Below are 57,671 nucleotides of genomic sequence, written 5' to 3'. Positions count from 1 at the left end.
ACATAGGGCAAATTAGCCATGATGCATCCAAACGCTCACGTAACAATCCAGCGAGCTTACGGATTTCACCTTTGCCGGGTAAAAATGCTAGCACACTGCCTTGTTGATAAGCGGCTAATTCAATCGACGTGATGGTGTCGAGAATGACTCGAGACATGTGCGTAAGCCACATTTGCTGACTTGGACAAGGTTGATAAGCAATCTCAACCGCAAAACTGCGGCCATCACTGTGGATCTGAGCTGCATTGGGCATTAAGGTGTCGAGCGGTAAACCAGACAGGGTTGCAGACATGGCAATAATGCGTAAATCGTCACGCAATGATTGCTGCACTTCTAATGCTAAAGCTAAGCCTAAATCGGTAGTGAGGTGACGTTCATGTATTTCATCGAAAATAATCACATCAATACCACTCAGTTCAGGGTCTTGTTGGATCATGCGGGTCAAAATACCTTCCGTCACAATTTCGAGTCGAGTATCAGCGCTGACTTTTGATTCGCCGCGAACACGATAACCCACTTGTTGGCCAGCCGCCTGGCCCAATTGTTTAGCGATAAATTGAGCTACATTACGGGCGGCAACTCGGCGCGGCTCTAACATGAGAATTTTGCCACTAATTTCAGGCCAGGCTAGCATGGCTAATGGCAAGGCTGTTGATTTACCCGCACCGGTAGGTGCTTCGAGAATAATCTGCGAATGATCGGCAAACTGCACCCGCAACGAGCTAAGTACCGCCTGTATGGGTAATGAAGTGATAATCGATGATTCTGGGCGCGGTAATGCTTGTTTTGAGGTCAACGCTATTAACTTTTACGGCAATTTTATGGGGCTCATTTTACCCACAATCATATCAAGGTGTCATTAATTGCAGATGGCATACATCAATTAATCATTTAAGGCCGTAAGATTATCTCCTAACGTAGCGGATGTTAACCAAGGTGTTCGCAAACCGTGTGGTAATTCGGCCAAGCGCGTCGGTTTATTAATGGCATAACCTTGAGCATAATCAACACCGATATTTTTCAGATATAAGCCAATCTCAATATTCTCAACGAACTCGGCGATAACCTCAAACCCCATGTCTCTACCAAGTTGACAAATTGCTGTCACAATCGCTTTATCGCTGCGGTTTTCACATAAATTGACCACAAATTGGCCATCAATTTTAACGTAGTCCACATCGAGGCATTTTAAATAAGCAAAACTTGAAAAACCAGAACCAAAATCATCTAAAGCAATTTTACAGCCAAACGGACGTAACAAATCAATTAACCCTGTGGCTTGGTCTAACTGGCTTACGGCTGCGGTTTCGGTGATCTCAAAACATAACTTACTCACCAACTCTGGTTCAACCATTAAGCGCATTTCAAGCCAATTCATGAACTTTTGATCGGCCAGTGACATTGCCGACAAATTAACCGAAACCATAGACAATTGACGCCATATGGTTAAATTATTGCCACCCCATTTCAATAAGTTATCGATAACCCATCTATCAACACGAGGCGCTAAGTTATAACGCTCAGCAGCAGGTAAAAACACGCCAGGTGATACATATCGGCCATCGCTTTGTACCATGCGCAATAATATTTCGATGTGTATCCCAGTTTCGGGCTTATTTAGCGGCTCAATAAGTTGATAAAATAACTCAAACTGATTTAACGCAAGTGCTCCAGTAATATCTACAGATGCAAGCATTTGGTTATACATGAGGTTCATTTGTGGGTCATCTGGATTGTAAAAATGCCAGCGGTTACGGCCTTCCTCTTTGGCTAATCGACAAGCAGCATCCGCTTTACTCATGACACCATAGATATCTGGAGCAACATAATCAACTTTAGCAATGCCAATACTGGCACTAATATTATGCTTAACCCCCTTCCAAATAAATTCATGCTCAAATAATTGCTGACAAATTCGTTGCGCCACTTGTTGTGCTGATGACACATCAGAATTGTTCATCAATAAGCCAAATTCATCGCCCCCTAGCCGCGCAACAACATCGCCTTTGCGTAATAATTGTTTTAAGCGTGTGGCCACTTGCTGCAATAACAAATCACCCGCTTGATGACCACTTAGATCATTAACTACCTGAAATTGATCGAGATCGAGAAAGGCAATACAAGCAGGTGTATGATCTTCATCGTCTAATAACTCTTCGAGCATATTTTCAAACTGCAGCCGATTCGGTAAGCCGGTTAATACGTCATGATTGGAGTGAAATGATAATTCATCAGCAAGTCGATAACGCTCGGTGACATCTTCAATCATTAACAATAACTGCTGCTGCTTATTAAGAGCATGGCAAAAGCTAAACTTGTACCAATGAATTTGCCCACCATTTCGCAGCGGTACTTCACACCAGGCTTGACGTAAAATACCTTCGCGGACAATGTGCAAAGTATCGAGTAGCAGTGGGTGATCTTCTTCACGCAATAAGTTAAATAAACTTTGGCCTTCACTAATAAGCAGACTGTCTTTACTCGCATCATTTTGCAATACAATATTATTCTGTAAATCAATGAGCGCACAGGCTATCGGCAACAACTGAAACAGCTCTTGATATTGTTTATCTTTACTATCGAGCAAAACGGCTAAACGACGTAACTCAAGTGACGATGCCAATTGATAAGCGGTATCTTCGAGTAGCTTGTGTATAAACGAAATGGGATCTTTATGCTGATTCACAACAGGATTAGCATCTGAAGCACACAGAGTGCCTAACACGACTCTGACATTGCCTACCTGTAAAACGGGGCTGAGTGCAATATGCTGGCAATTAATATTGAGATCGTTAAAAAGGCTAATGAGTGGTGTTAATATTGAATCTTGTTGGTCGGTTAACCCTTGCGTAGCATTATGAGCATAAGTGATAAGCTGATGATTAGATAATAAGGATTCGCAAAGCGACAGATGATCTTTAAACTGTTGATTGAACAGTGCTTCAGAAGCGGGGGAAGTACCAAAATAACTAGCACATTGCTGCTCTGACGTGTCGATAATTTCAACATCGACCGAAAATACTTTATCGTACTGATTTGTCAGTACAAATGCCGCGCTGCATTCTAGTCTTTTACAGACTAACTCTAGTGCTTGATTAAGCAGCGATAACACCGAAGTATTACTACTCTCAATAGGTCCATTTGTAAAAACACTTTTCAATAGTTGCTGGGTGCTATCTGCCATTCATCAACTCAGTCAAGGTTAGCAATTCAATTTGCTTAGGAATAAAAAAACATGCGCTATATTATCGTTAACATTAACCTAAGTGTAGTTTAGTCACTCACAAATAACGATATTTGTTTACATCATTCAATATTAATAATCTATTCGGCTTAGGGTTTCAACTCATTACTCATTAAGGATAAGCGTATGCAAGCCACATCTTCGCGAAGATTGTTTGTCGGCTTTGGCTTAAAAAAGTCAGAAATAGAAAAAACATCTCTAATAAAACAGCGTCTTAGCCCATTTGTTAATGATACAGCAAAGGTAGTGGATAATAGCAATTTACACATGACACTCGGTTTTTTAGGCCAGATAGATCAGACCAGTTATGCCAGTGTTGTCGATGCGATCGAGTTGATGCCAAAACCGACTTTTATGCAAGTGTTAGATACACTATCGTTATGGCAATCAGCACGATTAATTTGCCTAAAAGGACACGCTAGCGAACCGCTATTGCTTATGGCTCAATCGCTACTCTTGATTGCGAAAAATCACAAGGTATTGATTAGCGAACACCAATACGTCCCTCACATTAGTTTGTTTCGCCAAGTTAACATCACTGCTTTACCTACGTTGAGATGCACCACTAGGTTATCGTTGATGCCAACTGAATTACATCTGTATCAATCTATCAAGAATAAACGCCAAACTGACTACTCTGTACTTAAAAGTTGGCCGCTAACTGAAGACAACAAAAAAGCCGCTATTATCTAATGCCCAGCTCTTAAACTGAGAACATTAAATAACAACGGCTTTAAATCTGCCTTATATTTGCACTTTTATCGGCTAGTCTTTCAATAATTCAGCAATGGTCAATACACCATGAGTTGTCGCACCTGCGGCCCATAGCGCCGACGCTGATGATTCAAACGCTGCAGCTAAATCGACATGCAACCAATTGGCTTGTGGTGATACAAAACGCCATAGAAAACCTGCGGCGTTAGAGGCGCCACCTGCGCCGCCACCTTTTACTGGACGACTGTTAGCGGTATCGGCATACGCTGATGGGCACATGTCTTTATGCCATGGATCTAACGGTAATGGCCATACGTTTTCAGACACAGCGGCAGCACTTTTTTGTGCTAATTGTAATGTCGCGGTTTGTGGTGAGAAAATCGCATTATAATTTGAACCAACCGCCATCACTGCTGCGCCGGTTAAGGTTGCGGCATCGATAATCAAGCCTGCGCCAGTTTCTGATGCGGCTTGTAGACCATCAGCCAATACTAAGCGTCCTTCAGCGTCGGTATTGACGACTTCAACCGTAGTACCATTTTTATAGGTTAAAATATCACCTAGTTTAAAAGCACGTCCGCTGACGAGGTTTTCTGCGCAACATAAGAATAACTTAACGCGTTTATTCAAACCGGAGTTAATCGCTAATCCCAAAGCGGCAGTGACAGTCGCAGCGCCACCCATATCACATTTCATTGTCAGCATACCTTCGGTCGACTTTAGGCTGTAACCGCCTGAGTCAAACGTAATGCCTTTACCGACTAAGGCAACAGATACAGGAGCATCAGCACCTAATGGATTAAAATCAAGCTCTAATAGCGCAGGAGGACGCTCGCTGCCACGACCAACAGCATGAATACCAACCCACTTTTTCTCTAATAATTCTTGGCCTTCAATAATGTTGAAACTAACATGGTCGCCACCAATATTTTTTAACCAAGATGCCGCCTGGTTAGCTAACGCTAATGGCGATAAATCTTCAGGAGTGTCATTAATTAATTTACGGGCAAACTGAGTCGCGACAGCGCGTTGATTCAAGGTCTCTTTATCGGCATCACTGCCACACCAGTCAACTTGGTAACCAGCTTTCGCTGTCGCAAAACCTTGCGCAAATGCCCACTGAGAATGTAGGTTCCATAAGCCGCCATCTAATTGCACATAATTAATCCCTTGGGTGCGGATTTTGCGTGCCGCCATTTGCACTTGGCGAAGTTCATCGCTACCTGATAAATGAATTGTCGCCAAAGAGCCTTGATAGGTCACATCAGCTTTACCCCAATGAGCGGCTGGGGCTTCTGTGGTCAGAGTAACGGTCATAATATTCATAATAATCCCTTGTTGTAAGCCTAAGAACACCAATACTCGCACGTAATCACGAGCTAATGGCAGTAGTGTAGACAAAACATAATCGATAAACCAAGCTAAAGTTTGTTAGCATTGTTGTAAATCAACTCAACACTTGGGTCATGGATGAAATTTATCCCCGAATTAGAATCTGGCATATTAATTAAACGTTATAAGCGTTTTCTTGCCGACATCATGCTTGCCAATGGCCAACAGATCACCATTCATTGTCCTAATACTGGTTCAATGAAAAATTGCTTATTTCCTGGTGAGACGGTGTGGTTTTCTACCTCAGACAATCCAAAACGTAAATACGCCCACACCTGGGAATTGATGCAAACCGATCAGCAGCACCTTATCGGGATTAACACAGGACGTGCCAATGCTCTTGCCGAAGATGCCATAAAGAGGCAAGTGATTTCGGAACTGTTAGATTATGAGCATCTAAAACGTGAAGTGAAGTATGGCAGTGAAAATAGCCGAATCGATATATTGCTCACCAGCCCTAATCGAGCAGATTGCTATATCGAAGTGAAGAGTTGCACCCTTTTAGAACAACACATAGGTTATTTTCCTGATGCCGTTACCACTCGGGGGCAAAAGCATCTTAGAGAATTGATGCATATGGTCACTCTAGGTCATCGAGCGGTATTATTATTTGTGGTACAACACAGTGGCATAACCACTGTTCAACCCGCGCGCCATATTGATCCGCAATACGCAGACTTACTTCAACAAGCCATGGAACATGGCGTTGAAGTGCTAGCCTATAAAACAGCACTTTCACCGCAAGCAAGTTCCATCACCGATTCTTGTAATGTGGTCGTATAGATAAAAATATAAAGCTCAAATACATGTAAAAAATTTGCCACGCTATAGAGTTTCTGGTATAGATAGCGGCCATAAATTTAAGACGTCCTTAAACGCAAATGATTACAGGAGATGCGTTATGCCTCAAGGCACGAAAAAACTTGGCGTACTCGCTATCGCTGGAGTAGATCCTTACCAGGAATCGGCTGGTGAAGAGTATATGAATACCAAGCAACGTGGTCACTTTACATTGATCCTCGAAGCATGGCGTAACCAATTGCGTGAAGAAGTCGACCGTACGTTAACTCACATGCAAGATGAAGCTGCAAACTTTCCTGATCCTGTCGACCGTGCAGCACAAGAAGAAGAATTCAGCTTAGAATTACGCGCTCGTGACAGAGAACGTAAATTGATCAAAAAGATTGAAAAGACCTTACAGCTGATCAAAGAAGATGATTTTGGTTTCTGCTTCTCATGTGGTGTAGAAATTGGTATCCGTCGACTTGAAGCCCGTCCAACAGCCGATCAGTGTATCGACTGTAAAACGCTAGCTGAAATAAAAGAAAAACAAATGGCGGGTTAATCCGCTATCGAAGAAGGGCGAGATTATCTCGCCCTTTTGTTTTATTTTATTCATCAATAAAACACGCCACTCATTTAATTGGTTACCCGCGCTAGAGTGTTGTCACTTTGACAGAAGATAATGGCACAGCGATGTTAATTAAGACTACGCTACAAAATAACATGATCACCCCATCGTATATTGGCCGTTTTGCGCCATCCCCGTCAGGCTCACTGCATTTTGGTTCACTCATTGCGGCATTAGGCAGTTATCTGCGTGCGCATAGTCTTAAAGGCCAATGGCTGGTCCGCATAGAAGATATCGATCCTCCTAGAGAAGTACCCGGTGCCAGCGACAATATCCTCCGCACACTTGATGCCTATGGCTTACATTGGCATGGTAGCGTGCTATATCAGCATCAACGACATCAAGTATATCAAGATCAGATTGATGCGCTTATCGAAAGTGATGCGGGTTATTATTGCCAATGCACACGTAAAATTATTCAAACCAGTGGCGGAGTGTACGATGGCCGATGTGGGCGATTGACACCACGGCTGACCCAGGGTGCAATTCGGATTCGTAACCAAGTTAAAATGGACCACTTTGTTGATCAACTGCAAGGTCATGTGATGGTTGATAAAGCCTTCGCTGATGAAGACTTTATCATTAAACGTAGCGATGGTTTGTTCGCATACCAGCTCGCCGTGGTGCTTGATGATGCTTATCAAGGTATTACTGAAGTGGTTAGGGGCTGTGATTTACTTGAAGCAAGTTGCCGCCAAATAAGCTTATTTACTCAATTGAATTTTGCGTCACCTGATTGGTTACATTTACCTTTAGTCTGCACACAAAAAGGCTTTAAATTATCAAAGCAGAATCATGCCTCTGCCATCGATATCGTCCACCCTCAAGCCAGTATCAACGCAGCGCTGACATTTTTAGGCCAACAAACAGTAGATATTGATGCAGTTGATGTGATGCTTAAGCAGGCAGTAGCACAATTTGATCTCAGTACGATTCCTGCACAAAAAGAAATTATCATATCGACTAGAAACGACTAGGTATCATCATTACCATGACGAGTTATTGCATTAAGCCCTTTTTAGCGCCACTGTACGTATACTCATTCAGTCACATTTAATGTATTATACCCGCCAGATTTTTAATCAAATTATTCTAGCATCCCGAGGTGTATTATTTTTCGCCGTATTAGCCAATTCTGTAAACAGCTATTTGAAAACAACAAAGTAGCTCCAGTCCTTGAAGAGCCAATTCAAGAAGATGGCTTACGTCTGGATATTATCTCCAGAGATGGTCACTCAATTTCACGTCGCCAAATTAGTGAAAATGCACTTAAAGTACTTTATCGTCTGAATAAATCGGGCTACAAAGCCTATTTAGTCGGCGGTGGTGTTCGCGATATTCTGCTTGGCATAGAACCAAAAGACTTTGATGTAGCGACGAATGCTACCCCAGATGATATTAAAAAGTTATTTCGCAACTGTCGTTTAGTTGGCCGTCGCTTTAGACTGGCACATATCGTTTTTGGTCGTGATGTTATTGAGGTTGCCACGTTCCGCGGTCACCACAGTGAAAGCAATGACAAAGTATCGAAATCAAACGCTGAAGGTCGTTTATTACGTGATAACGTTTATGGTGAGATAGATGAAGATGCTGAACGTCGTGACTTCACTATCAATGCACTCTACTACGACATTAGCGACTACTCTATTCGCAGTTATGGCGGTGGAATAAACGATCTTAATGCACGCAAGATAAAACTTATCGGCGATCCAGATACCCGTTACCGTGAAGATCCGGTGCGCATGCTTCGAGCCGTTCGTTTTGCGACTAAACTTGATATGCAAATCGACGCCGTTACCGCCGATCCTATCAAAGCACTCGCACCACTATTAGGTGATATTCCCGCGGCGCGCATGTATGAAGAAGTATTGAAATTATTCTTTGCCGGTAAAGCCGAAGCAAATTACCACATGATGCAAGATTTTGGTTTATTTGCTCCGCTGTTCCCACAAGTGAGTGCCCTAATTGAAGAGTCGCCTAAAGGTCATACAGCTAAAATGCTGCAAACCGTTATGCGTAATACTGACCTACGAGTCAGTGAAGATAAAACCGTTACGCCAGCATTTTTCTTTGCCGCAATATTATGGTACCCAGTTAAACAACGCGCAGATGATATCGCGATTGAAAGTGGCCTAACGCATTACGATGCCTATGTTGCAGCTATGGGTGATGTGCTTGAGAAACAGTGTTTAACCATTAGCTTACCACGTCGTTTTAGTACTCCAGCACGTGACATTTGGCAATTACAACTGCGCTTAGAACGTGGTCAAGGCACCCGCGCCTTTAAACTGCTAGAGCACCCGAAATTTAGAGCCGCTTATGATTTGCTGCTACTGCGCGGTGAAGTTGAAGCGGGTAATACCGCCAAGATAGCGGATTGGTGGCAAGCGTTTGTTGAAGCCGATGAAACTGACCGCAGTGATATCGCCAAAAGCATCAAAAGCAGTAATACTCGCAATCGCAATGCACCACAGCGCAAGCGTCGTCGAAAACCCGCTGCCAAGCCTGCAGAAGAGTAACCACCATGGCGGTGCAAGTGTATGTCGCCTTGGGCGCAAATTTAGCAGAGCCGGTACAACAACTCGATGTTGCTGTAACGGCGCTCAAAACATTAGCACTTAATAACACCTTGACGGTGTCAGCTTATTACCGCTCTAAACCTATGGGCGATGTGATACAACCCGATTATGTCAATGCTGTAGCAGGGTTTCAAACCGAGCTATTGCCGATTGAATTGCTCGATGCTTTACAAGATATCGAGCAACAACAAGGACGTTTGCGTCTCGAACGCTGGGGACCTCGTACCTTAGATTTAGATTTGTTATTGTATGGTGCACAACACATAAACCAACCTCGTCTTTGCGTGCCTCACTACGGCATGAAACAACGTAGTTTTGTGTTAGTACCATTAGCAGACATTGCACCCACTTTGACACTGCCTTGTAACACAAGCCTTGAAAGTCTTATTAGTGTGACAATGCGTGATGAATTGCAAAAGCTTATCGATTAAAGTTGATATTAATGCACAGCACATTAAGCTCAGCTTTTAGTATTTCAATATTGTTTTAAGAGTCTACTATGTCAAAAGTCACCAGCTCTACCCTGATCAAGTTCAAACAAGAAGGTAAAAAGTTCACCGCATTAACAGCTTATGACGCTAGTTTTGCCAGCGCATTTGACAGCGAAGGTGTGGATGTACTTTTAGTGGGCGACTCACTCGGTATGGTACTTCAAGGCCATGACGACACCTTGCCCGTTACGACTGCCGATATTGCTTATCATACAGCTTGTGTTAAACGGGGGGTTTCGCGCGCATTACTGATCGCAGATATGCCATTTATGAGTTACGCCACCCCAGAACAAACCATGACTAACGCGGCAATTCTTATGCAAGCTGGTGCCAGCATGGTTAAATTAGAAGGCGGTCATTGGTTACTTGAAAGCGTAAAAATGTTAACAGAGCGTGGTATTCCAGTCTGTGCCCACTTAGGATTAACCCCACAATCGGTCAACGTATTTGGCGGCTTTAAAGTGCAAGGTCGTGATGCTGATAATGCCCAGCGTATTTTAGATGAAGCCAAAGCAATACAAGCAGCTGGTGCGCAATTATTAGTGGTTGAATGTATTCCGGCATCGCTTGCTAAAGCCATTACTGAAGCACTGACCATTCCGGTTATTGGGATTGGTGCTGGAGCAGACACTGACGGCCAAATCTTGGTAATGCATGATGTATTGGGCATTTCCAGTGGTTATATCCCACGTTTTTCTAAAAACTACCTCAAACAAACTGGCGAGATCCGCTCAGCAATCAAAGCTTATATTGATGAAGTCGCTAACGGTAGCTTCCCTGCCGAAGAGCATACATTTAACTAATGATTTAGTTGCTCCTTTAACGAGCCATTGAATGTACATCAATTAACGACATTGTTTTTATTAAGGTTTCAACAGAAAATGATTACCACTGCTGCTATTTCAACTATTCGCGAACATGTAAATGCTTGGCGTCGTAAAGGCGAAACCGTTGCCTTCGTGCCAACAATGGGTAACTTACACCAAGGCCACATCACCTTAGTGAACGAAGCTAAAAAGCGTGCAGATCATGTTGTGGTATCTATTTTTGTTAATCCAATGCAGTTTAGCGCTAACGAAGACTTGGACGGGTACCCACGTACATTAGAACAAGACAGCGATAAGCTGATGGCTGCCGGAACAGAAATATTATTTACCCCAACGCCCGAGATAATCTATCCCAATGGTTTAGCACAACAAACATTTGTTGAAGTACCCGACATTGGCGATCAACTGTGCGGCGCAAGCCGTCCTGGACATTTTCGTGGCGTGGCAACCATAGTGACCAAACTGTTTAATATTGTCCAACCAGATATCGCCTTATTCGGTCGTAAAGATTTTCAACAATTGATGATAATTAAAACCATGGTGAGTGACTTATCCATGCCGATTGAAGTGATTGGTGTTGACACTATTCGTGAAGCATCAGGACTGGCAATGAGTTCTCGAAATGGCTATTTAACCGCAGAAGAAAAACACTCAGCTGCAGCGTTAAAACAAGCATTAGATACTATTGTTGAAGCCATCAAACACGGCGAATCAACAGAAGTAGCGATTGTAACAGCCAAAAAGCAGCTAACTAATGCCGGCTTTACCCCAGATTACCTCGAAGTGAGAAATGCCAAGACGTTACGTCAAGCAACAGCAACAGACACTGACTTAGTGGTTATTGCAGCCGCCTATTTAGGGAAAGCTCGCTTAATTGATAACGTGTCATTCTCACGTAACTTAAGCTAACTAAACAGCTAATCACCACCAAAGAAAAAATTCCGTTTTCGGTTTAAGCACATCAAATAACAGTAAAGATGGTTTTTTATTCAAATTTCGATTGTCAAAAAACTGGTTTTATCGATAAACTTGGGCCATATTTAACCGATAACATGATGTTATCGGTATGAATGTGGCTATATTATCAGCCAGCATAACAACTATGTATGCAATTCCTGCTGCTTATTGTGGTTTATTTGTTACTAATTTTGCGTGTAGCTTAATCTAAAAACATGCTAATATTCTTAACGTTATAGACAAATAACACAAATAAAACCAACACGAGGGTAACAAAAGCAAGTGGCTTGGTAAGAGGCAAAATACAATGACACTGGTAGTACATTTACAATAAATGCCACTACCATTGGCAGCTAGACAAGGTAGTCGGTTGTTAAATTGAATTAATGTCGAAAACTCTCGCATAGAAAATGTAACCAACTGATATCAAATCATAATTGTGATGACAAAAGGATGTGTGGCCGCATGGCAAAAAGACTGCTATTTATCATACTCGCCATGAGCGCATTTACCGCTCAATCCAATACTATTTACAAATGTATGATGGATGACAAAGTCGTTTTCAGCCAAACCGTCTGCCCACAAGAGTATCGTCAGCACAAAATTGAATACCAATTAGGTATTACCACCGAAGTCGACTCCGACAAGCACGAACTTAAAGAAGACCCATTAAAAGCCCTGCTGAATAAACAAACTATTTCTAAAGAGAAGTTACTGCAACTGCTTGATGGTGAAATGTATCGTCTAAAGCAAGAAAACAGCTACTTTGAAATATTACGTGCTAGCGAAATACAAAAACTTGATCGCAAACGCTTTTGGCAAACTAAGCCTAAAGACGATCCAAGTTATGGCTTAGAATTACAAGAGATTAACGATCGCTTTGATGATCTTACTCAGAATAACGTCGATGTGATTAAGGTACTAAATCAGCATAAAATGAAGATAACCGCTGAAACACAACCAGATGAATACATGAGTAATTAACCTCAACGGCTGAAAAGTATTGAGGTTTGTTGTGAGTAAAATGTTTAGTCAGGCTTAATCTGGTTTAAATACCCCTATCATGCTGCCATTCGTTTTTTGCGGCACTTTAATGTCCGTTTGCTGCTCACGATAATCACATTCAGTACATTCAACCGTTTCAATCCCATTTTCTTTAAACAATAAAATACTGTCTTTGGCACTGCATTTAGGACATTTAGCGCCTGCAACAAAACGTTTCTTAATTTTGGTCATGATTTACTCGACTTAGTGTTTATACAATGAGCTGTTGACTCAATACGGCATTTATCAATTTATACGCCTATTTTGCCATGATTAGCCCACATGAGTCCCGTGATTGTGGGAAATAAATCGGATATGCGATATTATCTGCACCATTATTCTATTCTTAAGTATCAAGTTGTAATTAATGATCAACATAAGCCAAGCTCAGTTAATTCGCGGCAGTAAAACCTTACTCGATGAAACCTCACTGACAATTTATCCCGGACACAAGGTAGGCCTTGTCGGCGCCAATGGTACAGGTAAATCATCATTGCTTGCCTTAATTCTGGGTCATTTACATCTTGATAAAGGTGAATTTAGTTTCCCATCAGGTTGGCAAGTCGCCTCTGTTGCACAGGAAACACCAGCATTAGATGTGTCGGCATTAGAATACGTGCTTGATGGCGACACTGAATACCGTGATTTAGAGGCCCAACTAGAGAAAGCTCAAGCAGACAATAACGGTAACGCCATTGCGCTTATCCACGGCAAAATTGATGCTATTGGCGGCTATGCCATTAAAGCTCGAGCAGGGTCGTTATTAGCCGGCCTAGGCTTCAAAGATGCAGACCAAAGTAATCCGGTTAAAAGCTTCTCTGGTGGTTGGCGTATGCGTCTTAACCTAGCCCAAGCACTACTATGCCGCTCAGACTTATTGTTACTCGATGAGCCAACCAACCACTTAGACTTAGATACCATGTATTGGTTAGAAGGTTGGATTAAATCCTATCAGGGAACACTGATTTTGATCAGTCACGATCGAGACTTTATCGATGGGATTGTCGGTGAAATTGTTCATGTCGAGAATCACAAATTAAATTACTACAAGGGTAACTACTCTTCTTTTGAGCGCGTACGCGCCGAACGTATGGCCCAGCAGCAAGTTGCCTTTGAACGTCAACAAAAAGAACGCTCACATATGCAGTCGTTTGTTGACCGTTTCCGCTATAAAGCCAGTAAAGCTAAACAAGCACAAAGTCGCTTAAAGGCGCTCGAACGGATGGCGGAGTTATTACCATCGCAAGTAGATAATCCATTTCAAATGGCCTTTAGGGAGCCCGAAGCGCTGCCTAATCCATTAGTGGTAATGGAAAATGTCTCTATTGGTTATGAAGATAATACGATTCTTAAACAGGTTGAGTTAAACCTTGTTCCTGGCGCGCGTATTGGTCTATTGGGGAGAAATGGTGCTGGTAAATCGACACTGATCAAACTGTTGTCTGGGCAGTTACAAGCTAAAACGGGCAAGTATCAACCTAACCCAGGATTGAATATTGGTTATTTTGCTCAGCATCAAGTTGAGTTTTTAACCCTTGATGATTCGCCAATGCAACACTTGATCAGACTGGCGCCAGCAGGCGCGCGCGAACAAGAATTACGTAACTTCTTAGGTGGATTTGGCTTTAATGGTGATATGGCCTTATCGCCAGTGCGACCATTTTCGGGCGGCGAAAAAGCGCGTCTGGTTTTAGCATTAGTTGTTTGGCAACGTCCAAACCTATTATTACTCGATGAGCCCACCAACCATTTAGATTTAGAGATGCGCCACGCGCTCACCATGGCATTGCAATCATTTGAAGGCGCCATGGTAATTGTGTCACATGACCGTCACCTATTACGATTGAGTTGTAGTGACTATTATCTAGTTGATCAAGGTGTGGTAACACCTTTTGATGGCGACTTAGATGATTATCATCAATGGTTACTTGATGCCGCTAAATTAGCCCAAGCCAACAACAAATCAGAAACGCCCACCAGCGGCGATGCGGTTGATAAAAAGCAGCAAAAGAGAATGGAAGCTGAGCTGCGCCAAAAAGTATCACCACTGAAAAAACAACAAGTAAAGTTAGAAACCCAGCAACAGAAAATGAGTACCAGATTAGCTGAATTAGAAATTGAATTAGCCGATGGCAGCTTATACGAAGCCGAGAACAAAGCTAAAATGACTAACGTTCTCAACGAGCGAACCACACTGACTCAAGCCATGGATGAAAGTGAAATGCATTGGTTAGATATTCAAGAACAAATTGAGCTTATCGAGCAAGACTTCCAATAAGCGGTTAGTCTTGATTATTTTATTGGCATTTGTGCTGTTGATCCACACCACAAATGCCCCAAGGAATACAGTATGTCGCAGCCTTTAAATCGCCAAAATTTTAGTCACACTATTTGGCATAATTGCGAGCAAAGTTATTCTATTAACCCTATATTTTACATAAATCTACAAGACAGTTATCACGTCAATATTAACATTTTATTATTGGCGCAATACCTCGATGAACAGTGTTATATGTTAACGCAGCAACATTGGGAAACATTGACTAAAGTCATAGAGCAATGGGAAGCAAGTGTACTTCAGCCTTACCGAGGCTTACGCCGGATCGCCAAAGCCCATTTAAACAGCGACGAATATCAGAAAATGCTCGAAGTAGAGTTAATTATGGAACGTAAATCTCAATACATGTTATTGCATAAATTGAATTTACTGGATGGTAAAATCATCGATGCTGATGATTGTGATAACCCTGAACCGACAAACACACAACACTATCTTAGTTTATTTGGCTTAGATAAAAGCGTTATGGCTGAGTTAACCTCGTAGGTTCTTACTCACTGTAACTTAATTCCTTCTCCAGACACCCAAGCTATACTATTAAGCGTCAAATAGATCATAGCGCATATTTGGGCCTAAAAATAATCGCCTCCAATGGCTTACACGCCAACGTCTTACTTTGTATTGGCTTGATTTCGCTCTTTCACTCGCTAACTTGTTGGCATCAATTGGATGATCAGCTCTTTGCCAACTCAGAAAGGTTCCTCTATTTATTCAACCAGGCCACGCAGCAGTCGTTTAGCAAAATGGTTATGTTCTGGATACTTAAACACTGTCTAAACCGGCATAAATATCAAAAAAGAAATAGGCTGTAGTGGCAATACTCGCCACAATAACAAACTGTCTGACATGCTTTTGCGGGAGTTTGCGTGACACATTTGCCGCAACATAGCCACCGACGATAGTGCCACATAACACAATAGACCCTTCGTACCAGGCTATGACATCATTAAAAATGAACAGTACGATAGCGATGAGTGAGATTGTCGATGAGATTAATAGCTTTAACCCATTGATAGCATTGATGTTAGTGTGACCAGCTAATGCTAAGTAGCTCAGTGAAATGATGCCTAGCCCAGCGTTGAAGAAACCGCCATAGATCGATACTCCTAAGAGTATTATGGCTAATAAAACTCCGCCTATGGATGATGCATGCCGGTGATGGGATGCCATTTTTTTTAACCAAAAATTAATTGCCCCACCAAAAATAAACAGTACGGTAGCAAATAGAAGTAACCAGGGAATGGCCTCTCGAAACACTGCTTCAGGTATTTTTAGCAATAACCATGCACCAGTAATCCCGCCCATTAAGCTGATTGTTACGATTAGGAGCAGTTCATCTTTATGAGCAGAAATCTCTTTTCGAAAGGCATAAGTACCACTCATATAACCAGCACATGATGCAAAAGTATTTGTTGCATTGGCTATAATGGGAGGTATACCAACAAACATAAGCGCAGGAAAGGTAATAAAGCTTCCTCCGCCTGCAATTGAATTAAGAACGCCGCCAAAAACACCTGCTAAGAAGAGAAAAACCATTTCAAATAACATACTTAATAACAATCCCTTGAGCATTAAATTGGCTAGACGATAACACATTTTCATTGAGTCAAATAGATACTAAGATAAGCCTTGAGAAGGCTCGACTCTTCATCGAAACGAACAAGCTTTGCAGCAAACACAAGTTAGGGTTCTTAACGTTAAAATGTATAAACTCAACTCAGAGCTTAAGGCCGTTGAAAAATAACATCAACGACCAATAAGCATTCAAGGGAAACGCCCCCCCTTGAAAACGTTAGCACTTTCATTGTGGAATAAAATAAGCTGAAGCTGATTTTTAAGCGAGGTTAAACCCTAGATTAATTTCCATCGTAATCTTGTTGAAGTGAATGTGATTAGCTTGGAAATAACACGGTATTACCGACATCATTAAGCCAACTGAAAGGCAAAATCGCCAAAATTTTTAACTAATAGTGTCGATGACAGTAAATAGTGTCGATGACAGTAAAAAACCATCAATTTAGCAAGGCAAAGGCTCTGAGCCTACTATCCTATCGACGAGTAATTCGGATTTTTTATTGGCATCTTTTAAGCACTCGATATGACATCGATTGATAAACTTTATCAAGTCGTGAATGTTCAAGCTGACTCTTATGCAACCAAAAGCAATCAATGTAAAAGACTCCTATCAGCGGTATAGGAGCCAGTTCAGTTAACTCGTTTGAGTTAGCTTTTGGACTAATGCTGTCGCATTTCGGGCGACAAGGCCATAAATAGACAATTGAGGATTAGCCCCCAAACTGGTTGGAAATACCGAACCATCCATCACAGATAAGTTTTCCAGGTAATGTGAATTACCAAATGTATCAACCATTGACAGCGTTTTATCTTCACCCATAGCACAGCCGCCCATAACATGAGCCGATGCAACGATGGTTTTTAGTAAACCTAAATCGACATCATTGATAGCCTGCTTTGCTTCACTCCATGAGTTTAAAAATGACAAGCCATCGTGCATTGGTAATACTTTTTTAGCACCAGCAGCAAATTGTAATTCAGCCATCGACAAAAATGCTCGACGAGCACCATCCCAGAAACCTTGGCCTAAAGGATAATCTAATGCAAAGCTGTTATCAGTTAACCGAACCTGACCACCAGGACATTGCTGATTGAAACCATCACGTATAAGCGCAATAGTCACCTGCATTTGGTTAAAGTTAGCCATTAACTGGGCATGACTAACGCCATAACCAATAGTTTTTGACGCGATTAATACCGGATGAACAGGGGCAACTTCAAGTTTATAACCTAGCTCTCCAGCAGCGCCATCATGCCAGACAAATTCATCGGAATAGATAGATTGTGGCGCTCCACTATGACCATTAATTTGCTCATCAAATATCCCGCCTGACAACAATGAAGGGTGTAAGAAGGTTTTGCCTAATTGTTTGTGCGGATCGGGGGTATTAGAACGCATTAAAATAGTCGGGGTATGAATCGCACCGGCACTTAAAATATAATGCCTGGCACTGAAAGTGATGTTCACCGACGTGGGCTTTAAGCCTTGCGTTAAAGCCTGCGCGGTTAAGCCGACAACTTTATCACCTTTATGCTCAAGCTTAATCACTCTGGCGCGTGAAATTAGCGTAGCGCCTTTATCAAGCGCTGCGGGTATGGTGGTAACCAACATTGATTGCTTAGCATTAACAGGACAACCCATACCGCAATAACCAGTATTCCAACAGCCTTTAACATTACGTTTGATGACGGTGTAGTCCCAACCTAATTTTTCGCAACCTTCGCGTAATGCACCGTTATTACGGTTAGGATCATATTGCCATTGTTCAATATTGAGGCGTTTTTCCATTAACTCAAACCACGGCAGTAACACTTGCGAAGATAACCCTTTGACCGACTTTTCTTGTTCCCAAAAAGCCAATGTTTGTTCCGGCGTTCTAATCGCTGTAGTCCAATTGACTGTGGTTGAACCACCTACTGCACGACCTTGGAATATACCTATGCCTTTATCTGCCGTTTTCATCGCAGCAGCCTGCTGGTATAGATTAGGATAAGCGTGGCGCTCTTCCATATCAAAGTCTGTCGATGATTTGAGCGCACCGCCTTCAATCATAATCACTTTTAAGCCAGCTTCTGTGAGTATTTCTGCTGCAGTACCGCCACCCGCACCAGTACCCACAATAACCACATCCGCGTCAAAGTGACGATCAATCTCTAAGGTGGTCGCATCGATATGATGCCAACCCGCGCTTAAACCAGTAATAATAGGATCAATAATGGCCAAGGTAATACTCCCTATACAGTAGGATTAATGCGCGTTAGGCACCAAGAAAGTGGGTTTTACATAACGTAAATTTCCCCAATGCTCTGGACAGGCGTAATAGCTTGCCATAATCAATTCACGTAATCCGCCATAAGCGGTGGTTAACATGTCTAAATAGTTATGACGCCAAAACTCTAGCATGTCGATCAATTGCTGGGGTTCTCGCATTAACAGCGGCGTCATACTGCCACTGAGTAGCAACAACCCTAAACGACCTTCGAGTAAATTTAATAGCTCCATCAACTCTTGGTGCTGTTCAACAGGCAGGTGGGTAATTGATTGTGAAATAGCATCCAGAGTGCGATTAATAGCAAGCTCTCTCTGACTAGGAACCTCAGGTAATGCGCCATCTAGGAATACCGGGATCAACACACCAAATAATACGCGGTGATGAATATCCTCCGAAGAAGTTGTGATGTTTGGCAAATATAAATTAACGCCTAATGCTAATGCAGCCGTTCCAGCAAAAGCACCAGTGAGAAAGGTACGCCGCTTCATTTACTTCCCCTTGAGTTTATTGTTGTCTATATTTTTTATGTGGTAGAGTGGCATGAGTAACATTTAAACATACGTTTAAATTTTCACAAACAATTACAGAAATATTCCGTCTATGAAAACCTTGTTCACTCCGCCCTGGTGGGCTGCTAGCCCGCATGTGCAAACGATTCTACCATTCCTATTTAAAGTGGCCAAACCAATAACATTTCGGCAAAGGCAAGAGCTACCTGACGGCGATTTTGTCGACTTAGATTGGTTAGGACAGGCCCAGAATGGCCAGCCTATCTTAGTCATTATTCATGGTCTTGAAGGTAACACAGAATCTCACTATGTACGCAGAATGCTGATTGAAGCCAAAAAAGCCAAGCTGGCAGCTGTTGTCCATCATCATCGCGGTTGTTCAGGTGAGCCTAATCGCTTAGCTCGCAGTTATCATAGCGGCGATGTTAACGACTTAGCCTATACCCTAGGGCAACTCAAACACTATTATCCGGACTCACCGCTTTATGCTGTAGGTTACAGCTTGGGCGGTAATGTATTGGCAAAATATCAAGGTAGTACTCAGCAACATAGCTTACTCGAACGTGCTGTAGTGGTATCAGCACCGTTAACGTTAGGAGCTTGTGCCAAACGCTTGGAGAGTGGCTTTTCAACTCTCTATCAACGTTTTTTGATTAAACGTTTGCAGCAAAAAATGCTCGATAAAATTAATACTACAGATTTAACCGAACAAATGCCGATCACAAAAGAGCAGCTCAAAATGCTCAACACCTTTTATTTATTTGACGATAAAGTGACAGCACCATTACACGGTTTTACTGACGTTAATGACTACTATCAGCAAGCTAGCGGCCTAGGTTATTTACAGTATATAACTAAGCCCACGCTGGTTATCCACGCTCAAGACGACCCTTTTATGACCGCTGAAGTGATCCCGACCCAAGATCAATTATCGCCAATGGTTGAATACGAGTTACATGAGTTTGGTGGTCATGTGGGATTTATTGCCGGCGGCTGGCCTTGGAAGCCACATTTTTATCTTGAGCAACGTATCATCGCGTTTATTTTCTCTGAAGAAAATACGCTAACCGAGCCAGACGGATCATCTTCTTCACTAAGTCATTAATAGGAATACACCATGCTTGTGCCTTATGAAGCGTTACTCTCATTACCTCAAGAAGTACTTCAACGTATGATAAAAGAGTATCTATTATCACAACTTGAAGATGGTAGTTTTAGTGACGCCAACGAGCAACAATTAACCAGAGCAATAGAACAATGTAAGCTTGCGCTCAAAAAAGGCGAGTTAGTGGTTGAATTCAGTGAAGATGATGAGTCTATTGCCATTCGGCAACGGGAACACATTTCACGTCCGTCTTTCGACTAGATACAATACAAAAACACTGATTTTGCGACAAAATGATCACATTGTTACCCTTGAAGAATTGACCCACGGGTAAAGATTACCGTATAACTAGTGACTGGTTTTTTCGCGTCCACACATTACCTAGGCAAATAACATGTCAGCAAAACATCCTATTATTGCTGTAACCGGCTCTTCCGGTGCTGGCACAACCACAACTACAACTGCCTTCATTCATATTTTTAGACAGCTGGGTATTAATGCCGCATTTGTTGAAGGTGATAGTTTCCACAATTTCACTCGCGCTGAAATGGAAGTGTTAATTAGAAAATCACAAGCTGAAAATCGTAATCTGAGTTATTTTGGGCCCGAAGCGAATAATTTCAAAAAACTCGAAGAGTGTTTTACCAGCTACGGCAACACAGGTAATGGTCAAACTCGCAGTTACTTGCATACGTTTGACGAAGCCGTGCCATTTAATCAAATGCCGGGCACATTTACTCAATGGCGTGATTTACCTGCCAATACCGATATGCTCTATTACGAAGGTCTTCACGGTGGTGTAGTAACTGAAGATGCTGATGTGGCTAAACATGTCGATCTGCTGATTGGCATGGTACCGATTGTTAATTTAGAGTGGATCCAGAAGATCATTCGCGATACAAACGATAGAGGCCATAGCCGTGAAAAAGTCATGGGGTCGATTGTGCGCAGTATGGATGATTATATTAAGCACATGACGCCACAATTTTCACGGACTCATATTAATTTTCAACGCGTGCCGACCGTGGATACCTCAAACCCCTTTAGCGCAAAAGACATACCCAGCCTAGATGAAAGCTTTTTAGTCATCCGCTTTCGCGGTATTAATAATGTTGATTTTCCTTATTATCTCAACATGATCCAAGGCTCATTTATGTCACGCGTCAACACACTGGTTGTTCCCGGTGGAAAAATGTCATTGGCAATGGAATTAATTTTGACGCCATTAGTGAAAGACTTAATGGATAAACGCTTAGAGCTGCAAAATCTTAATGATATCAAACTCGATTAAGTTTGATTTAAGTCAGAACCACTAAGATAGTCGCATCGTGATTTCAAGCGAAAGAACGGCAGTTGATGTGCTTGAAGAGCTAATTCCCCCTTTTTGATCTGTTAGTGCATTAAGCACATCAACGAAACCCAATAAAGCCGATAATCAAGCACGAGATAAGCCCTTACCTATCCCGCGACAACAAGATAACCACAGGGTTTGGCTGGTGCGTTACATCAGTGGGATAACTTCTCGATAAGCCTGCTTATTTTTATACTGCTCCAAACGTAAAATAAACTCATCGCTGCGCACAATCTCAGGGTTATCTTTTAGTGCATCAATCGCTTTTTTCTGCGTATCTATCGCTGCAGTAAAATCGCCCAGTTCTGCATAGCCGGCCGCAAGGTTATCTAATACTGTGGGATCGTTTTTATTATTCTCAAGTAACTTTAGCGACATTGATACCGCACGTGAACCATCTCGATATTCTGCTTCTGGACAAGTGGCTAATATCCACGCAACATTCCCCATTGAAACCGCATCACCTGCTGCCAAAAACTGCTCCATGGCTTTGCCACAATTTCGTGCCACGCCATCACCACCAGCAGAATAAATAAACCCTAAACGAAAATGAGCCCACTTATCACCTTGCTCAACCATTTTTAGGTACCATTTTTCTGCAAGCGCTAAATCACGCGGAAATAATTTATGCCCCTCAAAAGCTAAATCAGCTAAGGTTTGCTGCGCCTTAATGTGTTGCTGCTGTGCCGCAAGGTTAATCCAGTACAAACCTTGTTCTGTGTCTTGAGTAACAAATCGCCCCGAGAGATACATTAAACCCAATAAAAATTGCGCATCTGCATTACCCTGCTTAGCTTTAATTTGAATATTGACTAGCTTAGTGGCGGCCTGAGACTGAATAGAAGGCGGGATAACAAATGCGTTCACGGGCAAACTTAGCCCACTCAATAACATAACACTGACAATAACCCCGATTTGACTCAGTTTTTTCACGCATACCTCGACAACTATTTATGATGCTGATTAGATAACACTAGCTAACTCATGGATCCAATACAATAGACACATGTATTTTGCAATAATTCAATAGTCGTGATGATTAAGACAAATTGGCCAAAAAAGTCGACCGCCATCACAAACAAAATAAATTTAATCTAAAATTTAACAAGTTAATATACACTACACACACTTCTAAATACGATCTCTATCAAAGTTTTCGCCGCACCAATAGCGTAGAATGCTTAATTAGACATTACTTACTTTCATTTTTAATCAATCGAGGAATATCGTATGGCTCTGATTGGTAAGCCAAAACCTGACCCAACATTAGAATGGTTTCTTTCACATTGTCACATTCATAAGTATCCAGCAAAGAGCACCTTAATCCATGCTGGTGAAGAATCTGATACTTTATATTACATAGTCAAAGGTTCTGTCGCAGTATTGATCAAAGATGAAGAAGGTAAAGAAATGATCCTGTCTTATCTTAATCAAGGCGACTTTATCGGTGAACTTGGATTGTTTGAAGAGCAATCTGAACGTACAGCATGGGTTCGTGCTAAGCAAGCATGTGAAATTGCAGAAATTTCTTATAAGAAATTTAAGCAACTTATCCAGGTTAATCCTGAAATCCTCATGAAACTTTCGGCGCAAATGGCCTATCGTTTACAAAGTACTAGCCAAAAAGTGGGCGACTTAGCATTCCTTGACGTCGCCGGCCGTATTGCACAAACACTATTACATCTTGCTAAGCAACCTGATGCAATGACACATCCTGATGGCATGCAAATTAAAATTACCCGTCAAGAGATTGGTCAAATTGTAGGTTGTTCACGTGAAACGGTAGGCCGTATTTTAAAAATGCTTGAAGAACAAAGTTTGATTCAAGCACACGGTAAAACTATCGTCGTTTACGGCACACGCTAAACAACTAAGGCTTTATAGGGCTAAAACGTAATGTTTAAGCCTTAATCATATAAGCTTCAGCTTGATTTAAGCCAATATACTTAAAGTGGTGTTCATACTCTGAACGCCACTTTTTTTATTTTGGAGCGACCATGAATAGCTTGTTCTCCATAGCAATAAGCAGCTTAATGGCCATCACGATTAACCAGCAAGATATTCCCACAAAAGAACTCGCTCTGGATCATGATAACGTCCAAAAATTAGTATCTTCTGGTAATATAAGGTCATTAGATGATTACTTAGCTTGGATATCACAGTATTGTGATGGCCACTTAATCGATGCGCAACTATACCAATATCAGGATAAGTGGCGCTATGACCTGCAATTTAGGCTAAAACAAGGGCATGTTGTTAATCTGCAATTAGATGCAGCCAATGGCATGCAAGATCCATTGACTCAATTACCGAGCGAATGTACTAAACATGAAACTGTTACTCGTTGAAGATAACCCATTACTGGTTGCTGAACTTGAAAAACAACTCAAGCAAGCAGGTTATATTACGGACGTCACAGATAAGGCTATTGAAGCCGATTATTTGATGAAAGAAACAGATTATGACTGTGTCATTCTCGATATTGGCTTACCCGATGGCAATGGCTTGTCATTGGTGACTCAATGGCGTGAACGTGGCATCAGTACCCCAGTCATTATGCTAACGGCCCGCAGTCAGTGGCACGAAAAAGTGGAAGGTTTTAATGCTGGAGCTGATGATTACTTAGGTAAACCTTTTCACACTCAAGAGCTACTCGCAAGAATTCAGGCACTTATCCATCGAGCTCATGGACGGGTGAATTCATCATCAAAACAACTCTGCTACGCTGGGGTTAATCTCGACGAAAATGAGCAGAAAGTGACGGTGGGCGGACAAGAGTATGAGCTGACATCAATGGAATTTAGGTTACTGAAAATCTTCTTAATGTCGCCAAGAAAACTACTATCTAAACAGCAGCTTACAGACAAGCTTTACCAGTTTGATGATGAGAAAGAAAGTAACGTCGTTGAAGTATACGTGACTCATTTACGTAAAAAACTGGGTAAAACGGCTATCGAAACCCGTCGCGGTCAAGGTTATATCTTTCATGGCATCATTGAATGATGTCAATTCGCTTTAAACTAAGCTTATGGCTGAGTGGATTGATCATAATTGCCACTCTCATAGGCTTATTTTTGTTTGAATCTATGCTGCGAGATGCGTTTCATGACTCCATCATTAACCGTTTAGAAGAAGATTTAGAACATATTATCATTGCCACTCGGCTCGATGATGGCGAACTGGTTATCGACCAAAGCCAATTATCCAGTTTTTATCGCCCGGCTTATTCAGGCCGCTATTTCCAATTAAATTTACCTGACCGTACTATTCGTTCTCGATCCTTATGGGATGCAGAGCTGCAGATCGAACCCTTACAAGCGCAGCAAAAACGCGTATGGCAAGCTAAAGGGCCAAAAAATAATGATATGCAGCTGCTCTCTATTGGTATTGGTGCGCCTAACAGTCCCAACACGGCCACACTGACAGTAGCCCAAGATCTTAGTATTGGTCGCCGCGTCTTCAGTGAAGTCTTTGGCGCTAAACTGGCAATCAATATTGGCATGTTATTGGCGATGATCGCCGGTATCTTCATTATTTTACGCCAATCGTTTAAACCAGTGAATCAAATCCAGGGCGCACTGGCTAAATTGCGCGAAGGTGAGATAGCTTCGTTAACCATGTCGCAAATACCGGCGGAGATCCGTCCGCTAGCAGAAACCTATAATGAATTATTAGACTACACCGCCAAACAAATTGAACGCAGTCGAAATAACCTAGGCAATTTAAGCCATGGCTTAAAAACACCATTAGCAGTGATGCAGCAACAAGTTGAAGCCCTGGGGCTCACCCACCCTGACGCCGCAATAGCAATGCAGCAGCAATTAGATTTAGTGCATAAAATGATTGAGCGTAAACTGGCTGCGGCGCGAATAACGGGTGACATGCTACCCGCTGCACAACTGGCTGTTCCAAAAGATTTCGATAGCTTAATTCAAACCTTAGATAAGGTGCATCATCAGCGCGTCATTGAATGCCGAGTGATTAACGCACAACATATTAGTCGCATCCCCATTCATCGTGAAGATGGCATGGAGTTGTTTGGCAACCTGCTCGATAACGCCTTTAAATGGGCGAATTCACAGGTGAACATCAGCATAGTTGATTTGCCATCAGGAGAGATATTAATCCAAATAGAAGACGATGGCTGTGGTGTTATGCAAGAGCAAATTGCATTGTTAACCGCTCGTGGAACCCGCCTCGATGAAGCAACTACGGGTCACGGACTGGGCTTGTCGATTGTGAAAGAGATCTGTGAGCAATATGGGTTTATATTAAAATTTAATCGTAGTGAGACATTACAAGGGCTTAATGTCAGCATTTTGATCAATCCATAAGCTTCCATGCTGTCCTTTTACTGAACCAAGCCTTTGCTACGGCCAACAAAAAGACCTAATTGATAACTCAATTAGGTCTTTTTTAGTTGTACACAACATTACATCATTGAATTGGTACTTTCAAAAATCTTGTCTGCAGATGCTGCAACAAAACCAGTATAAAGCTGACCATTATCCATTGGGTAACGACGGGCGAATTCATAGAAACAACTTGGAATTTCTACATCGCCATCAGTGAAGTTAACCACGACTTTATCGGCCATGGTAGAAGACTGTTCTAGCAGTACTTCTGGCGAACCTTTAATCTCACCACCTGAACTATTTAATACAAAACCGGCCTGTTTTAAGGCTTGGTTTACATCTTCAATACACTCAAACTCTGGCAGGTCATTAATTGATACTGTGAAGTGATTAGCGCGGTAACCTAACGCAGCGACCCAAGCGGCATATTCACTTTCAGCAAGTAAGGCTTGGTAAGTGGCTTTGTCTAGATCCCAATGACGACCTGAATAAATGAAATTATCGGCAGTCGTTGCTGTGACATCCACTTGGTCGATTAAACCGTGGATAGTTTTTTGCAGTTCAGGGCTAAACTCCTCGACTAACAGCTCAGAGATAAACACCTTTGGCTGTGTTGGATCAGGATGTTCAAAATGCTTAGCTATCAGTTTTTTCTGTACAAACTGATAATCGCCACAGTCGACATAACCGATAGAGGTGAAATGCTCAGCCAATACGCTTAAATTCACTTTGGCGATATTAAACGTACGCAACGCGATATGGTCATTGATGATAGGAGCACCATGACCTAATAGTTGATGAATTTTCGCCGCTGAAGGCGTCATCTTAATGTAGTCTTGCCATAGGGCAGCAAATAAAGCATTAACGTCAGTATGCATGGTTAAATCCTTCTAAAATAAGGCTGGCGAACACGTCACCAGCACGGATCATGCGATGAATTTATCAGTTAAATTGATAAACCAGGGCTTAAAGTTGCAGGTAAGCTTACTGAATCAGCTTCCATTGAAGCGACAGGGTAAGCGCAATAATCAGCAGCATAAAACGCACTTGCACGATGGTTACCCGATGCGCCAACGCCACCAAATGGTGCCGCACCTGATGCACCTGTGATTTGCTTATTCCAATTAACGATACCAGCACGAATACGCGCGAGGAAGTAATCGTAATCTTCACGGCTGTCAGCGAGTAAACCGGCAGATAAACCATAACGAGTGGCATTCGCTAAATGGATAGCTTGGTCAAAATCACGGTAACGAACTAACTGTAATAATGGACCAAAATATTCTTCATCTGGTAACGCTGCCACTTGAGTAACGTCAATTAAACCTGGAGTCACCAAACCCGTTCCAGCTTCAACTTGCACTAACTCAACTAACGGAACGCCACCTAATGACTTGAGTGTTGCTTGCGCAGCAACCATACCAAGCGCTGCAGTTTCAGAAATCATTGAGCCCATAAAAGGTTGTGGTTGAGCGTTCCAAGCACCGACTTTGATTTGCTTAACAGCCTTGACTAGCTCGGCAATTAACGCATCGCCTTGCTCGCCCTCTTCAATGTATAAACGACGGGCACAAGTACAACGCTGACCAGAGGAAATATATGCAGACTGAATAATGTCATGGACTGCCGCTTTAGTATCAGTAACGCCTTTAACGATAAGCGGGTTATTACCACCCATTTCAAGGGCTAAAATTTTACCCGGAAGGCCAGCATATTGTTCATGTAAAATATGCCCTGTGCGAGAACTACCGGTAAAGAATAATCCATCAATTTGCGGGTGTGATGCTAACGCTTTACCTGTGTCAACTTCGCCTTGCACTAGGTTAATCACACCTTGTGGCAAGCCGGCTTTGTCCCAGCACTTTAGCATTAACTCAGCCACTTTAGGCGTTAGTTCTGAAGGCTTAAACACCACTGTGTTACCGGCTAATAATGCAGGCACTATATGACCGTTAGGTAAATGTCCCGGAAAGTTATATGGACCAAATACAGCCACAACACCATGAGGCTTGTGACGTAATACCGCACGACCTGCTGGCAGGTCATTGGTTTCAGTACCAGTACGTTTGTCGTGAGCTTTTGCTGACAAAGCGATTTTGCCAATCATGGCACCAACTTCAGTGGCAGTTTCCCATTGTGGCTTACCGGTTTCTTGAGCGATGGTTTCAGCTATCTCGGCTTTATTATTTTCTAGTTGTGCGCGATAAGCTTCAACAATGGCTAAGCGGGCGTCATAACCGAGCATAAACCAATCAAATTGCGCCGCACGAGCGGCATCTACAGCAGCGTTCACTTGAGTAGCGGTTGCAGTGTTGCCTTGCCAAATGACGTCACCGTTGGCTGGGTTTTTTGAGTTAATTTCATGACCTTCGCCAGCTAACCACTGACCTTGAATATATTGTGTCATTTCTTGCTCCTACATTGCTAAAACACGAATTTGCTCGCCTTCGCTGACCATAAGACCGGCAGCAATTTCAGTACTAAGCACCACATTATCGTGTTCATCAGAGACCAACAGTTTTGCCGCCGATGCGCGATAATCAGCTAGCAAGGTGTTGGAAATAATAAAATGGTGATCGGCATGTGGCATTTTACCAATGCTCACAGTAAGTAAACGGCTCTTTTTTACCGAGCGAATATCTCCGATTGAACATTCAACCGTTGGACCACCATCAAAAATATCGACATAATTTCGGAATTTAAATCCTTCCGCTTGCAGTAACCGCAGTGCTGGCTTAGTGTTTTTATGCACTTCACCAATCACTTTTTGGGCTTTTTTAGGCAGCATACAAACGTAAACAGGGTTACGTGGCATCATTTCAGCCATAAACGCTTTTTTACCTAAGCCTGATAAATAATCAGCCTCAACAAAGTCGATACCTAAAAAATGATGCTGCAGCCATTCGTAAAATGGTGATTCACCATGATCGTCACTGACCCCTCGCATTTCTGCGATAACAGTTTCACCAAAACGATGTTGATGCTGCGCTAAAAATAAAAAACGCGAACGCGACAACATGCGCCCGTTATTACCTTTGCGATAACCGTCTTTTAAAAACAAGGTGCACAGCTCAGCCGCTCCCGTATAGTCATGGCATAAAGTCAGGGTTTCAACTTCATTACGAACTGAGATTTGTTGAGAGTGATATACCTCAGTACCTAAACGGTAATGATAAAAAGCATCTTCCATGCCGACAGCAGCTTCAATACCACAAGTGCCGACAACTTCACCGGTTTTCATGTCTTCAAGCACCATTAAATAACCTTCGTCAAAAGGTTTATCAACATGCTTGGTAAAAGATGCTTCTGCCCTAGCAATCTTTGAACGCAGTAACTCTTCGTTAACTGGTAAAGATGTAAAACCGTGGCCTGACTCGACTGCAATACCATAAAGTGCATCGTAATCACTTGCACGGATAGGACGTATGATTAACATCTTAATCTCCTCATTGCGCCACAAATAAATTGCGCTGAAATACTTTTCGGCGCAATTTTACTTTGTTGGCGTACCCAAACAAAAAAGTGCAAGCTAGGCTCACACTTTTTGTTCATTAACCTGCAACCACTTTTGCTACCGCGCGATCAAAACGCAATAGACCTTCAGCGATATCAGCTTCAGGGATAACCAATGAAGGAGCAAAACGAACAACGTTTGCACCCGCCATCAAGCTCATTAGACCTTCAGCAACAGATGCCACTAAAAAGTCACGACTACGGCCTTCATATTGCTCATTTAATACCGCACCAAGTAATAATCCCTTGCCACGGATTTCACTAAATACGTTGTATTTAGCATTAATAGCCGCTAAACCATCACGGAATAGCTGTTCACGATGTTTAACGCCATCAAGTACTTCTTTGGTATTAACCACGTCCATTACCGCATTACCTACTGCACAAGCAAGTGGGTTACCGCCATAAGTAGAACCATGAGTACCAATTTTTAAGTGAGCAGCAATTTTTGCAGTAGTTAGCATTGCTGCAATCGGGAAGCCACCGCCTAACGCTTTAGCGCTAGTTAAAATATCAGGCACGATGTCAGTACCCATGTAAGCAAATAACTCACCAGTTCGGCCTACGCCTGTTTGTACTTCATCAAAAATAACCAATGCGTCATGCTTATCGGCTAAGCGACGTACTGCTTTTAAGAATTCAGGGTCACCATTGATAATACCGCCTTCACCTTGAAGAGGTTCAAGCATGATGGCACAGGTTTTGTCTGAAATAACCGCTTCAAGTGCAGCGATATCATTAAAAGGTACATGGGTAATACTTTGAGGCTTAGGGCCGAAACCATCTGAATATGCTGCTTGACCACCAACCGTAACAGTAAAGAATGTCCGGCCGTGGAATGCTTTATCAAAGGCGATAATTTGATCTTTGTCTGCACCATGGTTGTCTAGAGCATAACGGCGCGCTAATTTAAGTGCTGCTTCGTTCGCTTCTGCACCAGAGTTGGCAAAATAAATACGCTCAGCAAATGTGGCATTGACTAACTTTGTGGCTAATTCAAGTGCAGGCTCGTTAGTCATCACGTTAGATAAGTGCCATATTTTTTCGCTCTGCTCTTTTAATGCAGACACTAATGCTGGGTGACAATGACCTAAACAATTTACTGCAATACCACCAGCGAAATCGATGAATTCCTTACCTTCTTGATCCCACACTCGGCTACCGGCTCCACGAACAGGTATAACGGCCGCAGGCGCATAATTAGGCACCATAACTTCATCGAATTGGGCACGGGTTAGGTTCATTTCTACACTCATTGCATTTTATCCTTCAGGTTGTAAACGGTTTTAAGGCCGCTGTTTGCGCTGTTTGCTTTATAGTCTGTAAGTGCATTAGCGGAAGTTTGTATTATTTATGCGACATTATTAGCGAAAATGTGATCAAAATACCAGTTCAGTACAATTAACTTCTGCAGGCCAGATCAGCATTATGCATAAAGAATTAAAAATATGAATAAACAAAGCGTTTATTGGAGGTTATGAAGCATAACTAGTCATAAAAAAAGTTATTAGGCTCCATTCTGTGTAGCTATTCATCAAAAGTGAATAATTACACAGATTTAACATTTGCTCGAAACACAAAAAACAGCGTTAAAGTAAATTGAGTTTACGGAAATTTTTCCCTTTAAGACGAATTAATTCTTGAGCTGAAAATTGATAGTAATCGAACATAATTCTTTTTTCTTGTGGGTCGATTTGCTGCTGCTCTTCTAGCAAAAGCACTTTGGCGTAACAACTCGCTTTAGCCACAATTGCAGCGTCGACGGATAACTCGGTAAAGTGGTAATCGTGATCGAGTTCTTTTAGCACTTGAGTCATCGCTGAGTCATCAAATTGCAGTAAACTGAGTAGTTGCCAATTTAAGCTATGACTATGCTGCAACACTTGTTCTAAAACGGCCTCAGCAGGAAAATCTGTTGCCATAATAGCATCATAAACTTGTTTCTCTCGACTAAGGCTGGCTTCTCGTAGCCATGTCCCCCAAGTTTTATCAAATATATGCCCGCTTTGACTGAGAATGATCGAAGTAGCAAATTGATACATTAAGGCACAACAATAAGCCAAGCTGGGCTCTTTATTATGTAACTCAGCTAAGGTTTGCGCGGCAATGGCACTCACCATGCTATATCGCCAAAGCTTGCGGGTTATCCACAATAAATTGGCATTACCTGTAGGTAGCCAATGGCGTAAACAAAAATAAGGGATCAACAAACGTAAATTTTCAATACCAATGTAATTGAGTACCAGCTTGATATCGGTCACTTGGACATCGGAGTTTTTGGGGCGGCGGTGGCCAGATGCAGGGCTGTTAATTAAATTAATTAAATCACGCGATAACCAACTAATACTTTCAATAATTGGTCGTAGTCGATTGATATTAAGATCTGGATCTAATAATAAATCAAGCAATAAAATTTGGCCTTCACCAATTGCTGATGCTTCTAATATCATTTGTGGATTAGCTAACTGATGCTCTATTGCATTATTAACCGTATGGGTTAGCAGTGCAGACACCTCAAGATATACTTGTTTCTCTTTTGCTTGCTTATCAATGCGCAGCTTTAATGCTTGGCGCTCAATATCAAGCTTATTGGCGTTTTCTTCTAAGTCTTCGCTGATCTCATCTGGCATAGCATTAACTTTATGCTTACCCACAATAAGCTGCTTATAGAGTCGGCGCTCAATTTCGATGACTTTTCCGGGCCTAACCCCACCTGCTATTGATATTGCCACTCACATTGCCTTTTATTGTGTTAGTCGCTTAATAATAAAAATTAAGGCTTCTCAAAGGAAGCCTTAATAAATATTTATTTGTCTTTTTGAACTTAGCGCTGACTATTTCAGCTCTTGTTCAAACAACTTATAAATACGACGATACTGATCTAACCAACTAGAAGGTTGCTTAAATCCATGTGGCTCAACAGGATAGATTGCCGTTTCAAACATCGGTTTTTCTAATTCAATTAGACGTTGCACCATGCGCACACTGTCTTGGAAAAATACGTTATCATCTAAGACACCACTCATGATCAGTAATGGTTTTTGTAAACCTTGAGCATGTTCTATCGGCGAACTACGCTCATAAGCGATAGGGTCAACGTCAGGCGTATTTAAAATATTAGAGGTATAAGGCGCATTATAATGAGCCCAATCGGCTACAGGACGTAATGCGGCCCCTGCTTGGAATAAATCAGGTTCATTAAATAACGCCATAAAAGTAAGGAAGCCGCCATATGACCCCCCATAGGTGCCTACACGTTGAGGATCCACATTAGCATTGCTTGCCATCCAAGCCACACCATCTTTTAGATCTTCCACTTCTGGATGGCCCATATTACGATAAACCGACGTACGCCAATCACGTCCATAACCTTTTGAACCGCGATAATCCATATCCATTACCACGTAACCTTGTTGGGTTAACAAGTTATTGAACATAAATTCACGGAAGTAACCCGAAAATCCATAATGAGCATTCTGTAAATAACCCGCGCCATGATTAAACATCACTGCCGGATATTTATCAGCCTGTTTAGGATCATAACCTTGCGGCAAATAAACCCGCGCATAAATGGGCTCTGCACCATGGGTTGAAGGTAACGCAACAACTTGCGGTACTTGCCATGGATATTGTTTAAATGCAGTGCTGGTATAGTCGGTTAATTGGCTAATCTCGCCACCAATAGGCTGAATATAGAGTTCATCGGGGTGAATAGCAGATGAAGCTGTTAATAACAGTGATTGGCCATCGGGGCTTAAGCTGTAATCCAATGTCCCTAACCACTGAGTCAGTTGTTCTGATTTTCCGCTGGCAATTTCTACACGGTAAACATTATAACTGCCCGGATGGTCCTTATTTGCACGGTAATAAAAGTATTTTGCATCTGGAGATAAGGTCACATTATCAACCACAAATTTACCCTTAGTTAATGCCGATACCTTACCTGCGGCTGTTTTGGTATATAACTGAGAGAATCCAGACTCTTCAGATAAGTAGTACATGGTATCTGTACCGGTTATCCAACCGAATTGATTAAAATTATAGTTAACCCAAGCATCATCATGTAACCGATGCTCAGTGGAGAGTTTGCCTTTTTGAAGATCGACGCTCGCGATCCAGCGATCTTTATTATCAACCGCTTCAAGCATCACTAATAATTTATCGCCAGAATCATTCCACTGAATAGCGCTTTGACTCCACTCCCAATCTTGCATTAACTGCACTAAACGCGGCGCTTTGTGGCTTTCGTAGGTTTTACCTTGGGCTTTTGCATTTTCAGCTTTAACGCTAGCAAGTACATCCTCATCAAAACCGGCTAGGCCTTCAATGGTAATATCTTTTTTACTGTGTTCAGTAAGGTCGAGTAATACTAAACGCTGACCTGGGAAAACATCTTCTGCCACACGAGCACGAGCAGGCACGGGATCAACATAACCTTCTTGCCCTAAATAATTGGGCATAATGTCGTGTTCTGCACGCCAACTATAATTTTTATCCGTTAACGCCAATAGAACGTAACGTCCATCTGGCGATAAACTCATTTCTGACACAACTTCCGCATCACCTAAATACCAAGGTTTTGCTGAAAAAGTCGGATCAGCTTTAGCCAATGATTCGCTATATTCATCACGCGTCAGACTGTTATCGTGTTGCATGGCAACATATTGGATTAATCTTTGCTGCTGTTTGGCCATAAAAGTACTGGGGGCTGGCGTATTTTTAGGCTCATTTTCCATTAGGATTGCAGCCATTTGCTCCACAAGTCCACTAGATTGGTATAAACGAAAAATATTATTACCTTGCCAAAATGCAAGATCGCCGCCGCTCAAAAAGCGAACGCCGCTAATCGGATCATTTTGGCGAGTCATTTGAGTAATATCGCCGTTTGATAAATCTTTTACAAATACGTTACCTTGATAAATGTAAGCTTTTTTAGTTTTAGCTTGATTCAACACACCATTGCGCTGATCAGCAAGGTGTAACTGATCCAATGCTAGTTTATTCGCTTCAGACTGGCCGATGGCTTGTTGATAAAAATCACGAATAGGCGACTGGTGTGCTTGGCGACTAAAATACACCGATTGGCTGTCATCACTCCAATAGGCTCCTTGGGCAAATATTCCCATCCAATCCGGATTAGCCATGATTTGATTAAGCGTTAATAACTGATCGGCTTTTGGAGGTTGGGCTAATGGCACCATCAATGATGTAGCGGTAGGCTTTGCGATAACCATCGTATCGTCATTTTTTGCTGTCGCAGCACAGCCACTGATCATCGCCAAAGAAATTGCGCTCACCGCAAAGTTTCGCATAAAGCTTGTCATGGTTATCCCTTTTATTATTTTTAAGCGCTCTTTATAGCATAAATATACGCGAGAATTTAGCCAGATTGGTTGCAGAAGTTGTAACAGAATAAGTGATAATGAACTGAAATAGGTAGCCTTGATTACACTTTATAACTGTAAAAAGTTATTCAGCAATTCATGCCCTTGCTGGGTCAAAATAGACTCAGGATGAAACTGCACACTGTATATACGTAAATCAGCATAGCTCATCGCCATAATTTCACGCCCATGAACAGGGTCATCAAACCATGCGTCCAGCGTAAAATCCTTGGGAACATCATTAATCAACAATGAATGGTAACGCGTCACTTGCAAGGGTAATGCTAACTGAGAAAATAATCCCTGTTGATTGTGCTCAATTAAGCTGGTTTTACCGTGCATAACACGCTTTGCACGTACAACATCAACACCAAACACTTGGGCGATGGCTTGGTGGCCGAGACAAACACCTAAAATTGGCAATCTCCCAGCAAAATATTCAATGGCGGCAAGCGAGATCCCTGCTTCGTTTGGAGTGCATGGACCAGGAGAAATGATTAAATGAGTGGGCGCTAATGCTTCAATTTGTTCAATGGTGATTTCATCATTACGCTTAACGAGGATCTCTTGTCCAAGCGTTTGGAAATATTGCACTAAGTTGAACGTAAAAGAATCATAATTATCAATCATCAACAACATTTGGGGTTCCATTTGAGCGATAAAAAATGGTGATACTGCAATTTTAGCTTAAAAAAAACCAGCCTTGCGACTGGTTTTATGTCATGGTAACGAATCGTTACTTCACCACAGTTAAATGGTTTTTACGTTTAGCTTTGTCACCAGTAGTCGATTTAGGCGATGGCGGTAATGTCGAAGTATCATCAACAGATTTCATTGATGGTGGCACAGATGACAACTCATCCTGCTCACCTTCGATCATATAAGCATCTTCCATATCAAATACAGTGCCGGCACCGTTTTCACGAGCATAAATGGCCACAATTGAGGCCATTGGTAAATACACATTTTGTGGAACACCACCAAAACGGGCATTAAACTCGACGGAATCATTCGACATGTGAAGATTTGCCACAGCTCCAGTTGCAATATTCAAGACAATTTGACCGTCTTTAACAAATTGCTGTGGAACTTGTGTACCGTTAACAAATGCATCCACGACTACGTGTGGCGTCAAATGGTTATCCATCAACCACTCATAGTAAGCACGCAACAAATATGGACGATTAGCTGTTATTGGTTTCATCACATGCCCATGCGCATTTCGCGCTCAGCCTCAGTTAACGATGCTTTAAATGATTCACGTTCAAAAATACGTGTCATATAAGCACTGATATCTTTCGATGTACGCGGGTCTAAGTGAATACCTAATACCGGTAAGCGCCATAATAATGGGCCTAGGTAGCAATCAGATAAACCAAACTCTTCGCTCATGAAGTATGGCATTTCAGCAAATACTGGCGCTAAAGCGATTAGACTTTCCATTAACTCTTTACGCGCAGCATCAGCTTTTTCACCTTTACGGATACGCTCAACAAGCGCATACCAATCGGTGTCGATTCTGTGCATCATTAAACGGCTTTGGCCGCGAGATACTGGGTATACAGGCATTAGTGGAGGATGAGGAAAACGTTCATCCAAATATTCCATAATAATGCGAGATTCGTACAACACGAGTTCACGATCAACTAAAGTTGGTACCGAGTTGTATGGATTTACTTCAAGTAAATCTTCAGGCATCTCACTTGGGTCTACCTGTAAAACATCAACGGTAACCCCTTTTTCAGCCAATACGATACGTACTTGGTGACTATATAAATCATCGGCACCAGAAAAAAGTGTCATGATAGAGCGTTTGTTGGCAGCAACAGCCATTGATACCCTCCAGAATGTAGAAAAAACAAAACAAACGAGGGGCTAAGCCCCCCGTTTACAATATGCGGATAATGTATATTAACCGTTATTGATGGCTAGTGCACATCTTTCCAGTATTCTTTCTTCAACAAATAGGCAATGATGAAGAAAATAAACAAGAATCCAAGTACCCACCAACCTAAAGCTTCACGCTCTAACTGGACAGGTTCAGCTGAATAGACTAAGAAACCCGTGATATCACGAACTGCTTGGTCGTACTCTTCTGCACTCATTTTGCCACCAGTAGGAGGATTCATGCCGACCAACATCATAGTTTCAACACCATCAATGACAGTCTTTTCATATTGAGGAGTTGCAACACCTTGTAAGTCTTGTAAAACGTGCGGCATAGCCACTAATGGAAACACGGTGTTGTTCACACCAAATGGACGCGTTTCATCAGCATAGAAACCTTTTAGGTATGAAAATACCCAATCAGCTCCACGTACACGAGCAACCAAGGTTAAGTCTGGAGGCGGAGCACCAAACCATTTAGCCGCATCAACAGGAGGAATAGCGTTTTCCATTAAATCACCGATTTTAGCATCAGTGAACATGTACTTATTACGCATATCATCGCCACTGATGTCTAAGTCAGTTGCTACACGCTCATAACGTTGGTACTTAGTGCTGTGACAACCTGAACAATATTGCTGGAATAAATCCAGACCACGCTCTAATGACGCTTTGTCATGCAAGTTAACGTTAGCGCTTTCTAAATGAACCTCGTTTCCACCTGCAGCCATAGCGAGAGATGGCAGTAGTGTAACTAATGCAATTAATAACTTTTTCATTAGTGTGTCACCCTCGTAGGAACTTCTTTTGTTTTCTCATTCTTACTGTAAACCCATAGGGCTACGAAGAAACCAAAGTAAGTGAAAGTGAATACACGTGCCGCAATAGTTAGCTCAGGCGTTGCAGGAACCACACCTAAATAGCCAAGAATAATGAACGACACAGTAAATTGTGCGATGTTGATTTTGTGAATCAAACTACGGTAACGGATAGATTTGACTTTACAACGGTCAAGCCAAGGCAGGACAAATAGCACTGCAATCGACAGACCCATAGCAACAACACCGATTAACTTGTCGGGAATTGCACGTAAAATCGCATAGAATGGTGTGAAATACCAAACCGGTGCAATATGCGCAGGAGTCTTCATTGGGTTAGCCGCTTCAAAGTTTGGCTTCTCAAGGAAGTATCCACCACCTTCAGGCATAAAGAACAGCACATAACAGAACACGATTAAGAAGCCTGCTACACCCATAATATCTTTTACAGTGTAATAAGGGTGGAATGGAATACCATCAATAGGCCATCCGTTCTCATCTTTGTTCTTTTTAATTTCAACACCATCAGGGTTGTTCGATCCCACTTCATGTAATGCGATTAGATGTAAGAACACCAACACAACCAATACAAGTGGCAGCGCAATAACGTGTAATGCGAAGAAACGGTTTAGTGTTGCACCGGAAATAACATAGTCACCACGGATCCACAATGTTAGGTCATCACCAATAACAGGAATAGCACCAAACAAAGAGATAATTACCTGTGCGCCCCAATAGGACATTTGTCCCCAAGGCAGTAAGTAACCCATAAATGCTTCAGCCATCAACACTAAAAATATCAACATACCAAACAGCCATAAAAGCTCTCTTGGTTTTTGATAAGAACCGTAAATTAATCCACGGAACATGTGCATATAAATGACAAAGAAGAACGCTGACGCACCAGTAGAGTGCATATAACGTAATAACCAGCCGTATTCAACATCACGCATTATGTATTCAACAGAAGCGAATGCACCTTCTGCTGTTGGTACGTAATTCATGGTTAACCAAATACCAGTCAGTAACTGGTTAACTAAAACTAATAATGCTAATGAGCCAAAGAAATACCAAAAGTTGAAATTCTTTGGTGTGGCATACTGACCCACATGACGGTTATACGTTGCCGTCATTGGGATGCGAGCATCAATCCAATCAATAATATTCTTAACCATTACGCCGCTCCTGTATCTACACCGATGATAACGTTAGCGTCATCGATATATTTGTGCGGTGGAACCACTAGGTTTAATGGTGCAGGAACACCCTGGAATACACGACCAGCCATGTCAAATTTAGAACCATGACAAGGACAGAAGAACCCAGATGTTACACCCTCAACCTGCTCACCGAATGAATCAGGTAGATAAGTTGGTGAACAACCTAAGTGGGTACAGATACCGACTGCTATGAAAAATTCAGGCTTAATAGAACGTGCAGGATTAGTTGCATATTCTGGTTGCTGCATTTCTTCGGAAGCAGGATCACGTAATTGACTGTCTAATGTTTTAAGATTATTTAGCACAGTTTCTGTACGACGAACGACCCAAACCGGTTTTCCGCGCCATTCGACACGAATTAACTGACCTGGTTCAACTTTACTAATATTTACTTCAACCGGCGCACCTGCAGCTTTCGCTTTGGCGCTCGGATTCCATGACTTGATGAAAGGAACCGCTACAGCGACGGCACCAGCACCACCTACTACGGCGGTTGCAGCTGTCAGGAATCTGCGACGTCCGGTATCGACTGGCGCATTGCTCATCCACTTATCTCCCAGAGGGTGTTGGAATTTTTATATTTCAATACTTTAGCGTTCACAAAGGGTGAAGCGCTAAAATCATACTTTGAGGCGGTGCTCATTATAGCGAAAAATTAGAACTAGATCATAGAGAAAACATACATCTAGAGTGAGGATATTAACATTTTTTTCAAAAACGCTTATAAATCAGCCAGATTATAACAATTAGTCGTCCCTTAATTAGTACTTAAAGAGGTAATAAAGACATTTAAAACAAGCAATTATTAATAAAAAATAATCAAAAACACAATAAAAAGTCTTCGTTATGATTTATGACCGTTTTTAGAAAAACTGAATTCATACTAATTAGATTAACTTTCAGCCACAAAAAAGCTCGGTAAAGACCGAGCTTTTTGAACTAAATGATATAAATGTTACTTACCGTTAGACGATTTCATGTATTTGAAGAAATCACCTTCAGGCTCTAACACCATAATGTCATTCTTACCGGCAAAACTTGCTTTGTAAGCTTCTAGACTACGTAAAAAGCTATAAAACTCAGCGTCTTTACTGTAGGCATCAGCATAAATTTTTGCCGACAATGCATCACCTTCACCACGAATGGTAAGCGCTTTACGTTCAGCTTCAGCAACCTTTACTGTCACATTGGCATCAATAGTCGCACGGATAATTTCAGCTTGTTCTTTACCTTGTGCACGGTGCTCTTTCGCCACAGCTTGACGTTCAGCGCGCATACGTTGGTAAATACTAGTACTGACATTAGCAGGTAAGTTAATTTGCTTTACGCGCACATCAACCACTTCAATACCAAGATTTTCAGCACTTTCAGAAGCGTTTTGTAATGCATCGGTTTGCAACTCATCACGCTTACCAGAAACAATCTCTTTGATAGTGCGACGACCAAATTCAGTACGTAAGTCGTTGCTGATTTTGGCTTGTAATAAGCTTTCTGCATTGGCTTTAATACCGCCATTGGTAGAAAGATAGTACTTTTCAAAATCACGAATACGCCACTTAACATAAGAGTCGACCATTAAGTCTTTCTTTTCAGAAGTCACAAAACGATCCGCGGCACCATCCAATGTCTGAATACGAGAATCCAGATATCGAACTTTATCTACCAAAGGAAATTTAAAGTGAAGGCCTGGTGCAAAGACGGTTGTTACGTCATCTTCTTTGAGTACCTTACCGAAACGTGCAACGATGGCACGTTCACCTTCGCTTACCACCATTAAAGAGGAAAAACTCACCCCTAAAATGATGACAAGAATGATCACTGCTAATCTACCCATTGTTAGTTCCTCCCTTGGCGAAGACGATCTTCGCGGCTGAGACGACCATCAGTCGGCATACTAGTAATCGGCGTATCAACACCACTACTAGAGACAGAGTTGATGTGACGTTCTACCTCAGGTTCTACTTGATTACGCTGACTCTTAGAAGAATCCATCAGCTTATCCAAAGGTAAGTACATCAGATTACCGCTACTTTTGGTGTCGACAAGTACTTTATTAGTATCCGCCAACACAGATTGCATTGCATCTATGTATAAACGATTTCGAGTTACATCTGGCGCAGCTTTATACTCAGGTAATAACTTCTCAAATCGAGCGACTTTACCTCTAGCTTCAAGAACTTCACGCTCTTTATAAGCACTAGCTTGTTGTGCCATACGTTCAACTTGTCCACGCGCTTTAGGTTCGATTTCGCGGGCATAAGCTTCAGCTTCACGAATAAAGCGCTGTTCATCTTCCTGAGCTGAAATTGCATCATCAAATGCATCTTTTACTTCTTCTGGAGGACGAGCAGGTAAAAAGTTAACGTCACGAATTTCTAAGCCTAGTTTATATGGCTCAATAATACGTTCTAACTCTGTCCAAGTATCACGACGAATAGCATCACGCCCTGTGGTTAAAATATCATCCATACGATTGTGACCAATGACATAACGCAATGCACTGTCAGTCGCTTCACGTAAACTCGAGTTGGCATCAACAGCACTGTACAGATATGAATAAGCATCTGATACGCTGTATTGAACCACAAGCTCAACATTCACAATGTTTTCGTCAGATGTCAGCATTCTGCCTGACGCAGGGATCGAACGGAACGTTTCCACGTCAACCATTGTCACCTCATCAATAAAAGTGGCTTTCCAATGTAAACCGGAACTCACTTCACCAATGTGTTGACCAAAACGGAGTAACACACCACGCTCAGCTTCCTTAACTGTATATAAACCAGACAATGCCCAGATAATGACGGCAATAACGGCAAAAACAATCAATAAAGATGAATTAAATGGCTGACCAGAGGCGCCATTGCCCCCCTTGCCACCAAAACGTTTTGATAGGTTACGAAATACTTCGTCAAGATCTGGTGGCCCTTTATCGTTACCACCTTTATTTCCCCAAGGGTCTTTGTTCCCCTTGTTACCGGGCTCATTCCAAGCCATTTAGCACTCCATAATTGGATGAAATAAATGAGATTAACAAGAGATGTCTACTTCTGAGTCGTCAAAAATAAATGTCTCTAATTCCCCTTGACTCTGTTTAGCTAATCGGCGCCAATCGGCATCCGATAAACGAACAGATAAAATACAGTTCCCCAGATCGTCATACTCTTTCTGCTGTATTGCATCCAGTCGATAAAACTGGCCAAGATAATGTCCTGCTGATGCAGGTATTTTCAATGTAAGCTCGCAAATAACTTGACCGATTAATTCGGTTATCGCTTTAAGCAGCAAATCAAATCCAATGCGTTTTTGCGCAGAGACCCAAACCCTTTCAGGTTTACCGTCTTCACCGTAATCGATACGAGGCGCGAAATCTTCAAGCAAATCAATCTTATTACACACGACTAATTGCGGGATTTCATCGGCATCGATTTCTTTAAGTACGCTTTGTACTTGTTCAAAATTTTCAGCCATATTGTCATCGGCACAATCAACGATATGTAAAAGGATCTCTGCTTGTCGAGTTTCTTGTAGTGTGGCTTTAAATGCTGCAACAAGGTCGTGAGGTAAATGACGAATGAAACCAACTGTGTCTGCTAAAATTACCGCACCGTCGGGTAAGGATAATTTACGCAGTGTTGGATCTAATGTTGCAAATAATTGATCTGCAGCATAAACGTCCGACGAAGTTAGCGCATTAAATAATGTCGATTTACCCGCGTTGGTATAACCCACCAAAGACACTGTTGCTAAATCACTTCGCTTACGAGCTCGGCGGCTTTGCTCACGTTGTTTATCCACTTTATCAAGTCGACGATTAATGTTCTTAATCCGCCCTCTTAATAAACGTCGGTCTGTTTCAAGCTGGGTCTCACCCGGCCCTCGCATACCAATACCGCCTTTTTGTCGCTCTAAATGAGTCCAACCACGGATAAGGCGCGTCGACATGTGGCGCAATTGCGCTAGCTCCACTTGCAATTTACCTTCATGAGTCCTTGCTCTCTGAGCAAAAATATCAAGAATCAGCGTAGTTCTGTCTAAGACTCGGCACTGGCATACTAATTCAAGATTACGCTCTTGAGCAGGACTCAATGCATGATTAAAAATCACTACATTGGCCTCTGTAGCAGCTACCATTGCGGCTAGTTCTTCAGCTTTACCGGTACCGATAAAAAATTTACGATCTGGCGAGCGTCTACTGCCAGTAATCACTCCAACAGAGCGAGCACCAGCAGATTCAACTAATAGCTGTAACTCAGTGAGATCCTCTCGACGTTCGTCGTCGGAAAAATCTATGTGTACTAATACCGCTGTTTCACCCGCTTCATAACGATCAAACAAAAATTGTATTCCTTTTCAAATTATTCAGCATCGCTTTCTTCACCATGGGCAGTCCCTTGGTGAGCAGTAACGTTAAATGGGCGTGCTGGTACGACTGTTGAAATAGCGTGTTTGTAAACCATTTGGCTTACAGTATTTTTCAACAAGATAACAAATTGATCGAATGACTCAACTTGGCCTTGTAATTTAATACCATTCACTAAATAGATAGAGACTGGTACACGCTCACGACGCAATGCGTTCAAAAATGGGTCTTGTAAAGATTGCCCCTTAGCCATTTGAATTTCCTTTTTTATTTTAAAATATGTTGAATTAAGTTTTATTGTTTAGTTTTAGTATTATACAGCAACGGCTAATAAGCTAGCGGCTTTGTCGCATAAGCGTAACTAAATTCCCTTCGACACCACTTTCAAGCCACTGTAATTCCGGCCAACTCCTCAACCATGTTAATTGACGTTTGGCCAATTGCCTAGTGGCTGCGGTAGCTTTTTCGACCATAGTCGCATGATCAAATTCTTTATCAAGGTATTGCCAGCACTGCCTGTAACCTACACAACGCATTGATGGCATGTCTAAATCTAAGTCACCACGCGCTTTTAAGCGTGACACCTCATCGATAAAGCCTTGCTCAAGCATGATATTAAATCGCTTAGCAATTAATTCATGTAATACACTTCGATCGTTAGGTGCAATAGCAAATTGCACTACATCATACGGCAAAGCGACTGATTTAGTTTGAGTCAATTCAGTCATTGTTTTGCCACTGATCCGATAAACCTCTAATGCACGCGATAATCGTTGTGGATCGTTAGGATGAATTCTTGCTCCAGCAACCGGATCTATTTGACATAATTGTTGGTGTAATACGTCCCAACCGTCTGTTTGCGCTTGCGCCAATATTTGCTGCCGAATACCTTCATCTGCACAGGGTAAAGGAGATAGACCTTCTAACAGTGCTTTAAAGTACATCATGGTGCCACCCACGAGTAAAGGGGTCTTACCGCGACGAATAATGTCTTCGATAGCCAATAGTGCATCACGGCGAAAATCTGCCGCTGAATAACTTTCGCTAGGATCAAGTATATCAATTAACTTGTGCGGAGCCATTTGCAACTCTTTCGCCGTCGGTTTAGCTGAACCGATATCCATGCCACGATAGATAAGCGCTGAATCGACTGAAATAATCTCGCAATTATGCTTTGTCGCCATTTCAATGGCTAATGCCGTCTTGCCTGAGGCAGTAGGCCCCATTAAAAAAATGATTTTCGGCTTATCGACACTGTTCACGTTAATTATTTTTCATCCAATTTTGCCAAGGCAATACGTGCTCTTGGTCATAACAAGTTTGTTTCGTTTCATCGTCAAGTGCACAAAATTGCTGCCATAAGACTTGTACTGGCTCAAATTGCGATAAACTTTGTTGTGCAAGCCAACCGACAATAGCATTATCTGAAGGTTGCTCTATTTGTATCCATTGCAATAATTCAGGTATCACAACAGCAAGTTGGCTTTCCCTCAAATATGGGGGCACTTTTTTAATAATCAACTGCTGAAAGCGAATTGTTAATTCAATACCCATCTTACGCAGTAATTGATCACGCTTGGCTAAGGTTTCTGGCCAATCTAAATCTGCAGCTACTGATACTGGCATTAATAACGGTTGTGACACTAAGCCATTAGCGAGTTTGATTTCAATTTGCTGCTTTCTCACTGCCAATTGCACCTTTTTTATAGGCAACAATGACAACTTATCATCTTTGCATATCACCCAATACTCACCCGCTAACAATGGGGGGATGGCCAACTCAGTCGCGACTTCATTAACATATGATATCGCGCTATTCATCGGGGTATGCAATAACTGTCCATAGCTAGCAATGGCAGATTTGGTCTGGGCAGCAGTTAATGGGCTAGCAGGCTTTTTATCATAACTAGGCTTAATTGCAGCTGAATACCCCCCAGATAAACTATTATTCTTTCCCGGAACATGCATTGAGCCGAACGCGCTAACACTATTAATCGCTTTAGTGGAGTCACGGTTAAGTGAGAATACGTCTTCAATGCTAGCGACGCTATTGGCATCATCCATCACAGTTGGATCTTGGGGCACCATTGCAGAATTATCATGTTTATCTAGTGAATTAGATTCAGATTCTGGTTCATGCTCAGATAAGGCCAACGCAGGCATTTGCACTAATGCCGATTGCACTGCTTGTAATATAAAATCATGCACATAGCGAGATTGATGAAAACGCACTTCATGCTTGGCTGGGTGCACGTTCACATCAACCTGGTGTGGATCAAGTGATAACATCAACACATATCCAGGTTGATGCTCAATACCGTACTCAGCAAAGGCTTGTTTAACAGCATGATTAACCAGTCGGTCTCTAATTAATCGTCCATTGACATAAAAGAAATTCGTCTCGGTGATGACTGTATCTTGTGGTGACTGTAAATAACCATTTAGAGATAAGCCTTCATGTTCACAAGCAATGCTTAAAGCTTGCTCCGCAAACGCTCGGCCACAAATTTGTGCTAAACGTTGCTGCGTTTGAATCTCGGTATTTGCAGGACGATACTGACGCACTAATTTACCATTGTGGGTCAGGGTAAAATGAATATCGCGGCGCACGATGGCAATCCGCTTTAACCACTCATCAATATGAGTGAATTCGGTTTTATCACTTTTTAAGAAGCGTCTTCTGGCGGGGGTATTAAAAAACAAGTCGACCACTTCAATGGTCGAGCCTTGTGGATGTGCAGCAGGGGTCACTTTGACATCCATTTGCGAGCCTTCAGCGTAGGCCTGCCAAGCTTCAGACTGCTCAACTGTTTTTGAGGTTAATGTTAGCCGTGACACTGAGCTAATACTGGCTAGCGCCTCACCGCGAAAACCGAAGCTTAAAATAGCTTCGAGGTCATCGAGCGTATGAACTTTTGACGTTGCATGACGCGACAGTGCTAATGCCAACTCATCCCTAGGAATACCCGCACCGTTATCGCGGATACGAATCAGCTTACTTCCGCCTTTATCGATATCAATATCAACTCTAGTCGCGCCGGCATCAAGACTGTTTTCAACCAGTTCTTTCACCACTGATGCAGGTCGCTCAACCACCTCGCCTGCTGCGATTTGGTTTGCAAGTTGTGGCGGTAACAGTTGAATAGCCATATTAAGCCCTTGGTATTACGAGTTTTTGACCAATACGTACTACATCACTCTTTAAATTATTGGCTTGCTTAATACTGTTTACAGAAACACTGTAACGCTGCGCAATAATTGATAACGACTCGCCACGCTTTACACTGTGTTTAACGTTTGACGTCTTGGCCATCAAAGAGTCAGCGGGCGGATTACCTTCAAAATAACGCAGCACACCTTTATAAATGGCATTAGCCAGCTTTTCTTGATGATTACCGTTAGACAACAACCGTTCTTCACCTGGATTAGAGATAAAGCCAGTTTCAACTAAAATAGAGGGAATATCTGGTGATTTAAGTACAGCAAAACTTGCCGATTCTGGATTTCTTTTGTGAAGGTGAGTAATCGTATCTAAGTCACGAAGAATATCACCAGCAATAGAATGACTTATCGCCATCGAACTGTTCATCGACATATCGAGTAATGTCATGGCTAAATATTGTTCACTATCGGTATTTTGAATGATCTCGCCTGCACCGCCTAATAACTCTGAGTGTTTCTCTTTTTGCTCTAACCAGCGACCAATTTCACTATTGGCTCTGCGCATTGATAACACCCAAACAGACGCGCCACTTGGCTGCGGTGAAGTGAAGGCATCTGCATGAATCGATATCAATAAATCAGCTTTACTGTTTCGTGCCAGTTCTGAGCGTTTATTCAAGTTAACAAAATAATCGCCAGTACGCGTCATCACCGCTCGCATGCCCGGAGTTGCATCCACTTTACGCGCCAAACGCTTGGCAATTTCAAGCACTACCCGTTTTTCATGCATGCCAGAAGGTCCAATAGACCCTGGATCTTCGCCGCCGTGGCCCGCATCAATGGCAACCACAATGTCTCGCGATGACTGATTAGCAGAGCGGCTAACGGTTTGACCTGTAGAGGATCCACCGTCAACATTTTCTAAGTCGACTACCAGACGGTTGCCATAAGGAGCTGTCGGAGGCAAAGTAAACAAACTGGACTTTACCGGTTTAGTTAAATCCATAACCAAACGCAATATGCCTTTTTTAGGCGGTGAGCTAAAACGTATCTTTTTGATAATTTTGCTGTTATTCGCTATTTTATCTAAATTAACTTTAGCGCCAGTATCCTGAATATCAACCACCAAACGATCTGGCCCCGTTAAGGTAAAACTGTCGTATTTAGGAGCTTGAGTTAAATCAAACACCACTCGAGTCGATTCAGGAGCAGCCCAAATACGCACGCTATCAAGTTGATTGGCTGCCCAAACTAAATTAGGCAAAAACAACAGCGTGATGATAATAGGAATAAAAAAAGTTTTTTTAAAAGTCATTATTATTTATATTAATTTTATTTAAAATTGCCTGCCCTGCAGGGGATATGGCTTGTAATTCAACCTGTCTTTGAGATTCTTTATAACGTAAATGCAAATGGATGTCAGCCTTAGGAAGTAATCCATGACCATTATCAGGCCATTCAACTAGACACACACTTCTGTCAGTGAAGTAATCACGGATCCCCATATACTCGAGCTCCTCTGGATCAGCTAATCGATACAGATCAAAATGATACACATCCATATCGTTAAATTCATAAGGCTCAACCAAGGTATAAGTCGGACTTTTCACCGCGCCTTGATGACCCAAACTTTGGATAATACCTCGACTAAACGTTGTTTTACCCGCGCCTAAGTCACCAGTAAGATAAATCGTTAATGGTGGCACAATCCACTGCGCAATTTGTTGCCCAAGAGCGACAGTAGCTTGTTCATTTTCAAGGGTTTTAAGCAGCGATGTCATGGGTAAAGTCAGCTTCCATAAAAAAGAGTTACAAGAATGCTAAATATAACAGAAGTTATAGGGGAACTCCCACAGTTATGGTGGTTATTTTTTGTTAATAAAAAAAGCCAGCTACTGGGAATAGCTGGCAAACTAACACTTCAGGAAGTTATGTCAAAATTTAATATGTCGTTTAGATATCATCCATACGAATTGTGCTGTGAACTAAACGTTTTTGTTGAGTTTGCGCCACTCTGACCAAATCCATTAATGCACTCTTAATTTCATCAGTAGGACTACTCATCGCTGTTTTTTCTAGCAGCGCGATTAAGCGATTTTCTAAATCAAGATGCAGCTCGAGTACTTGGTCTTCTTGCATATTGGCGGCTAATGAGGTTTCAAGACAACGTTTGCTAAAATCTTCGAAAGTAATGTCTTTATACCAAGTATTTAAGATTCTTGAGGGCGCATCTTCTATGTAACTTTCAAGTGTTTCGTATATATGTCTCTCATGCTGTTGAAAATAAGTTAGCATCATTTTTACTCTGGAGGAGTCTGCGTTTCGATCTAAACGCTTATATAATTTCTCCATATCGAGATGGCAATTAGCAACATAATCAAGTAGCTCACTCAGTTGTTGGATCCGCATAATACTCACCTCGTTTAAAGCCCTAACTTCTTAGGAAAATCTATCTTGAGTTGATTATCAGAGATAACACCAGTAAATGATTTGAACCAGATCATGTTTTACTTCAACAATATGCTCTTACTTTAGAGATCCATGAAGAAGTGAGTACTAGATCACTTGTTTGTTGATTGCAAAAACAATTTGCTCAAACGTAGATGATGCAAATTTATTAAAATGACAACATTCGGGATGAGTTAGATTGCAGTGGTGAGCATAAGAAAATGTCAATTTAGCTTTGGTAGGCCTTATGCAAAAGTAAACACTTCACCAGTTTTGGAATAAACAAGATTTGGAGCGACTTTTTCTTTATAAACTAAGAAAGGTTCGAACAGATGACCGATATCTTAACAAGGTATCGCATTTTCTGAAAACGCAACTGAGTCTAGTGTCGTAATAGTAATTAATTGGATTTTTAACAGAGGAAGTGATTTTGAGTGACTTTTCTTTATAAACAAAGAGGGGTTCGAACCGATGACCTATACCTTGGCAAGGTATCGCATGTTCTAAAAATAAGAATTTTAACAGACTAAGTGATTTGGAGCGACATATCGGGTTCGAACCGATGACCTATACCTTGGCAAGGTATCGCTCTACCAACTGAGCTAATGTCGCGTACTGTTTGCTTCATTATAATAATCAACAAGGTATATGCTTTCAACCTATGCCAACTTACCTAATGTCGCATTTCAAATCATGTAAAATTTACAGCGACCTTTCTTTGAAAATAAAGAGAGGTTTGAACCGATGACCTATACCTTGGAATAAGATGGGTATCGACTCTTGCGATTAACTAAACCGAGCTAATGTCGCATTTCAAAAATTTCATCTAGAAATTTGGAGCGACATATCGGGTTCGAACCGATGACCTATACCTTGGCAAGGTATCGCTCTACCAACTGAGCTAATGTCGCGTACTGTTTGCTTCATTATAAATTTAGCAAGGTATCGTCTGTCAACCTATGCCAACTGAGCTAATGTCGCATTTCAAGAATTGTATCTAGAAATTTGGAGCGACATATCGGGTTCGAACCGATGACCTATACCTTGGCAAGGTATCGCTCTACCAACTGAGCTAATGTCGCGTACTATTTGCTTCATTATAAAGTTAGCAAGGTATCGTCTTTCAACCTATGCCAACTGAGCTAATGTCGCGTACTGTTTGCTTCATTATTAAGTTAGCAAGGTATCGTCTTTCAACCCATGCCAACTGAAATAATGTCGCATACTTTCAAATTTCATGACAACTTCCTATGCCTCAGAGTTTGGCGCTCTGTAGAAAGTTGAGGCCGCATTATAGGTAAATTTTACTATGCTGCAACCCCCTTTTTGAAAAAAATTGTTCAATTGCTTAAATTTTAAATACTTCACTGCGATAAAACTGCATTTCGGCAATAGACTCTTTGATATCTTCTAATGCTTGATGTGTATTTTTCTTGCTAAAGCCATTCATTGTTTCAGGGCTCCAACGACGAACCAACTCTTTGATGGTGCTCACATCAATGTTGCGATAATGAAAATACTCTTCAAGCTCTAACATGTATTTATTCAAAAAGCGGCGATCTTGACCAATGCTATTGCCACACATTGGTGATGCGCCTTTAGGCACGTACTGAGATAAAAAATCAATCGTTTGTGTTATCGCATCTTGTTCAGAACATTTACTGGCACGAACACGCTCAATTAATCCTGACTCTCCATGATGTTTTTGGTTCCAATCGTCCATCCCAGCTAACACATCATCTGTCTGATAAATGGCTAGAACAGGGCCTTGAGCAATGATATTGAGGTCTTGGTCAGTCACTAAAGTTGCAATTTCAATGACTCGATCAACAGCGGGTTCTAAGCCTGTCATTTCCAAATCAACCCAAATTAGATTATTCGCATCAACAGCCATTTATGCCGCCTTATATTATCTGTAGCCTAAATTCAGGCATTTTTATAAAAGAGTGTGTATCATACTGTTTTTTTGATACACAAAAAAACACCTATTTAATGAAGATAAGCCTGTGAGTAAAAAGAAACCCCTAAGTCAGGGCCAATTACGCCGAATGCGCGCCAATCAGACTAAACGATTAAAGCGTAATGACGATAATAGTCAACATGCCGAGTTACAGGATAATTTGTTAGGTCCTGAACAAGCCGGTGTGGTGATTTCTCGTTTCGGTCAGCATGCCGATATTGAAACTACAGATGGCATGGTCTCGCGCTGTAATATTCGCCGAGCAGTGACCAGTTTAGTCACCGGTGATAAGGTCGTGGTAAGACTCGCGACTGAAGTTCAATCGGGCTCCAGTATTGGTGGTATTGTCGTCGCCGTTCACCCGCGAAAATCCTCTTTAACTCGACCAGATTTATACGATGGCGTCAAAATTATTGCCGCTAACATCGATCAAATCTTAATTGTGTCTTCCGTTTTACCTAGCTTTACCACCCAAATTATTGATCGATATCTAGTGGCTTCAGAAGACACAGATATTACGCCGATCATCATTCTCAATAAAATTGATTTATTGGATGACACTAATCGTGATGAAATCGAAACGGCATTAACGCGTTACCAAAATATTGGTTATCAAGTTTTCCGTGTCAGTAGTCACACTGGTGAAGGCGTTGAAGACCTCAAAGCATTACTCAATGACAGCGTCAGTGTTTTTGCCGGTCAGTCTGGTGTTGGCAAATCATCTTTGATCAATGCATTAATGCCAGAAGCTGAACTATTAATTGGAGATGTATCCGATAACTCAGGTTTAGGTCAACACACCACCACGACCGCAAAGTTACTCCATTTTGTTAGCGGCGGGGATTTAATCGATTCACCCGGTATACGTGAATTTGCCTTATGGCATTTAGACGCTATCAGGGTCGGTTGGTGCTTTATTGAATTTAGAGAATTTTTAGGCACCTGCAAGTTCCGTGATTGTAAACATGGTGACGACCCAGGATGTGCTTTACAACAAGCACTAGCTGATGGAAAAATAACTCAAGACCGCTTTAGCAATTATCAGCGTATTATTGCCAGTTTAGATGAACAACGTCATGCACGACACTTTCGTGCAATTGATGAATTAGACTCCTAGAGTCAGTAACCTTTAGGAATACTATTCCTAGCTCAATCTGCTTAGAAAAAAAGGGAAAAACATTGGACTCAATTAAAATTGCCTTGCAATACATGTTGCCAAAACACTTTCTGTCGCGCTTAGTCGGTAAATTTGCTGCTGCTGAAGCTGGAATGATTACCACGGCAGGGATCAAATGGTTTATCAAACAATATAAAATTGATATGTCTGAAGCACAGCAACCTGAGCCCGAAGCCTACAAAACCTTTAATGCATTTTTTACCCGAGCATTAAAACCTGAACTCAGACCGATAAACCAAGACAACAGCGTTATGGCACATCCGGTTGATGGAGCTGTGAGTCAATGTGGCCCAATTGAAGCTGGCAATATTTTTCAAGCCAAAGGGCACACTTATACCTCTGAAGCATTGTTAGGTGGTGATAAATCTGATGCGGCACGTTTTGACGGTGGCGATTTTGCAACCATTTATTTGGCGCCCAAAGATTACCATCGCATCCACATGCCTATCACTGGCACATTATCAAAAATGACTTACGTGCCAGGCGACTTATTTTCGGTTAACCCACTGACTGCGCAAAATGTACCCGGATTATTTGCTCGCAATGAGCGCGTAGTTGCCATCTTTGAAACCGAAGCCGGTCCACTTGCAATGGTATTAGTCGGTGCAACAATTGTTGCTAGTATTGAAACGATATGGTCGGGTACTGTGACACCACCAGGTGGCAAGCAAGTGTTTAGCTGGGATTATCCCACTACAGGTCCAGAAGCGGTTACGTTAGAAAAGGGGGCTGAAATGGGTCGCTTTAAATTAGGCAGTACTGTGGTGATGTTATTTGCACAAGACGCCATCGAAACATTTGCCGATGGGGTCGAGCCAGGTGAAACCACGCGTATGGGCCAACCGTTTGCTAAACTGACTCAAGCATAATCAATATAATTATCAGGATACTGACTCCAGTATCCTGGTGTTATCGCTACATCAAGCCGTACTGTTTTTAAGCAGTACGGCTTTATTTTATTGCCTCTCTCCATTTTCTTTTTACCTTGTGGGGTTGCAGAAATACCTCGCATAATCAGCATTAACCACTAGTTAAATAATGATGAAAAGACGATTACAGCACACTTGCTTATATTGGCCACTGACGTATTCCCTTTTATACTTAGCTCATCATGGCAATCATCATTGCACGGCTCATCAATCAATAAACATCATACCGCTTGCGGGTGAATAATTATTGTGGAATCAACTTTGCTTGAAACGATCTAAAGTCATCAAAAATATAGATTATAATCATTCAAATTTGCTACCATGTCCTGACTCCAATCTGGGCAAAGTATTATGTTACGTTTAGCGTGTTTATTCCTGTGTTTCCTTATAGTTAATACACTGTCAGATTCTGTATTTGCTAGCACTCCCCTAACCCTTGATAAACGATTGGGGCTAAATAGCCAAGCCGAAAATCAGCCACTTGATATACCATCGCAAATTGCCGAACTGCAAAGCAGTATTGAAAAACTGCAAATAGAACAGCAAACTTATACCAATATCGAACGCTCTAACAGTGAAACCAAGCTCTCATTGGCAGGACAACTTCGTGAAGCACAAATCCCATTAAGCCTTGATGATGATATCGATCTGGATCAGCAGGCTTCAATGGCTTATTTCCATTTATCAGAATTAAAAGAGACTGAGTCGAGCCTCAATGAGCAATTACGGACTATTTCACAACGTCAAAGACAACTACCTGATTTAATTGTTCAAGCAGAAAATGCCTTAACTCAGCACAATAAAACCCAACAAGTACCGATTGAGACACCTTTAGGCCAACGGAACAAGCTTCAAACCGAACTGCTCACTCAGCATATTGCGACCTTACAGGCGGAACGATTAGCGAGTCCGAAACAACTCGAGATTACCCAGCTTCAACAGCAGCTCAACCGCTTGTTATTAAGCCAACAAGAAAGCTTTATTGAGCTTATCAACAAACACAATATTGAATCTCGTCAGCAAAAAACCGCTGATACTATAGCCAATAACTTAGTTGATGCCCAAGAGCTAGCCGATCCTTTATCTCAAGAGCTGAGTAGATCAAACCAACAATATGCTGAACAATTACAAACGCTCACCAGTAATATTAAATCAGCAATAGAGAAGCAACAGCGGGTTGAGAAACGCTATCAGTCTCAAAATGCACAGCTTTCAAACGTACTAGAACAAATTACTTGGGTAAAAACCAACTCGGCATTTGGCGACCGTTTTTTGCAAATGCTGCAATCATTACCTAAACCGCCCAACCTAGACAAACTGCAAACAGAATTAGCTGATGCACGGCTGGAGCGCTATCAATTAGAGCAACATCAAGCATTAAACAGTCAACAACTTGATGACAGTGAAATGTTTAATGAAACCCAGATAAAACTCTTACAGTCACAGCAAGTACTCATAGATCAACTATTACAAAGTTATGATCAATATTTAGCTGAGTTTGCCAAGTTACGTATTGGTTATGAGCAGCTAAACCAACTGCATAACACATTAAAAAACACCCTTAACGAACATTTATTTTGGGTACCTAATGCCCCCAGCATTGGTCCATTGTGGCTCATCGATTTAAGTCACAGTAGTGTATGGTTACTGCAACCTAGCCAGTGGCAAGCGTTACAACAATCATGGTCTGAAAACAGCAATTATTGGGCTTGGTGGGGCATTTTATTATTATGCTGCTTGATGGCACATGACATGCTTACCCCTAAGTTTAATACCGCAATTAGTCGCTATGCGGTATTTGTTGGTAACGTGACGCAAGATAAATTTAAATACACCATCAAAACCCTCATCATCAGCTTAGTGTATGCCTTAATAAAGCCTTTACCGGTTATTGTGGCCGGTTTTATCTTCTCCCGTTCTGAGCAAAACATGGTTCATGCCGTGGGAGTCGGTATTTTAGCTATTGGTGTCAGTTATCTGATTTATCAATTCTTTTTCTTATTAACGGTAGAAAAAGGTATTTTAATCAGCCACTTCAGACGGCCGAAAAAAATAATCAAACAAGCGCAGCAAACCTTGGCTTCATTTGTGATCATTTCCGCACCCTTAATTGGCTTAATGGGCTTCACTGAAGCATTAGATACTTCATTAGTACGTAACAGTCTTGGCCGTGGGGCGTTTATCGTTTTCTGTGTTGTGCTGTTTCTCCTGTACAAAGATGTCATGTTATTGATTGGCCAATATCGCCAAAATAAGCCTAGCGCGACGAATATGGCGATCATTCAAAAAGCCCTATGGGCCATCTTGATTGTTACGCCTATTTTTAGCGCCATCTTGGCTGCGGTCGGCTACTACTTCACGGCTTTCCAGCTTCTGTTACAACTGCAAATATCAGTATTATTAGGCTTAGGCTTTTTACTAACTTACCAGCTCATTAAACGCTGGATGCTGATTGAGCGCCGTTTAATCGCATTCGATCGCGCTAAAGCCAAACGTGCAGAGCGACTTGCGCAACGTGAAAGAGGCGAGTTGCAAAACAATGAGCCAATAGAAACCTATGAAGAACCAATTGTTGATTTAGAAACTATCTCCAGTCAGTCGCTCGGCTTAGTGCGATCGATTTTATTTTTAGCCTTTTTTGCCAGCTTATTGGGTATTTTGTCGCAGACTCATACCGCAGTATTCTCATTTTTAGATGGCATCACCTTATGGACCACCAACAGCAATGTAAATGGTATTGAGCAGCAAGTGCCAATCACATTAAAATCAATTTCATTCGGCATCATGTTAGTGGGCTTCTCGGTGGTGATTGCTAAAAACCTCCCAGGATTAATGGAACTGACGTTATTGCAAAGATTAGATTTATCGCCAGGAACCGGCTTTGCCATTACCACTGTGAGCAGTTATTTGGTGGTATTTTTTGGCATACTGTTTGGCTTTTCAACTCTTGGAATGGAGTGGTCTAAATTACAGTGGCTAGTTGCCGCATTATCAGTGGGTTTAGGTTTTGGCCTGCAAGAAATTTTTGCTAACTTTATTTCTGGTTTGATCATCCTATTTGAAAAACCCATTCGAATTGGCGATACCGTCACGATCCGCGACCTGTCTGGAACGGTCAGTAAAATTCAAATCCGAGCCACCACGATTGTCGACTGGGACCACAAAGAAATTATTGTGCCCAACAAAGCCTTTATTACTGAACAACTGGTTAACTGGTCGCTATCCAACCCGATAACTCGCGTCATCGTCACGGTATCGGTATCTCGTGATGCCGACCCAACCAAAGTGGAAATGCTACTGCATCAAGCGGTTCGAGAATGTGAATTATCGCTAACCATGCCAGAACCAGAAGTATGGTTTGCCGGTTTTGGTCAGCACACTCAAGATTACGAAATTCGCTCTTATGCTAAAGACATGTCGGCTCGGTGGCCGCTACGCCATAGCCTACATAAACTAATTAATAAAAAGCTCAAAGAAAACAATGTTGAACTTGCCTACCCACAAATGGAAGTTCATATTAATCATACCCCTAAAGAATCTACTGGATTATACAAAGGCTAAGCTAGCTATTGATTAAGGAGTGCTATGCTCGTTTTTGCTCACCGCGGCGCTAGCGGTTATGAACCTGAAAACACCTTAGTTGCGATGGATAAAGCACTCGACTTGGGTGCCAAAGCCATTGAATTAGATGTGCATTGCGTTGAGGGAGAATTAGTCGTGTTCCATGATCGCCGCTTAGAAGGCAAATCAACCGGAACAGGGCTGATCCACTTAACAACAAAAGCAGCACTGGCTCAGTTTACCGTTAGCGGGCAAGCTATTCCCACCCTATGGCAAGTTCTCGAACGAGTCAGCGTTAAAAGCAATGGCTTGTGTAGTGTTAACATCGAATTAAAAGGTGTTGGCTGCGTACAGCCCTTTATTGCCTTATATCCGCAACTCCTTAAACAGTTGAAGTATGCTCCAGAGCAGCTATTAATCTCATCATTTAATCACCCGTATTTAGCGGCGATAAAACACGTCTTTCCACACGCGATTATCGCGCCATTACTCGGCGGGATCCCGCTCGACTTGGCGAAAATAATGACCACTCTCAATGCCTATTCGATCAACCTAGATCTAAGTTTTGTTAGTCAAGCCATTGTTGATGATGCCCACCAGCGTGGTGGCAAAGTGTTTGTTTATACCGTAGATAACCCAAATGATATTCAAGCGTTAAAAGCCATGGGAGTAGATGGTGTTTTCAGTAACTACCCAGACAAAGCCATTGCAGCAACCATGATGCCGATAACAATGGATTACACTGGATGGTTTGAGTAAGTAAGTTGTTCTTCAATGCATGCTAACGGGGGGAATGTGGCACATAAACTATTATTGCTCACCAGAGAGAATGATAAATATCGGCAATTGCTGGCACAACAATCATTATTCGATCTAGAGATTGTCGAAAACATAACAGATCGCATTGGTGATCGCCCAGACAACAGTATTTCAGATAACATTCATCAGGCAGATATTTGGTTAGCTGAACCTCATTTAGCGGCTGCTATGCTGCCGCATGCAACTAAACTTAAATGGATACAATCTACTTTTGCAGGTGTCGATGCCTTGATGAAGCCTTCGTTACCACATGATTATTTACTTA

Annotated in this window: 52 protein-coding genes, 3 tRNA genes and 1 pseudogene (1 of these 56 running past the window's edge); 23 read left to right on the top strand and 33 right to left on the bottom strand. The window is 41.9% G+C overall.

Annotation, left to right across the window (positions count from 1 at the left end):
• Positions 1-754, bottom strand: the start of a protein-coding gene (gene hrpB / locus H5185_RS00670) for an ATP-dependent helicase HrpB (protein WP_182741079.1). The gene continues 1,790 nt to the left of window position 1, outside the view; only the first 754 of its 2,544 coding nucleotides appear in the window; it begins with the start codon at positions 752-754; its stop codon lies beyond the left edge, outside the window.
• A 129-nt stretch (positions 755-883) separates the two neighbouring features.
• Positions 884-3,184 (bottom strand): bifunctional diguanylate cyclase/phosphodiesterase, encoded by a 2,301-nt coding sequence (locus tag H5185_RS00665; protein ID WP_182741065.1) that lies wholly within the window; start codon positions 3,182-3,184, stop codon positions 884-886.
• A 186-nt stretch (positions 3,185-3,370) separates the two neighbouring features.
• On the opposite strand from H5185_RS00665, the gene thpR reads away from it, so the two are divergent.
• Positions 3,371-3,937, top strand: a complete 567-nt coding sequence (thpR, locus tag H5185_RS00660) for an RNA 2',3'-cyclic phosphodiesterase (RefSeq protein ID WP_182741064.1) — start codon at positions 3,371-3,373, stop codon at positions 3,935-3,937.
• Between the two features lie 72 nt (positions 3,938-4,009).
• Here thpR and pepB read toward each other — a convergent pair whose 3' ends face one another.
• Complete coding sequence (gene pepB, locus H5185_RS00655) at positions 4,010-5,284, bottom strand: aminopeptidase PepB (RefSeq protein WP_124018103.1); 1,275 nt, start codon at positions 5,282-5,284, stop codon at positions 4,010-4,012.
• Positions 5,285-5,428: 144 nt separating this feature from the next.
• Between pepB and sfsA the strand changes: the two genes are divergently transcribed.
• The 8 genes from sfsA to H5185_RS00615 all read left to right on the top strand — a co-directional run bounded on the left by sfsA (position 5,429) and on the right by H5185_RS00615 (position 12,599).
• Positions 5,429-6,133 (top strand): DNA/RNA nuclease SfsA, encoded by a 705-nt coding sequence (gene sfsA, locus H5185_RS00650; protein ID WP_182741063.1) that lies wholly within the window; start codon positions 5,429-5,431, stop codon positions 6,131-6,133.
• Between the two features lie 118 nt (positions 6,134-6,251).
• Positions 6,252-6,695 (top strand): RNA polymerase-binding protein DksA, encoded by a 444-nt coding sequence (dksA, locus tag H5185_RS00645; RefSeq protein ID WP_011638715.1) that lies wholly within the window; start codon positions 6,252-6,254, stop codon positions 6,693-6,695.
• Positions 6,696-6,826: 131 nt separating this feature from the next.
• A complete protein-coding gene (gluQRS, locus tag H5185_RS00640; protein WP_404948436.1) occupies positions 6,827-7,738 on the top strand; it encodes a tRNA glutamyl-Q(34) synthetase GluQRS in 912 nt (303 codons plus the stop codon).
• A gap of 240 nt (positions 7,739-7,978) precedes the next feature.
• A complete protein-coding gene (pcnB, locus tag H5185_RS00635; protein WP_182741077.1) occupies positions 7,979-9,280 on the top strand; it encodes a polynucleotide adenylyltransferase PcnB in 1,302 nt (433 codons plus the stop codon).
• Between the two features lie 5 nt (positions 9,281-9,285).
• Positions 9,286-9,771, top strand: coding sequence for a 2-amino-4-hydroxy-6-hydroxymethyldihydropteridine diphosphokinase (gene folK, locus H5185_RS00630; protein ID WP_124018344.1), 486 nt, complete (start codon positions 9,286-9,288; stop codon positions 9,769-9,771).
• A gap of 68 nt (positions 9,772-9,839) precedes the next feature.
• The gene (gene panB, locus H5185_RS00625; protein WP_124018343.1) at positions 9,840-10,634 is read left to right on the top strand and encodes a 3-methyl-2-oxobutanoate hydroxymethyltransferase; all 795 of its coding nucleotides are present in this window, start codon (positions 9,840-9,842) and stop codon (positions 10,632-10,634) included.
• A gap of 78 nt (positions 10,635-10,712) precedes the next feature.
• A complete protein-coding gene (gene panC / locus H5185_RS00620; RefSeq protein WP_124018342.1) occupies positions 10,713-11,567 on the top strand; it encodes a pantoate--beta-alanine ligase in 855 nt (284 codons plus the stop codon).
• A gap of 513 nt (positions 11,568-12,080) precedes the next feature.
• The gene (locus H5185_RS00615) at positions 12,081-12,599 is read left to right on the top strand and encodes a DUF4124 domain-containing protein (protein ID WP_182696691.1); all 519 of its coding nucleotides are present in this window, start codon (positions 12,081-12,083) and stop codon (positions 12,597-12,599) included.
• A gap of 54 nt (positions 12,600-12,653) precedes the next feature.
• Here the strand turns inward: H5185_RS00615 and H5185_RS00610 are convergent, their stop codons facing one another.
• Complete coding sequence (locus tag H5185_RS00610; protein ID WP_165870192.1) at positions 12,654-12,851, bottom strand: YheV family putative zinc ribbon protein; 198 nt, start codon at positions 12,849-12,851, stop codon at positions 12,654-12,656.
• Positions 12,852-13,026: 175 nt separating this feature from the next.
• Here H5185_RS00610 and H5185_RS00605 point away from each other — a divergent pair, with 175 nt between their 5' ends.
• Together H5185_RS00605 and H5185_RS00600 are read left to right on the top strand one after the other, a co-directional pair.
• On the top strand, positions 13,027-14,937 hold the full coding sequence (locus tag H5185_RS00605) for an ABC transporter ATP-binding protein (RefSeq protein WP_182696692.1): 1,911 nt from the start codon (positions 13,027-13,029) through the stop codon (positions 14,935-14,937).
• Between the two features lie 72 nt (positions 14,938-15,009).
• Complete coding sequence (locus tag H5185_RS00600; protein WP_182722337.1) at positions 15,010-15,483, top strand: TIGR02444 family protein; 474 nt, start codon at positions 15,010-15,012, stop codon at positions 15,481-15,483.
• A 276-nt stretch (positions 15,484-15,759) separates the two neighbouring features.
• On the opposite strand, the gene H5185_RS00595 is transcribed toward H5185_RS00600, so the two are convergent.
• The 3 genes from H5185_RS00595 to H5185_RS00585 form a co-directional block, all read right to left on the bottom strand.
• Complete coding sequence (locus tag H5185_RS00595) at positions 15,760-16,545, bottom strand: sulfite exporter TauE/SafE family protein (protein ID WP_182741062.1); 786 nt, start codon at positions 16,543-16,545, stop codon at positions 15,760-15,762.
• A gap of 661 nt (positions 16,546-17,206) precedes the next feature.
• Positions 17,207-18,796: a GMC family oxidoreductase gene (locus tag H5185_RS00590; protein ID WP_182741061.1), complete on the bottom strand. Its 1,590-nt coding sequence runs from the start codon at positions 18,794-18,796 to the stop codon at positions 17,207-17,209.
• Between the two features lie 24 nt (positions 18,797-18,820).
• Positions 18,821-19,333 (bottom strand): TAT leader-containing periplasmic protein, encoded by a 513-nt coding sequence (locus tag H5185_RS00585; RefSeq protein ID WP_182741060.1) that lies wholly within the window; start codon positions 19,331-19,333, stop codon positions 18,821-18,823.
• A 112-nt stretch (positions 19,334-19,445) separates the two neighbouring features.
• Here H5185_RS00585 and H5185_RS00580 point away from each other — a divergent pair, with 112 nt between their 5' ends.
• The 3 genes from H5185_RS00580 (at position 19,446) to H5185_RS00570 (ending at position 21,750) form a co-directional block, all read left to right on the top strand.
• On the top strand, positions 19,446-20,459 hold the full coding sequence (locus tag H5185_RS00580) for a hydrolase (RefSeq protein WP_182741059.1): 1,014 nt from the start codon (positions 19,446-19,448) through the stop codon (positions 20,457-20,459).
• Positions 20,460-20,471: 12 nt separating this feature from the next.
• Entirely contained in the window at positions 20,472-20,720 is a 249-nt protein-coding gene (locus tag H5185_RS00575; RefSeq protein WP_124018331.1) for a YheU family protein, read from the top strand.
• A gap of 133 nt (positions 20,721-20,853) precedes the next feature.
• Positions 20,854-21,750 (top strand): phosphoribulokinase, encoded by an 897-nt coding sequence (locus H5185_RS00570; RefSeq protein ID WP_124018330.1) that lies wholly within the window; start codon positions 20,854-20,856, stop codon positions 21,748-21,750.
• Positions 21,751-21,960: 210 nt separating this feature from the next.
• Here H5185_RS00570 and H5185_RS00565 read toward each other — a convergent pair whose 3' ends face one another.
• Positions 21,961-22,704 carry a tetratricopeptide repeat protein gene (locus H5185_RS00565; RefSeq protein ID WP_182741076.1) on the bottom strand — a complete coding sequence of 248 codons (744 nt, stop codon included), beginning with the start codon at positions 22,702-22,704 and terminating at the stop codon, positions 21,961-21,963.
• 336 nt (positions 22,705-23,040) lie between these two features.
• Here H5185_RS00565 and crp point away from each other — a divergent pair, with 336 nt between their 5' ends.
• The 4 genes from crp to H5185_RS00545 all read left to right on the top strand — a co-directional run bounded on the left by crp (position 23,041) and on the right by H5185_RS00545 (position 26,144).
• Positions 23,041-23,676 (top strand): cAMP-activated global transcriptional regulator CRP, encoded by a 636-nt coding sequence (gene crp, locus H5185_RS00560; protein ID WP_124018329.1) that lies wholly within the window; start codon positions 23,041-23,043, stop codon positions 23,674-23,676.
• 131 nt (positions 23,677-23,807) lie between these two features.
• A complete protein-coding gene (locus H5185_RS00555; RefSeq protein ID WP_124018328.1) occupies positions 23,808-24,158 on the top strand; it encodes a PepSY domain-containing protein in 351 nt (116 codons plus the stop codon).
• Positions 24,139-24,813 carry a response regulator transcription factor gene (locus H5185_RS00550; RefSeq protein ID WP_124018327.1) on the top strand — a complete coding sequence of 225 codons (675 nt, stop codon included), beginning with the start codon at positions 24,139-24,141 and terminating at the stop codon, positions 24,811-24,813. The genes H5185_RS00555 and H5185_RS00550 overlap by 20 nt, the downstream gene beginning before the upstream one ends.
• Positions 24,810-26,144 (top strand): sensor histidine kinase, encoded by a 1,335-nt coding sequence (locus H5185_RS00545; protein WP_182741058.1) that lies wholly within the window; start codon positions 24,810-24,812, stop codon positions 26,142-26,144. The genes H5185_RS00550 and H5185_RS00545 overlap by 4 nt, the downstream gene beginning before the upstream one ends.
• Positions 26,145-26,242: 98 nt before the next feature.
• On the opposite strand, the gene H5185_RS00540 is transcribed toward H5185_RS00545, so the two are convergent.
• The 25 genes from H5185_RS00540 to orn form a co-directional block, all read right to left on the bottom strand.
• Positions 26,243-27,043 carry a DUF1338 domain-containing protein gene (locus tag H5185_RS00540; RefSeq protein ID WP_182741057.1) on the bottom strand — a complete coding sequence of 267 codons (801 nt, stop codon included), beginning with the start codon at positions 27,041-27,043 and terminating at the stop codon, positions 26,243-26,245.
• Positions 27,044-27,111: 68 nt separating this feature from the next.
• Positions 27,112-28,572 (bottom strand): succinylglutamate-semialdehyde dehydrogenase, encoded by a 1,461-nt coding sequence (astD, locus tag H5185_RS00535; protein WP_124018324.1) that lies wholly within the window; start codon positions 28,570-28,572, stop codon positions 27,112-27,114.
• 9 nt (positions 28,573-28,581) lie between these two features.
• Positions 28,582-29,601, bottom strand: a complete 1,020-nt coding sequence (gene astA, locus H5185_RS00530; protein ID WP_182696699.1) for an arginine N-succinyltransferase — start codon at positions 29,599-29,601, stop codon at positions 28,582-28,584.
• Between the two features lie 115 nt (positions 29,602-29,716).
• Entirely contained in the window at positions 29,717-30,934 is a 1,218-nt protein-coding gene (locus H5185_RS00525; protein WP_124018322.1) for an aspartate aminotransferase family protein, read from the bottom strand.
• 333 nt (positions 30,935-31,267) lie between these two features.
• The gene (locus H5185_RS00520) at positions 31,268-32,410 is read right to left on the bottom strand and encodes an HDOD domain-containing protein (RefSeq protein ID WP_182696700.1); all 1,143 of its coding nucleotides are present in this window, start codon (positions 32,408-32,410) and stop codon (positions 31,268-31,270) included.
• Between the two features lie 102 nt (positions 32,411-32,512).
• Positions 32,513-35,002: a prolyl oligopeptidase family serine peptidase gene (locus H5185_RS00515; RefSeq protein ID WP_182741056.1), complete on the bottom strand. Its 2,490-nt coding sequence runs from the start codon at positions 35,000-35,002 to the stop codon at positions 32,513-32,515.
• Positions 35,003-35,131: 129 nt separating this feature from the next.
• Positions 35,132-35,701, bottom strand: coding sequence for an aminodeoxychorismate/anthranilate synthase component II (locus H5185_RS00510; RefSeq protein ID WP_182741055.1), 570 nt, complete (start codon positions 35,699-35,701; stop codon positions 35,132-35,134).
• Positions 35,702-35,798: 97 nt separating this feature from the next.
• Positions 35,799-36,266: a ClpXP protease specificity-enhancing factor gene (locus H5185_RS00505; RefSeq protein ID WP_124018318.1), complete on the bottom strand. Its 468-nt coding sequence runs from the start codon at positions 36,264-36,266 to the stop codon at positions 35,799-35,801.
• The gene (gene sspA, locus H5185_RS00500) at positions 36,266-36,895 is read right to left on the bottom strand and encodes a stringent starvation protein SspA (RefSeq protein ID WP_011638743.1); all 630 of its coding nucleotides are present in this window, start codon (positions 36,893-36,895) and stop codon (positions 36,266-36,268) included. Before sspA ends, H5185_RS00505 begins: the two co-directional genes overlap by 1 nt.
• 95 nt (positions 36,896-36,990) lie before the next feature.
• Complete coding sequence (locus H5185_RS00495) at positions 36,991-37,728, bottom strand: cytochrome c1 (protein ID WP_182741054.1); 738 nt, start codon at positions 37,726-37,728, stop codon at positions 36,991-36,993.
• Positions 37,728-38,942, bottom strand: a complete 1,215-nt coding sequence (locus H5185_RS00490) for a cytochrome bc complex cytochrome b subunit (RefSeq protein WP_124018316.1) — start codon at positions 38,940-38,942, stop codon at positions 37,728-37,730. The genes H5185_RS00495 and H5185_RS00490 overlap by 1 nt, the downstream gene beginning before the upstream one ends.
• Positions 38,942-39,532: a ubiquinol-cytochrome c reductase iron-sulfur subunit gene (gene petA / locus H5185_RS00485; RefSeq protein WP_124018315.1), complete on the bottom strand. Its 591-nt coding sequence runs from the start codon at positions 39,530-39,532 to the stop codon at positions 38,942-38,944. The genes H5185_RS00490 and petA overlap by 1 nt, the downstream gene beginning before the upstream one ends.
• A gap of 410 nt (positions 39,533-39,942) precedes the next feature.
• Positions 39,943-40,821, bottom strand: a complete 879-nt coding sequence (gene hflC / locus H5185_RS00480; RefSeq protein ID WP_182741053.1) for a protease modulator HflC — start codon at positions 40,819-40,821, stop codon at positions 39,943-39,945.
• Positions 40,822-40,823: 2 nt separating this feature from the next.
• The gene (hflK, locus tag H5185_RS00475; protein WP_124018313.1) at positions 40,824-41,984 is read right to left on the bottom strand and encodes an FtsH protease activity modulator HflK; all 1,161 of its coding nucleotides are present in this window, start codon (positions 41,982-41,984) and stop codon (positions 40,824-40,826) included.
• Positions 41,985-42,017: 33 nt separating this feature from the next.
• Positions 42,018-43,325 (bottom strand): ribosome rescue GTPase HflX, encoded by a 1,308-nt coding sequence (gene hflX / locus H5185_RS00470; protein ID WP_124018312.1) that lies wholly within the window; start codon positions 43,323-43,325, stop codon positions 42,018-42,020.
• 20 nt (positions 43,326-43,345) lie between these two features.
• Positions 43,346-43,603 (bottom strand): RNA chaperone Hfq, encoded by a 258-nt coding sequence (gene hfq, locus H5185_RS00465; protein ID WP_124018311.1) that lies wholly within the window; start codon positions 43,601-43,603, stop codon positions 43,346-43,348.
• An 82-nt stretch (positions 43,604-43,685) separates the two neighbouring features.
• Positions 43,686-44,612, bottom strand: coding sequence for a tRNA (adenosine(37)-N6)-dimethylallyltransferase MiaA (gene miaA / locus H5185_RS00460; protein WP_182741052.1), 927 nt, complete (start codon positions 44,610-44,612; stop codon positions 43,686-43,688).
• 1 nt (position 44,613) lies between these two features.
• The gene (mutL, locus tag H5185_RS00455; protein ID WP_182741051.1) at positions 44,614-46,500 is read right to left on the bottom strand and encodes a DNA mismatch repair endonuclease MutL; all 1,887 of its coding nucleotides are present in this window, start codon (positions 46,498-46,500) and stop codon (positions 44,614-44,616) included.
• 1 nt (position 46,501) lies between these two features.
• Entirely contained in the window at positions 46,502-47,827 is a 1,326-nt protein-coding gene (locus tag H5185_RS00450; RefSeq protein ID WP_182741050.1) for an N-acetylmuramoyl-L-alanine amidase, read from the bottom strand.
• Positions 47,817-48,293: a tRNA (adenosine(37)-N6)-threonylcarbamoyltransferase complex ATPase subunit type 1 TsaE gene (tsaE, locus tag H5185_RS00445; protein ID WP_124018307.1), complete on the bottom strand. Its 477-nt coding sequence runs from the start codon at positions 48,291-48,293 to the stop codon at positions 47,817-47,819. The genes H5185_RS00450 and tsaE overlap by 11 nt, the downstream gene beginning before the upstream one ends.
• 172 nt (positions 48,294-48,465) lie before the next feature.
• Positions 48,466-48,921, bottom strand: coding sequence for a hypothetical protein (locus tag H5185_RS00440; RefSeq protein ID WP_124018306.1), 456 nt, complete (start codon positions 48,919-48,921; stop codon positions 48,466-48,468).
• Positions 48,922-49,496: 575 nt separating this feature from the next.
• Positions 49,497-49,572, bottom strand: a tRNA-Gly gene (locus H5185_RS00435).
• A 223-nt stretch (positions 49,573-49,795) separates the two neighbouring features.
• Positions 49,796-49,871, bottom strand: a tRNA-Gly gene (locus tag H5185_RS00430).
• 95 nt (positions 49,872-49,966) lie between these two features.
• Positions 49,967-50,042, bottom strand: a tRNA-Gly gene (locus H5185_RS00425).
• A gap of 266 nt (positions 50,043-50,308) precedes the next feature.
• Positions 50,309-50,854 carry an oligoribonuclease gene (gene orn / locus H5185_RS00420; RefSeq protein WP_124018305.1) on the bottom strand — a complete coding sequence of 182 codons (546 nt, stop codon included), beginning with the start codon at positions 50,852-50,854 and terminating at the stop codon, positions 50,309-50,311.
• Between the two features lie 112 nt (positions 50,855-50,966).
• Here orn and rsgA point away from each other — a divergent pair, with 112 nt between their 5' ends.
• From rsgA to H5185_RS00395, 5 genes and pseudogenes are all read left to right on the top strand, one after another.
• Entirely contained in the window at positions 50,967-52,037 is a 1,071-nt protein-coding gene (rsgA, locus tag H5185_RS00415) for a small ribosomal subunit biogenesis GTPase RsgA (RefSeq protein WP_124018304.1), read from the top strand.
• A gap of 62 nt (positions 52,038-52,099) precedes the next feature.
• Positions 52,100-52,966 (top strand): archaetidylserine decarboxylase, encoded by an 867-nt coding sequence (gene asd / locus H5185_RS00410; protein ID WP_124018303.1) that lies wholly within the window; start codon positions 52,100-52,102, stop codon positions 52,964-52,966.
• Positions 52,967-53,377: 411 nt separating this feature from the next.
• Positions 53,378-56,587: a mechanosensitive ion channel domain-containing protein gene (locus H5185_RS00405; protein ID WP_182741049.1), complete on the top strand. Its 3,210-nt coding sequence runs from the start codon at positions 53,378-53,380 to the stop codon at positions 56,585-56,587.
• A 24-nt stretch (positions 56,588-56,611) separates the two neighbouring features.
• Complete coding sequence (locus H5185_RS00400) at positions 56,612-57,346, top strand: glycerophosphodiester phosphodiesterase (protein ID WP_182741048.1); 735 nt, start codon at positions 56,612-56,614, stop codon at positions 57,344-57,346.
• 36 nt (positions 57,347-57,382) lie between these two features.
• A pseudogene (locus H5185_RS00395) lies at positions 57,383-57,671 on the top strand (D-2-hydroxyacid dehydrogenase); the annotation flags it as partial.

The organism is Shewanella sp. SG44-6, assembly GCF_014164185.1.
In the GTDB taxonomy this organism is placed as follows: Bacteria; Pseudomonadota; Gammaproteobacteria; order Enterobacterales; family Shewanellaceae; genus Shewanella; species Shewanella vesiculosa.
This window is presented reverse-complemented; position numbering and strand designations above follow the sequence as displayed.

Bases quoted from the DNA above. Each gene is read 5' to 3' on its own strand.
- gluQRS (WP_404948436.1), top strand. From the start codon at position 6,827: ATGTTAATTAAGACTACGCTACAAAATAACATGATCACCCCATCGTAT.
- H5185_RS00595 (WP_182741062.1), bottom strand. From the start codon at position 16,545: ATGTTATTTGAAATGGTTTTTCTCTTCTTAGCAGGTGTTTTTGGCGGC.
- pepB (WP_124018103.1), bottom strand. From the start codon at position 5,284: ATGAATATTATGACCGTTACTCTGACCACAGAAGCCCCAGCCGCTCAT.
- H5185_RS00450 (WP_182741050.1), bottom strand. From the start codon at position 47,827: ATGACTTTTAAAAAAACTTTTTTTATTCCTATTATCATCACGCTGTTG.
- H5185_RS00585 (WP_182741060.1), bottom strand. From the start codon at position 19,333: ATGAAGCGGCGTACCTTTCTCACTGGTGCTTTTGCTGGAACGGCTGCA.
- hflC (WP_182741053.1), bottom strand. From the start codon at position 40,821: ATGGGTAGATTAGCAGTGATCATTCTTGTCATCATTTTAGGGGTGAGT.
- dksA (WP_011638715.1), top strand. From the start codon at position 6,252: ATGCCTCAAGGCACGAAAAAACTTGGCGTACTCGCTATCGCTGGAGTA.
- H5185_RS00515 (WP_182741056.1), bottom strand. From the start codon at position 35,002: ATGACAAGCTTTATGCGAAACTTTGCGGTGAGCGCAATTTCTTTGGCG.
- H5185_RS00525 (WP_124018322.1), bottom strand. From the start codon at position 30,934: ATGAGTGTAGAAATGAACCTAACCCGTGCCCAATTCGATGAAGTTATG.
- tsaE (WP_124018307.1), bottom strand. From the start codon at position 48,293: ATGACATCGCTGCTTAAAACCCTTGAAAATGAACAAGCTACTGTCGCT.
- sfsA (WP_182741063.1), top strand. From the start codon at position 5,429: ATGAAATTTATCCCCGAATTAGAATCTGGCATATTAATTAAACGTTAT.
- H5185_RS00570 (WP_124018330.1), top strand. From the start codon at position 20,854: ATGTCAGCAAAACATCCTATTATTGCTGTAACCGGCTCTTCCGGTGCT.
- H5185_RS00575 (WP_124018331.1), top strand. From the start codon at position 20,472: ATGCTTGTGCCTTATGAAGCGTTACTCTCATTACCTCAAGAAGTACTT.
- thpR (WP_182741064.1), top strand. From the start codon at position 3,371: ATGCAAGCCACATCTTCGCGAAGATTGTTTGTCGGCTTTGGCTTAAAA.
- H5185_RS00565 (WP_182741076.1), bottom strand. From the start codon at position 22,704: ATGTTATTGAGTGGGCTAAGTTTGCCCGTGAACGCATTTGTTATCCCG.
- panB (WP_124018343.1), top strand. From the start codon at position 9,840: ATGTCAAAAGTCACCAGCTCTACCCTGATCAAGTTCAAACAAGAAGGT.
- H5185_RS00555 (WP_124018328.1), top strand. From the start codon at position 23,808: ATGAATAGCTTGTTCTCCATAGCAATAAGCAGCTTAATGGCCATCACG.
- H5185_RS00600 (WP_182722337.1), top strand. From the start codon at position 15,010: ATGTCGCAGCCTTTAAATCGCCAAAATTTTAGTCACACTATTTGGCAT.
- H5185_RS00510 (WP_182741055.1), bottom strand. From the start codon at position 35,701: ATGTTGTTGATGATTGATAATTATGATTCTTTTACGTTCAACTTAGTG.
- hflK (WP_124018313.1), bottom strand. From the start codon at position 41,984: ATGGCTTGGAATGAGCCCGGTAACAAGGGGAACAAAGACCCTTGGGGA.
- H5185_RS00550 (WP_124018327.1), top strand. From the start codon at position 24,139: ATGAAACTGTTACTCGTTGAAGATAACCCATTACTGGTTGCTGAACTT.
- H5185_RS00665 (WP_182741065.1), bottom strand. From the start codon at position 3,184: ATGGCAGATAGCACCCAGCAACTATTGAAAAGTGTTTTTACAAATGGA.
- H5185_RS00400 (WP_182741048.1), top strand. From the start codon at position 56,612: ATGCTCGTTTTTGCTCACCGCGGCGCTAGCGGTTATGAACCTGAAAAC.
- petA (WP_124018315.1), bottom strand. From the start codon at position 39,532: ATGAGCAATGCGCCAGTCGATACCGGACGTCGCAGATTCCTGACAGCT.
- H5185_RS00405 (WP_182741049.1), top strand. From the start codon at position 53,378: ATGTTACGTTTAGCGTGTTTATTCCTGTGTTTCCTTATAGTTAATACA.
- H5185_RS00490 (WP_124018316.1), bottom strand. From the start codon at position 38,942: ATGGTTAAGAATATTATTGATTGGATTGATGCTCGCATCCCAATGACG.
- H5185_RS00540 (WP_182741057.1), bottom strand. From the start codon at position 27,043: ATGCATACTGACGTTAATGCTTTATTTGCTGCCCTATGGCAAGACTAC.
- H5185_RS00495 (WP_182741054.1), bottom strand. From the start codon at position 37,728: ATGAAAAAGTTATTAATTGCATTAGTTACACTACTGCCATCTCTCGCT.
- panC (WP_124018342.1), top strand. From the start codon at position 10,713: ATGATTACCACTGCTGCTATTTCAACTATTCGCGAACATGTAAATGCT.
- hfq (WP_124018311.1), bottom strand. From the start codon at position 43,603: ATGGCTAAGGGGCAATCTTTACAAGACCCATTTTTGAACGCATTGCGT.
- orn (WP_124018305.1), bottom strand. From the start codon at position 50,854: ATGGCTGTTGATGCGAATAATCTAATTTGGGTTGATTTGGAAATGACA.
- H5185_RS00580 (WP_182741059.1), top strand. From the start codon at position 19,446: ATGAAAACCTTGTTCACTCCGCCCTGGTGGGCTGCTAGCCCGCATGTG.
- H5185_RS00545 (WP_182741058.1), top strand. From the start codon at position 24,810: ATGATGTCAATTCGCTTTAAACTAAGCTTATGGCTGAGTGGATTGATC.
- H5185_RS00505 (WP_124018318.1), bottom strand. From the start codon at position 36,266: ATGAAACCAATAACAGCTAATCGTCCATATTTGTTGCGTGCTTACTAT.
- H5185_RS00610 (WP_165870192.1), bottom strand. From the start codon at position 12,851: ATGACCAAAATTAAGAAACGTTTTGTTGCAGGCGCTAAATGTCCTAAA.
- mutL (WP_182741051.1), bottom strand. From the start codon at position 46,500: ATGGCTATTCAACTGTTACCGCCACAACTTGCAAACCAAATCGCAGCA.
- astD (WP_124018324.1), bottom strand. From the start codon at position 28,572: ATGACACAATATATTCAAGGTCAGTGGTTAGCTGGCGAAGGTCATGAA.
- crp (WP_124018329.1), top strand. From the start codon at position 23,041: ATGGCTCTGATTGGTAAGCCAAAACCTGACCCAACATTAGAATGGTTT.
- H5185_RS00615 (WP_182696691.1), top strand. From the start codon at position 12,081: ATGGCAAAAAGACTGCTATTTATCATACTCGCCATGAGCGCATTTACC.
- folK (WP_124018344.1), top strand. From the start codon at position 9,286: ATGGCGGTGCAAGTGTATGTCGCCTTGGGCGCAAATTTAGCAGAGCCG.
- sspA (WP_011638743.1), bottom strand. From the start codon at position 36,895: ATGGCTGTTGCTGCCAACAAACGCTCTATCATGACACTTTTTTCTGGT.
- H5185_RS00605 (WP_182696692.1), top strand. From the start codon at position 13,027: ATGATCAACATAAGCCAAGCTCAGTTAATTCGCGGCAGTAAAACCTTA.
- astA (WP_182696699.1), bottom strand. From the start codon at position 29,601: ATGTTAATCATACGTCCTATCCGTGCAAGTGATTACGATGCACTTTAT.
- H5185_RS00440 (WP_124018306.1), bottom strand. From the start codon at position 48,921: ATGCGGATCCAACAACTGAGTGAGCTACTTGATTATGTTGCTAATTGC.